Annotated in this window: 42 protein-coding genes (1 of these 42 cut by a window edge); 28 read left to right on the top strand and 14 right to left on the bottom strand. The window is 42.6% G+C overall.

Annotated features, from left to right (window positions below; translation table 11 throughout):
• Positions 1–88: 88 nt before the first annotated feature.
• The 9 genes from recO (at position 89) to EP58_RS13315 (ending at position 10,709) form a co-directional block, all read left to right on the top strand.
• Positions 89–868 carry a DNA repair protein RecO gene (gene recO / locus EP58_RS13355; RefSeq protein ID WP_036094162.1) on the top strand — a complete coding sequence of 260 codons (780 nt, stop codon included), beginning with the start codon at positions 89–91 and terminating at the stop codon, positions 866–868.
• A gap of 390 nt (positions 869–1,258) precedes the next feature.
• The gene (glyQ, locus tag EP58_RS13350) at positions 1,259–2,149 is read left to right on the top strand and encodes a glycine--tRNA ligase subunit alpha (RefSeq protein ID WP_036094199.1); all 891 of its coding nucleotides are present in this window, start codon (positions 1,259–1,261) and stop codon (positions 2,147–2,149) included.
• Positions 2,142–4,211, top strand: a complete 2,070-nt coding sequence (glyS, locus tag EP58_RS13345; protein ID WP_036094161.1) for a glycine--tRNA ligase subunit beta — start codon at positions 2,142–2,144, stop codon at positions 4,209–4,211. Before glyQ ends, glyS begins: the two co-directional genes overlap by 8 nt.
• A gap of 25 nt (positions 4,212–4,236) precedes the next feature.
• Positions 4,237–5,061 (top strand): pyruvate, water dikinase regulatory protein, encoded by an 825-nt coding sequence (locus tag EP58_RS13340; RefSeq protein WP_036094160.1) that lies wholly within the window; start codon positions 4,237–4,239, stop codon positions 5,059–5,061.
• A gap of 148 nt (positions 5,062–5,209) precedes the next feature.
• Positions 5,210–5,653 (top strand): YaiI/YqxD family protein, encoded by a 444-nt coding sequence (locus tag EP58_RS13335; RefSeq protein ID WP_036094158.1) that lies wholly within the window; start codon positions 5,210–5,212, stop codon positions 5,651–5,653.
• A gap of 6 nt (positions 5,654–5,659) precedes the next feature.
• Complete coding sequence (gene dnaG / locus EP58_RS13330; protein WP_036094156.1) at positions 5,660–7,543, top strand: DNA primase; 1,884 nt, start codon at positions 5,660–5,662, stop codon at positions 7,541–7,543.
• A 170-nt stretch (positions 7,544–7,713) separates the two neighbouring features.
• Positions 7,714–8,835, top strand: a complete 1,122-nt coding sequence (gene rpoD / locus EP58_RS13325; protein ID WP_036094155.1) for an RNA polymerase sigma factor RpoD — start codon at positions 7,714–7,716, stop codon at positions 8,833–8,835.
• 60 nt (positions 8,836–8,895) lie between these two features.
• Positions 8,896–9,591, top strand: coding sequence for a tRNA (adenine(22)-N(1))-methyltransferase (locus tag EP58_RS13320; protein ID WP_036094197.1), 696 nt, complete (start codon positions 8,896–8,898; stop codon positions 9,589–9,591).
• The gene (locus tag EP58_RS13315; protein ID WP_036094154.1) at positions 9,588–10,709 is read left to right on the top strand and encodes a Nif3-like dinuclear metal center hexameric protein; all 1,122 of its coding nucleotides are present in this window, start codon (positions 9,588–9,590) and stop codon (positions 10,707–10,709) included. The genes EP58_RS13320 and EP58_RS13315 overlap by 4 nt, the downstream gene beginning before the upstream one ends.
• A gap of 48 nt (positions 10,710–10,757) precedes the next feature.
• Here EP58_RS13315 and EP58_RS13310 read toward each other — a convergent pair whose 3' ends face one another.
• Positions 10,758–11,753 carry a 4-hydroxy-3-methylbut-2-enyl diphosphate reductase gene (locus EP58_RS13310; RefSeq protein WP_036094153.1) on the bottom strand — a complete coding sequence of 332 codons (996 nt, stop codon included), beginning with the start codon at positions 11,751–11,753 and terminating at the stop codon, positions 10,758–10,760.
• Positions 11,754–11,962: 209 nt separating this feature from the next.
• Between EP58_RS13310 and EP58_RS13305 the strand changes: the two genes are divergently transcribed.
• The 5 genes from EP58_RS13305 (at position 11,963) to EP58_RS13285 (ending at position 16,355) form a co-directional block, all read left to right on the top strand.
• On the top strand, positions 11,963–12,235 hold the full coding sequence (locus EP58_RS13305; protein WP_124892532.1) for a DUF3116 family protein: 273 nt from the start codon (positions 11,963–11,965) through the stop codon (positions 12,233–12,235).
• Positions 12,236–12,307: 72 nt separating this feature from the next.
• On the top strand, positions 12,308–13,627 hold the full coding sequence (locus tag EP58_RS13300) for a DEAD/DEAH box helicase (RefSeq protein ID WP_036094150.1): 1,320 nt from the start codon (positions 12,308–12,310) through the stop codon (positions 13,625–13,627).
• Between the two features lie 5 nt (positions 13,628–13,632).
• Positions 13,633–14,529 carry a deoxyribonuclease IV gene (locus EP58_RS13295; protein WP_036094148.1) on the top strand — a complete coding sequence of 299 codons (897 nt, stop codon included), beginning with the start codon at positions 13,633–13,635 and terminating at the stop codon, positions 14,527–14,529.
• A 24-nt stretch (positions 14,530–14,553) separates the two neighbouring features.
• A complete protein-coding gene (locus EP58_RS13290) occupies positions 14,554–15,480 on the top strand; it encodes a manganese-dependent inorganic pyrophosphatase (protein ID WP_036094146.1) in 927 nt (308 codons plus the stop codon).
• Positions 15,481–15,545: 65 nt separating this feature from the next.
• Positions 15,546–16,355, top strand: coding sequence for a GNAT family N-acetyltransferase (locus EP58_RS13285; RefSeq protein WP_036094145.1), 810 nt, complete (start codon positions 15,546–15,548; stop codon positions 16,353–16,355).
• Between the two features lie 40 nt (positions 16,356–16,395).
• On the opposite strand, the gene EP58_RS13280 is transcribed toward EP58_RS13285, so the two are convergent.
• Positions 16,396–17,109, bottom strand: a complete 714-nt coding sequence (locus EP58_RS13280) for an LTA synthase family protein (RefSeq protein WP_036094144.1) — start codon at positions 17,107–17,109, stop codon at positions 16,396–16,398.
• Between the two features lie 165 nt (positions 17,110–17,274).
• On the opposite strand from EP58_RS13280, the gene EP58_RS13275 reads away from it, so the two are divergent.
• From EP58_RS13275 to EP58_RS13265, 3 genes are read left to right on the top strand one after another with little or no spacing between them, the layout of a single operon-like run.
• On the top strand, positions 17,275–18,039 hold the full coding sequence (locus tag EP58_RS13275) for a metal ABC transporter ATP-binding protein (RefSeq protein ID WP_036094143.1): 765 nt from the start codon (positions 17,275–17,277) through the stop codon (positions 18,037–18,039).
• Positions 18,020–18,898: a metal ABC transporter permease gene (locus tag EP58_RS13270; protein ID WP_036094142.1), complete on the top strand. Its 879-nt coding sequence runs from the start codon at positions 18,020–18,022 to the stop codon at positions 18,896–18,898. Before EP58_RS13275 ends, EP58_RS13270 begins: the two co-directional genes overlap by 20 nt.
• Entirely contained in the window at positions 18,879–19,307 is a 429-nt protein-coding gene (locus tag EP58_RS13265; protein WP_036094139.1) for a Fur family transcriptional regulator, read from the top strand. Before EP58_RS13270 ends, EP58_RS13265 begins: the two co-directional genes overlap by 20 nt.
• A gap of 20 nt (positions 19,308–19,327) precedes the next feature.
• Here the strand turns inward: EP58_RS13265 and EP58_RS13260 are convergent, their stop codons facing one another.
• The 4 genes from EP58_RS13260 to EP58_RS13245 form a co-directional block, all read right to left on the bottom strand.
• Entirely contained in the window at positions 19,328–19,924 is a 597-nt protein-coding gene (locus EP58_RS13260; RefSeq protein WP_036094136.1) for a 3'-5' exonuclease, read from the bottom strand.
• Positions 19,925–19,956: 32 nt separating this feature from the next.
• Positions 19,957–21,498 (bottom strand): glycine betaine uptake BCCT transporter, encoded by a 1,542-nt coding sequence (locus EP58_RS13255; protein WP_036094135.1) that lies wholly within the window; start codon positions 21,496–21,498, stop codon positions 19,957–19,959.
• Positions 21,499–21,952: 454 nt separating this feature from the next.
• Positions 21,953–23,065, bottom strand: coding sequence for a flavodoxin-dependent (E)-4-hydroxy-3-methylbut-2-enyl-diphosphate synthase (ispG, locus tag EP58_RS13250; protein ID WP_036094132.1), 1,113 nt, complete (start codon positions 23,063–23,065; stop codon positions 21,953–21,955).
• A gap of 246 nt (positions 23,066–23,311) precedes the next feature.
• Entirely contained in the window at positions 23,312–24,100 is a 789-nt protein-coding gene (locus tag EP58_RS13245) for a DUF1189 domain-containing protein (protein WP_036094130.1), read from the bottom strand.
• 156 nt (positions 24,101–24,256) lie between these two features.
• Here EP58_RS13245 and EP58_RS17550 point away from each other — a divergent pair, with 156 nt between their 5' ends.
• From EP58_RS17550 to EP58_RS13225, 4 genes are all read left to right on the top strand, one after another.
• A complete protein-coding gene (locus EP58_RS17550; protein WP_036094128.1) occupies positions 24,257–24,442 on the top strand; it encodes a hypothetical protein in 186 nt (61 codons plus the stop codon).
• Entirely contained in the window at positions 24,390–24,926 is a 537-nt protein-coding gene (locus EP58_RS17900; RefSeq protein ID WP_077917922.1) for a GNAT family N-acetyltransferase, read from the top strand. Before EP58_RS17550 ends, EP58_RS17900 begins: the two co-directional genes overlap by 53 nt.
• A gap of 204 nt (positions 24,927–25,130) precedes the next feature.
• The gene (locus tag EP58_RS13230; RefSeq protein WP_036094125.1) at positions 25,131–25,739 is read left to right on the top strand and encodes a superoxide dismutase; all 609 of its coding nucleotides are present in this window, start codon (positions 25,131–25,133) and stop codon (positions 25,737–25,739) included.
• 517 nt (positions 25,740–26,256) lie between these two features.
• Positions 26,257–28,419 carry a peptidoglycan D,D-transpeptidase FtsI family protein gene (locus EP58_RS13225; RefSeq protein WP_036094123.1) on the top strand — a complete coding sequence of 721 codons (2,163 nt, stop codon included), beginning with the start codon at positions 26,257–26,259 and terminating at the stop codon, positions 28,417–28,419.
• Positions 28,420–28,535: 116 nt separating this feature from the next.
• Here the strand turns inward: EP58_RS13225 and EP58_RS13220 are convergent, their stop codons facing one another.
• The 7 genes from EP58_RS13220 to EP58_RS13190 all read right to left on the bottom strand — a co-directional run bounded on the left by EP58_RS13220 (position 28,536) and on the right by EP58_RS13190 (position 33,988).
• A complete protein-coding gene (locus EP58_RS13220; protein ID WP_036094122.1) occupies positions 28,536–28,928 on the bottom strand; it encodes a hypothetical protein in 393 nt (130 codons plus the stop codon).
• A gap of 286 nt (positions 28,929–29,214) precedes the next feature.
• Positions 29,215–29,610 carry a hypothetical protein gene (locus EP58_RS13215; RefSeq protein ID WP_036094120.1) on the bottom strand — a complete coding sequence of 132 codons (396 nt, stop codon included), beginning with the start codon at positions 29,608–29,610 and terminating at the stop codon, positions 29,215–29,217.
• Positions 29,611–29,760: 150 nt separating this feature from the next.
• Positions 29,761–30,207, bottom strand: a complete 447-nt coding sequence (locus tag EP58_RS13210; protein WP_036094118.1) for a hypothetical protein — start codon at positions 30,205–30,207, stop codon at positions 29,761–29,763.
• Complete coding sequence (locus EP58_RS13205) at positions 30,194–30,700, bottom strand: hypothetical protein (RefSeq protein ID WP_036094115.1); 507 nt, start codon at positions 30,698–30,700, stop codon at positions 30,194–30,196. The genes EP58_RS13210 and EP58_RS13205 overlap by 14 nt, the downstream gene beginning before the upstream one ends.
• 28 nt (positions 30,701–30,728) lie before the next feature.
• Positions 30,729–31,172: a hypothetical protein gene (locus tag EP58_RS13200; RefSeq protein WP_036094113.1), complete on the bottom strand. Its 444-nt coding sequence runs from the start codon at positions 31,170–31,172 to the stop codon at positions 30,729–30,731.
• 67 nt (positions 31,173–31,239) lie between these two features.
• Positions 31,240–31,698: a hypothetical protein gene (locus tag EP58_RS13195; RefSeq protein WP_036094109.1), complete on the bottom strand. Its 459-nt coding sequence runs from the start codon at positions 31,696–31,698 to the stop codon at positions 31,240–31,242.
• 67 nt (positions 31,699–31,765) lie between these two features.
• On the bottom strand, positions 31,766–33,988 hold the full coding sequence (locus EP58_RS13190; RefSeq protein ID WP_052171455.1) for a glycoside hydrolase domain-containing protein: 2,223 nt from the start codon (positions 33,986–33,988) through the stop codon (positions 31,766–31,768).
• A 262-nt stretch (positions 33,989–34,250) separates the two neighbouring features.
• Here EP58_RS13190 and EP58_RS13185 point away from each other — a divergent pair, with 262 nt between their 5' ends.
• The 7 genes from EP58_RS13185 to EP58_RS13160 all read left to right on the top strand — a co-directional run bounded on the left by EP58_RS13185 (position 34,251) and on the right by EP58_RS13160 (position 41,069).
• Positions 34,251–35,291 (top strand): aspartate-semialdehyde dehydrogenase, encoded by a 1,041-nt coding sequence (locus tag EP58_RS13185; protein WP_036094106.1) that lies wholly within the window; start codon positions 34,251–34,253, stop codon positions 35,289–35,291.
• 28 nt (positions 35,292–35,319) lie between these two features.
• Positions 35,320–36,543 carry an aspartate kinase gene (dapG, locus tag EP58_RS13180; RefSeq protein ID WP_036094104.1) on the top strand — a complete coding sequence of 408 codons (1,224 nt, stop codon included), beginning with the start codon at positions 35,320–35,322 and terminating at the stop codon, positions 36,541–36,543.
• A 4-nt stretch (positions 36,544–36,547) separates the two neighbouring features.
• A complete protein-coding gene (gene dapA / locus EP58_RS13175; protein WP_036094102.1) occupies positions 36,548–37,429 on the top strand; it encodes a 4-hydroxy-tetrahydrodipicolinate synthase in 882 nt (293 codons plus the stop codon).
• Between the two features lie 18 nt (positions 37,430–37,447).
• A complete protein-coding gene (locus tag EP58_RS13170; RefSeq protein WP_036094098.1) occupies positions 37,448–39,118 on the top strand; it encodes a ribonuclease J in 1,671 nt (556 codons plus the stop codon).
• Positions 39,119–39,184: 66 nt separating this feature from the next.
• Positions 39,185–39,448 (top strand): hypothetical protein, encoded by a 264-nt coding sequence (locus tag EP58_RS17370; RefSeq protein ID WP_124892536.1) that lies wholly within the window; start codon positions 39,185–39,187, stop codon positions 39,446–39,448.
• 379 nt (positions 39,449–39,827) lie between these two features.
• A complete protein-coding gene (locus EP58_RS13165) occupies positions 39,828–40,478 on the top strand; it encodes a DUF4352 domain-containing protein (protein WP_036094097.1) in 651 nt (216 codons plus the stop codon).
• A gap of 66 nt (positions 40,479–40,544) precedes the next feature.
• On the top strand, positions 40,545–41,069 hold the full coding sequence (locus EP58_RS13160) for a GNAT family N-acetyltransferase (RefSeq protein ID WP_052164864.1): 525 nt from the start codon (positions 40,545–40,547) through the stop codon (positions 41,067–41,069).
• A 31-nt stretch (positions 41,070–41,100) separates the two neighbouring features.
• Here EP58_RS13160 and EP58_RS13155 read toward each other — a convergent pair whose 3' ends face one another.
• Positions 41,101–42,071, bottom strand: the 3' portion of a protein-coding gene (locus tag EP58_RS13155; protein ID WP_036094093.1) for an ABC-F family ATP-binding cassette domain-containing protein. It continues 631 nt past the right edge of the window; only the last 971 of its 1,602 coding nucleotides appear in the window; its start codon lies beyond the right edge, outside the window — the gene reads right to left on this strand; it ends in the stop codon at positions 41,101–41,103.

The following is a 42,071-nucleotide window of genomic DNA, read 5'->3' as shown; positions in this document are numbered from 1 at the left end:
AGCCATTTACAAGCCGACAGGCTGTTATATGAAATTTTCAAAGAACAATTAAGAAGCTATAAACTTATTATACGAGGAGTGAATCGAGATGGAAAAATGTGAAGGAATCGTCATTCGAACGACCAATTACCGGGAATCTGATAAAATTGTTGTCATTTATTCGAAGGAGTATGGCAAAATTGGTTTAGTCGCTCGTGGCGCGAAAAAAACAAAGAGTCGGCTGGCTGCTGTGACACAACTATTTACAAACGGCGTCTTCACTTTTTACCCGAATCGTGGCTTAGGAACTTTGCAACAAGGCGAAGCGATTACTTCTTTTTCATCCATCCAAACCGATATTTTTCTGACGGCCTATGCGACGTATGCGTGTGAATTGTTAGATAAAGCGACGGAGGAACAGCAAGCGAACGGTCCGCTGTATAACCTTTTTTATCAAATTATTCACCATATTGATGAAGGGTACGATCCGCAGGTGTTGACGCAGATTTTTGAGATGAAGATGCTTTCGGTGTTAGGTCTGTATCCGACGATGGACCGGTGCGCGATTTGTGGGCAGACGGAAGGGCGATTTGATTTCTCGGCGTATGCGAATGGAATCGTGTGTCACCGCTGTTTTGAACGCGATAAATACCGACTTCATATGACGGAGAAATCGGTGAAGCTGATGCGTTTATTTTATATTTTCCAATTGGATCGGTTAGGGAATATTGATGTGAAGCAGGAGACGAAAGAAGAGGTCCAGCGCGCGATTGACACCTACTACGAACAGTATTCGGGTCTGTATTTGAAGAGCAAGAAATTCCTTAATAATATGAAGAACTGGGATACACTTTTAAAGGACCCAACGAAAAAAGAAGATGAGGATTGACTTTCTGCTCAAAATGCGGTAAATTTTAATGTATATACAAAAGGTGCAGCGACGGAAAAATAGTATTAAAAAGCTCTTTTCAAAGCGAGTTCGGAGATGGTGTGAGCCGAATGTGAATCTTTTTAAGAAGGCCTTCCCGAGCACAGACGAAATCAAGGTGGGATTTGAGAATACCCTTTCGCGAAGACGTAAAAAACGCCAAACCATTTTTTAAACGGGTAGGGCGTAAAATACGGCTTTACACAAATCGAGCGCTTGTCGCCGATTTACATCGGGTATAATCTGTCCAAGTAGGGTGGAACCGCGAGATAACTCTCGTCCCTATGCTTTTCTTTTTGGAGGCATAGAGACGAGGGTTTTTATATGCCTAATTTTATGGAGGTGGATTTGATGAATTTACAAACGATGATCCGAACGCTGCAAGATTATTGGTCTGAACAAGGTTGTATTATGTTGCAATCCTATGATGTGGAAAAAGGTGCGGGGACAATGAGCCCGTATACATTTTTAAAAGCGATTGGCCCTGAGCCGTGGAAAGCGGGTTACGTGGAGCCTTCTCGTCGCCCTGCTGATGGTCGTTATGGGGAAAATCCGAACCGTTTATTCCAGCATCACCAATTCCAAGTGGTGATGAAGCCGTCACCGGATAACATTCAAGAGCTGTATCTGGGTTCGCTTGAAAAGCTTGGCATTAACGCGTTAGAGCACGATATTCGCTTTGTTGAGGATAACTGGGAAAATCCATCGCTTGGTTGCGCGGGTCTTGGTTGGGAAGTTTGGCTTGATGGAATGGAAATCACGCAATTCACGTATTTCCAGCAAGTCGGTGGCTTGGAATGTTCACCTGTGACATCAGAAATCACGTATGGTTTGGAGCGTTTGGCTTCGTATATTCAAGAAAAAGAAAACGTGTTTGATTTGGAATGGACGGATGGCATTTCGTATCGTGATATTTTTTATCAAGCGGAATATGAGAACTCGAAGTATGCATTTGAGACGTCGAACGGTGACATGTTGTTATCACTTTTTGATACGTATGAACGCGAGGCGGGTCGTCAAATGGAAGAAGGCCTTGTTTTTCCGGCATATGATTATGTGTTGAAATGCTCGCATACATTTAACTTACTCGATGCAAAAGGCGTTGTTTCAGTGACGGAACGCGCGCAATATATCGCTAGAATTCGGAATTTAGCGCGTCGCATTGCGAAAACTTTTTACAATGAGCGTGAAAAACTAGGATTCCCACTGTTGAAAGAAAAGGAGGGCGCAGATCATGAGTAAAGATTTTCTATTGGAGATTGGTTTGGAGGAAATGCCAGCGAAATATATCACTGCGTCTGTGAAACAATTACAAGAACGCGTCGAAAAATGGCTTGCAGAGAATGATTTGGAATATAAAACAACGGAAGTTTACTCGAGTCCTCGCCGTTTATCCGTGATCGTGAAAGACTTAGCTGAAAAACAAGCGGATCGTGTGGAAGAGTCGAAAGGACCTGCCAAAAAAATCGCGAAAGATGCGGAGGGCAATTGGTCAAAAGCAGCGCAAGGCTTTGCGAGAGGCCAAGGTGTTGATCCTGATACGCTTGAGTTCCGCGAAATTAACGGTGTGGAATATATTTATTTAGAGAAGGAAGTAAAAGGTGCGGCGACGGTGGATTTACTGCCAGAGATGCGCCAAATCGTTACTTCGATGACGTTCCCAGTTAGCATGCACTGGGCAGCCTATGATTTGAAATATATTCGTCCGATTAAATGGTTGATAGCTTTGTTTGGCGATCAAGTTATTCCGTTTGAAATCACGAATGTACCGACTGGAAATGAAACGCGTGGACATCGCTTCTTGGGCGGTTCTGTGGCGATTTCGAATCCTGCTGAGTATGAGGAAGCGCTTTTGAGCCAGTTTGTGGTCGCGGATGCAGCGAAACGAAAAGCGGCGATTGTGAGTCAAATTGAGGAAATCGAAGCGGTAGAAAACTGGAAGATTCCTGTTGACGCGGGTCTTTTGGAAGAGGTTAACAATTTAGTCGAATATCCGACGGTTCTGCACGCTACTTTTGATGAGGCGTATTTGGAGTTGCCTGAGGAAGTTCTGATTACGACGATGAAGGAGCACCAACGTTATTTCCCAGTGGTTGACGAGGCAGGCAAGTTGCGCCCGTACTTTATCACCGTTCGAAACGGAAATCACGAACATTTAGAAACCGTTGCGAAAGGGAATGAAAAAGTACTGCGCGCGCGGCTATCTGATGCGGATTTCTTCTATCAAGAAGATTTGAAAATCACGATTGACGAAGCGGTGGCAAAACTGAACAATATCGTTTTCCATGAAAAACTAGGAACGCTGACGGAAAAAATGGTTCGCGTGAAAAAAGTGGCGCTAATTATCGCGGAACAACTCAACATGACAGAGGCACAAAAAGGGAAAATCGCGCGTGTTGCGGATATTTATAAATTTGACTTAGTAACGAATTTAGTCGGTGAATTCCCTGAATTACAAGGAATCATGGGGGAAAAATATGCGTTATTACAAGGCGAAGATGCGGAAGTGGCGACGGCGATTCGGGAGCATTATATGCCAACATCGGCGGACGGTGAACTGCCACAAAGCGATATCGGTGCTCTGCTTGCAGTTGCGGATAAGCTAGAAACATTGACTGGATTTTTCTGTGTGAATATCGTGCCAACTGGTTCGGCGGATCCATTTAGTTTACGTCGTAGCGCACTGGGAATTATGCGGATTATTCAAGCGAAGAACTGGGATATCCGACTACTTAGCGTATTAGCGGATACGGTCGAAATTGAGCGTGCAGAAGGCCTGAATACGATTCCAAGCGAAGAGGTTTTCGAGCAGGTAGAATTATTCTTGCAAAATCGATTACGCGCGATCCTTTCTGATCAACAAATTCGTCATGACATTATCGATGCGGTCGTTAGCGCTGGCAGCAATGTCGTGCCGGAGCTGATTGAGCGCGCGGAGTTGCTAAATAAGAATCGCGATGCCGAGTGGTTCCGTCCAACAATGGAAGCTCTTGCACGTGTTGTCAATATTTCTAAAAAACATCAAGGCGGCGACATCACGATCGATCCTGGTCTTTTTGAAAATGAGTCGGAGCAACAGTTATTTGATGCGGTTCAAAAGTTGAAACAAGATTATCCGACATTGATTATCGTGGACAGATTGCGAGCTTTTGCAGCGTTACGTACAGCGATTGATGCTTATTTTGAGAATACGCTTGTGATGAGTGACGATGAAGCCGTTCGAAATAATCGCTTGGCATTGTTGTTTGAACTGGCGAGCTTTATTAAGGAATTTGCTCAAATCGAAGAAATAAACGTGAAGTAAGTTTTCATGAAAGGAGTTAATAACAATGACACAACCAGCAGTTTACGTCGTTTCAGATTCAACGGGAGAAACGGCAGAACTAGTAACGCGTGCGGCTTTGATGCAATTTGGCAAGAGTCCGCAGTTCATTCACCGTTTTCATCACGTGGACACACCGGATATGATTGAGGAAATTGTTGATTTAGTGGCGGTGAACAACGGAATTATCGTGCATACCATCGTTGTGGAGGAAGTGCGCGAGGAGTTAAATAAAACCGCGAAAAGTTTCGGCGTACCGATTATTGATATTTTCGGGCCGCTCCTGGCGCAGTTGGAAGAGACGTATCAAATTAAGCCACTTTCTGAGCCTGGTATGGTGCGATCGCTTGACGAAGCCTATTTCCGAAAAGTGGCTGCGATTGAATTTGCGGTGGAGAACGATGATGGTCGGAATCCGCGCGGTTTGTTGCAAGCTGACTACGTGCTAATCGGGATTTCACGGACATCTAAAACGCCGCTTTCGCAATATTTGGCGCTCAAAGGCTTGAAAGTAGCCAATGTCCCGATTGTTCCAGAAGCGCAAGTTCCAGAAGAGCTGTTCGAAATCGATCCGAATAAGATTATCGGCTTAAAAATCAGCAAGGAAAAATTGAACCAGATTCGTGAAAAACGGCTGGCTTCGATTGGACTTAGTGGGGTTGGTAATTACGCGAGCCATGATCGGATTGACGCAGAGCTAGAGATATTTACGGAGCTCACGAATAAGCTGGGATGTTACGTCTTAGATGTTACAAATAAAGCGATTGAAGAGACGGCAAACGACATTTTAATGCATATCGGTGAAATTGTTGATGAAAATTTAGAATTATAGAAGGAAAATCAGATTTTATGGCGAATATATATATTATAGCGATTAAAACGGTGGAAATTCTTGTTTTGATCGCCTATAATATATTTTTGTGTGTGGGTTATGTGTTTTCTCCAAATATAACAGTGAATAGATATGAGGAGGGAGAAACATGAAGATTTTTATCGATGCAGATGCTTGTCCTGTGAAGGATGAGATCCGTGAACTAGCGAAGAAGTATGATTTGCCCATGACTTTTGTGGCGTCATATAATCACTTCTCTGTGAATTTGCCAGCAGGTGAAGAATGGGTTTTTGTCGATACGGATAAGGAATCTGCCGACATGCGCATACTTAATTTAGCGAAGAGCGGCGATATTGTGGTAACTCAAGATATTGGGCTTGCTAGCATGTTGATTGCGAAAGACGTCGCTACTTTTTCTAATCGTGGGGAGGAATATCGCGAGAGTGAGATGGCAATGATGCTTGATATGCGGTATTTACACGCGAAAGAACGTAGGCAAGGCAAGTATAGCAAGGGCCCACGAGCGATGAGTTTCCAAGATAACGAGAATTTTTTACACAAGCTGGATACGTTTATAAAAGTGAGGTTATAATAGAAGATGCAACGGATTCCAGAAGAAAAAATTGATGAGATACGTTCCCAAGCAGACATTGTGGACGTGGTTGGAAATTATGTTCAGCTTAAGAAACAAGGGCGTAATTACACGGGGCTTTGTCCTTTTCATGGCGAGAAAACACCATCCTTTTCGGTATCACCTGAGAAACAGATTTTCCATTGTTTTGGGTGTGGTAAGGGAGGCAATGTTTTTTCATTTTTAATGCAGATTGATGGGCTTTCGTTTGTCGAGTCAGTGAAGAAAGTGGCTGACATGGCACATATTCCGTTAGATATTGAGATATCTTCTGGTGACGGAACGCCTGCCAATCGGCCAGACAGTCAAGAAGGCAAGATGATTGAAATCCATCAATTGACGAGTAAATTGTATCATTATTTGTTGATGGAGACCGAGGAAGGGCAAGAAGCTTTACAATACTTGCTCGATCGGGGCATGTCGGAGCAGGAATTAGATCATTTTGAGATTGGTTTTGCACCGGCAGATGCGCTGACGGTAACCACTTTTTTGAAGAAGCGTGAGGTTGATTTACCGCTTGCGGTGGAATGTGGCTTGCTTACGGAGCGCGATGATGGTAACATAGTAGACCGGTTCCGTAATCGTATTATGTTCCCGATTAAGAATGATCGCGGGCAGTTGGTCGGTTTTTCGGGTCGGCTTTTTAATCAGGAGGATGGGCCGAAATATTTGAACAGTCCGGAGACGCCGATTTTTAATAAGCGAAATATTTTATACCATTTTTCTGATGCAAGACAGGAGATTCGAAAAAAAGAGGAAATCCTGTTGTTGGAAGGATATATGGATGTTATTTCTGGTGTGTCAGCGGAGTTTCAAAATGGTGTGGCCTCGATGGGGACCTCGCTAACCGAGGAACATGTCCAGATGATTCGGCGTGTTACGAACCGAGCGATTATTTGTTATGATGGGGATCGCGCGGGTATTGAAGCGAGTTTCAAAGCTGGAACACTACTGGCAGAGCAGCACCGGTTAGAGGTTTTTGTGTTGCAGTTGCCGAATGGGAAAGATCCGGATGATTTTATTCGCTCAGAAGGCGCAGAGAAATTTGCAGAGATTTACGCACATCAACGCTTGAGCTGGACGGCTTTTAAACTGCAGTTTTTGAGACGGAATCGTAATCTTCAGAATGAGACGGACAAAATTGCTTATTTGGGAGAAGCGCTCGTTGAAATCGGCAAGCTGGATCAAGCGGTGGAGCGAGAGCTTTATTTGAAACAGTTGGGCTCGGAATTTGAGCTGTCGATGGAAGCGTTGAAACAGCAGTTACAGCAATCTGTTGCGACGACTGCGAAGCCAAAGACGCGTGATTATGGTGGACCTCCGCCAGAGGATTTTGGCGATTACCCAGTCTATGATAGTGGCGGTGGGCCTGTTTATGAGGAATTTCATTTTCAGCAACCGACGCAAGCGCCATCAGCGGGTTTGACTTCAGAGAAGCGCCTGTTGAAATACATGCTGGAAGATCGTGATGCATTTATTCAGATTCGGAATATGATGCAGGAGCAGGAAATCGATTTTTATCATGATAACTATCAAGCGTTGTATACGCATTTAATCGGGTTTTATGCATCTGGAAATGATGCGAATCCGCTCGCTTTGATGGATCAACTTCCTAATGAGGTGTCGCGAAATTTAGTCAGTGAACTCGAAATGATGGTCGTAAATACAGATGTGACCAACGAAGAGTACCAAGATTACATTTGCAGCTTAAGAAAAGCCGGCATTGAACGGGATATTAAAGAAAAAGAGCAACAGCTATTAGTAGCCTCGCAACAGGGGGAGATGGCGTTGGCATTAGAACTCGCCAGAACTATCACGACGATGCGGGCTGATTTAAAACGTAATATTTAAGGTAAAAAAACAACTCACACGAAAGATGTTACAACAGGCATACCTACAAATATAGAATCATGCACTAGCGCTCTCTAAGTATGATTCAGAGCGCGTCAAGTGTTTAGAAACTGGGCAATGAGGTAAGGTATATCATTGACGGTTATTTTGGAAGGAGGACATGGCAGAATATGGCTAAAAAACCGCAAGAAACGAAACCAGAAGATTTGAACCTAGATAAAGCAAAAGAATTATTAATTGAAGATGGCAAGAAGAAGGGGTCTTTAACGTACGCCGAGATCGCTGCCAAACTTGCGCCATTTACTTTAGATAGCGACCAAATGGACGAATTTTTAGAGTTGCTGACAGTATTAACGATTGAGGTTTCTGACGATGATGAGGAAGACGATCCGAATGAAGCGGAGTTAATCAAAGAAGAAACTGCCGAGATCGACTTGAACGATTTGAGCGTGCCTCCAGGTGTTAAAATTAATGACCCTGTGCGGATGTATCTAAAGGAAATCGGACGCGTGAATCTACTTTCTGCGGATGAAGAAATTGCCTTAGCGAAACGTATCGAACAAGGCGATGTTGAGGCAAAAGGACGTTTGGCAGAAGCTAACTTACGTCTTGTTGTCAGCATTGCGAAACGTTACGTTGGTCGTGGCATGTTATTCTTGGATTTGATTCAAGAAGGTAACATGGGATTAATGAAAGCCGTTGAGAAATTTGACTTTAACAAAGGGTTTAAATTCAGTACGTATGCGACATGGTGGATTCGTCAAGCGATCACCCGTGCCATTGCCGATCAAGCACGTACGATTCGTATCCCCGTTCATATGGTCGAAACGATTAACAAATTAATCCGCGTGCAACGTTCCTTACTCCAAGATTTAGGACGTGATCCAACGCCGGAAGAAATCGGCGAAGAAATGGATTTACCAACAGAAAAAGTTCGTGAAATCCTAAAAATCGCACAAGAGCCAGTATCTCTTGAAACGCCAATCGGTGAAGAAGATGATTCGCACCTTGGTGATTTCATTGAGGATCAAGAAGCGACATCACCATCAGATCATGCGGCATACGAATTGCTGAAAGAGCAGTTAGAAGATGTTCTTGATACGTTGACAGACCGTGAAGAGAACGTGCTTCGTCTACGTTTTGGTCTAGATGATGGCCGTACGCGCACTCTTGAAGAGGTTGGTCGTGTATTTGGTGTTACTCGTGAGCGTATTCGTCAAATCGAGGCAAAAGCGCTACGCAAATTAAGACATCCAAGCCGTAGCAAACAACTAAAAGATTTCTTAGAATAAAAATTTCAGAGGAGAGTGCGTAATAATCGCGCTCTCTTTTTTACAAAGGAAGGTTTTTTTGTGAACGAGCAACAATTATCAGAACGATTAGAAAAAGTAGTATCTTATGTGCTAGCAGGATCACGAATTGCAGATATTGGCAGTGACCATGCTTATTTGCCGTGCTATGCAGTTCAAAAAGGACAAGTAAAATTTGCGATTGCCGGCGAGGTTGTAGAAGGTCCGTTCCAATCCGCGACAAAACAAGTGAAGAGTCTTGATTTAGTCAATGAAATAGCTGTTCGTAAAGGCGATGGCTTGGCAGTTATTGAGCAGGAAGACGCGATTGATACCATCGTTATTGCAGGAATGGGCGGGGCGCTTATCCGTTCGATTTTGGAAGCTGATGCAGCGAAATTAGCGGACGTGAAGCGTCTAGTTTTACAACCTAACATCGCGGCGCATCAGTTACGTGAATGGGGCGAAGTCAACCAGTGGGGGCTTACAGCAGAAACGATTTTGCGTGAGGATAATAAGACCTATGAGATATTAGTCTTGGAACCGAGCGAGAATGCGGTTGTTTATTCAGATGCGGAGCGTTTATTGGGGCCATTTTTAATGCGAGAGAAGTCAGCCGTTTTTCAGGCGAAGTGGGGACATGAGTTGAATAACTGGAAGAGAATTCAAGCTAAGATTGATGCTAATAATGCGAAAAATGCAGCGAAATTGGCGGAGTTGGATGCGAAAATAAGGATAATAGAGGATGTGTTACGATGAAAGTAGCAAATGGTTACGAATACATCGCTATTTTAGAGGGCATTGCACCTAAGAAATACGCGATGGAAGGCGATCCTATTGGGCTTCAAATTGGTGATTTAGCACGTAAAGTCCGCAAAATTATGTTTACGTTGGATGTACTAGAAAATGTGGTAGATGAGGCGATTGAAAAAGGTGTGGACATGATTATTGCACACCATCCATTGCTCTTTAGACCGCTTAAAAAGATTGACTTCGGGACGCCTCAAGGTAGAATTGTGAAGAAGTTGATTAAGCATGATATTATCGTTTACGCGGCGCACACGAACCTAGATATCGCGAATGGCGGGGTGAATGACGTGATTAGTGACTTGCTGGGGCTCGGCGATACGGAGATTATTGTTCCTACATATACAGAAACCTATAGCAAAATTGCGGTTTACACGCCTGATTTTGCAGAGGAGCAGATTCGTTTGGCGTTGGTGAACAATGGTGCTGGACGTTTTTCAGATCGCTATTCTGAGTGTACTTTTTCGGTGGAAGGGACTGGGCGTTTCTTGCCGCATGATGGGGCGAATCCGACGATTGGGAAACCTGGTGATCTTGAAACGGTGCAGGAAGTGAAGATTGAAGCGATTTTTCCGCATTCTGAAATGGATCGAATCGTGAAAGCGGTGAAATTATCGCATCCTTATGAAGTTCCGGTTATTGATATTTATCCCATCGAAAATGTGACGTCACAAATGGGACTTGGTCGAATCGGGAATTTACCTAAAACAATGGATTTAAAGGCGTTTATTGGTTTTGTGAAGGAGAAGCTTTCGATTGAGAATGTGCGAGTTATTGGGGACACGAATCGTACCGTGCGTAAAGTTGGGATTATTGGCGGGGATGGGAATAAATTTATCCATGATGTGAAGCGTGCGGGAGCCGACGTTTATATTACTGGCGATATTTATTATCATACTGGTCATGATTTAATGGCGATTGATTTGCCGACGATTGATGCGGGACATTATATCGAGAAAGTCATGAAGGCTAGCTTATTGAAGCAGTTCGATGAGGCAAGTCAAGTATACGGATATGAAGTGGATTTCATTGTATCAGAACGAAATACGAATCCGTTTACTTTCTACTAAAATACGTAAAAAGGATTAGAGCGCAGTAACCAGGCTCTAATCCTTTTTTTATTTGCCACCGTTTTTTAAGTGTTCTAAACGAGCAGCGCGTTGTTTTTCGATATTTTTCTTACGGGCACGTGGCAAAATGCTGATTGGGTCGACATCATGCTTGCGCTCCCATGTGGTAGAATCTTCTGGGTCATAGGCATCTAGGAAAACGAGGACTTCTCGGATGATTTGCGTTGGGGTACTCGCTCCAGCTGTTACGGCCACTTTTTTCGCATCTTTAATCCAATCTAGATTCAGCTCTTCGATGTTGGCAATCCGATGCGCAGGGACGCCAGCTTTTTCTTCGGATACTTGCGCCAAACGATTACTGTTGTTACTTCTTGGATCACCGACAACGATCGTCACATCTGCACTTTTTGCTTGTTTTGCAACGGCTTCTTGACGAACTTGAGTCGCCATACAAATTTCTTGATGCTGCTCGGCTTGCGGATAGGCCGACTGGATATAATCCATCAAATCCATCACGTCCCACTGACTCATCGTCGTTTGATTCGTGACAAAAACTTTTTCGTCAGTAAGCGGCAAGGCATCAACATCTTCCATATTTTCTACGAGATGCACGATATCCGGCGCAACACCTACAGCACCTTCTGGCTCTGGATGGCCCTTTTTGCCGATATAAATCACATGAAAACCTTCATGCTTCTTTTCTAAAATTAAATCGTACGTTCGCGTCACATCTGGACACGTGGCGTCAAGCGTTGTGAGGCCTTTCGCTTTCGCGCGTTCCTTCACGGCCGGCGAAACACCATGTGCTGTGAAAATGACGGTTCCGCTATCGATTTGGTCTAAAATAGCTTCCCGATTCGGGCCATCAAGTGTGACAATCCCAACATCTTCAAAAGCTTCTGTGACATGTTGATTATGAACGATCATGCCGAGTATATGAATGGGGCGGGGCAGGTTCGGATCGAGTGAAGCATTGCGCGCAATCACCATCGCATCCACCACGCCGTAACAATAACCACGAGGGGCAATCTTTATAATTTCCAATGTTAAACCTCCTAAATTTCTCAAGGTGTAGCAATAGTTAGGCAGGACAACAAAAATGCCGACTACTATTCTATTATAAGCCAGATTTCGCATGGTTTCAACTGGCTGAATTTTCAAAGCGTTAAACGAGGCAAATACATATGCGGAAATATCCTAAATAGTGTAAAATAATAGATGTCAGAATGTATATTGTATTACAACAAAGGGGCGTGACAGATATACTTGATCCGAGTCATGAAGCTATAAAAGAAACATTACATCTTATTATGCACGAAAAAACCTTCACTATCTTAAAATTGCAACATAAAGAATTTCTTGAAAACTCAAAAAGCATCAACAAAAACACGCTTCTCCGGACTATTTACTGGTTGGAGTTACATGGGTATGTCAAACGAGGTATTGTGAAAATTGCGGATAAAAAACTATACCATGCGACCCCACGAGGCGAAAAATTCTATAAATCTTTAATGGAGGAGTTATAATCCTATTTTTGTAGTGACTATAGACGGCTTTATGTGATATACTAGCGTTTAGGAACAGAACGGAGTGGAAAAATGAACAAAAAAACAAGGTTTGATCAATTTCATTTTCAACCTTTTATTCAGCTTGCCATTGATAAATTAGGTTTTTATGAACCAACAGAGGTACAACAGAAATTAATTCCGGCAATTATGAAAGGCGAAAGCGTCGTGGGACAATCTCAAACGGGAACTGGGAAGACGCATACTTTCTTACTGCCAATCATCAACAAGATTAGAGCAGACAAAGATAGTGTGCAGGCAGTTATTACAGCACCTAGCCGCGAGCTCGCAACGCAAATTCATAACGAAATCAAAAAACTTATCAAATATAGCGATGACGAAATTCGCTCACTGCTCGTTATTGGTGGTACGGATAAACAAAGAACAATTGACCGTTTGAAGAAACAGCAGCCACATATTGTTGTTGGTACGCCTGGTCGGATCAATGATTTAATTCGTGAAACAGCGCTACTCGTTCATACAACGCAAGTTTTTGTTGTTGATGAAGCCGATATGACGCTTGACATGGGATTTTTGATGGATGTCGATCAAATTGCGAGCAAAATGCCTGAGAACCTGCAAATGCTTGTTTTCTCAGCGACAATCCCGCAAAAATTGAAGCCTTTCTTGAAGAAATATATGGAGAATCCGCGTTATGAGCATATTCAGCCTCAAGCGGTAGCTAATGCGGACGTGGCGCACCAATTGATTGCTCGCCGTAGTAAGCAGAAAATCGATATTCTAAAAGATGCGCTCGTAGCTTATCAACCATATTTAGCAGTTGTTTTCACAAACACGAAAGCAATGGCGGATGAAGTGGCGAAAGGCTTGACGGAACGCGGTTTGAAAGTAGCGAAAATTCATGGTGGCGTCGAAGCCCGTGAGCGTAAACGTACAATGAAACAGCTAGAAAGTCTGGAATACCAATACGTTGTGGCGACTGATTTAGCCGCGCGCGGTATTGATATTCAAGGAATCAGCCACATTATTAACTACGAGTTGCCGAGCGATCTTGATTTTTACATCCATAGAACGGGTCGTACAGGCCGTGCCGGGCACTCTGGTATCGCGCTAACGATTTACGAACCATCGGATGAGGATGCGCTGAACCAACTGGAAAAAATGAACATCGAGTTCAAGCACGTCGATCTGAAGAATGGCGAATTTGTGGATGCAGATGACCGTAATCGTCGCCAAAAACGAGAAGCGAAGCGCGAAGCAGCGGATCCACGCGAAATCGGTATGCGTAAAAAAGCCAAAGAAAAAGGCAAGCCAAACTACAAAAAGAAACTGAACTACAAAATGAATGAAATTAAACGTCGCGAAAGAAAAATGAACAAACGCGGGAGGTAACTAGCATGTTAAGATTAGGCTCACATGTTTCGATGAGCGGCAAGGATATGATGCTTGCCGCAAGTCAGGAAGCAGCGTCCTATGGATCGAACACATTCATGATCTACACGGGCGCGCCACAAAATACACGACGCAAACCGATTGAAGACTTGAACATTGAAGCGGGACTTGCGCATATGAAAGAGCATGACATCACGGATATCGTGGTGCATGCGCCTTACATTATTAATATTGGAAACGCCGTGAAACCAGAAACATTTGAAATCGGCGTCACTTTTTTACAGTCGGAAGTGGAACGTACAGCGGCTCTTGGCGCGAAACAAATCGTGCTTCATCCAGGCGCGCATGTTGGGGAAGGTGCAGAAACGGGCATCAAGCAAATCATTAAAGGCTTGAATGAATCGTTGAAACCGGATCAGAATGTGCAAGTAGCGCTGGAAACAATGGCTGGAAAAGGGACCGAGATTGGCCGAACGTTTGAAGAAATCGCTGCGATTATGGATGGCGTGACGCATAATGAGTTGCTTTCTGTGACGTTTGATACGTGTCACGTGCATGATGCTGGTTACGATATTGTGAACGATTTTGACGGCGTTCTGAATCAATTTGACAAAATTATTGGTTTGGATCGCTTGAAAGTGTTGCATATCAATGATAGTAAGAATGAACGAGGCGCGCATAAAGACCGTCACGCGAATATTGGTTTTGGTCACATTGGCTTTGACGCGCTGAATTATATTGTGCATCATCCGCAGCTGGACGACATTTCTAAGATTCTGGAAACGCCGTACGTTGGGGAAGATAAGAAGAATAAGAAGGCTCCGTACAAGCATGAAATTGCGATGCTTCGTAGTCAGACATTCGATCCAGATCTTTTGACGAAAATCATGGCGGCCGAATAAGGCGCTAATAAAGGAGATAAAAACATGACAAAATCACTCGTTTTTGGACATAAAAACCCGGATACAGATACGATTTGTTCTGCGATTGCGTATGCAGAATTAAAGAAAGCGCAAGGGCAAGAAATCGAAGCGGTTCGTCTTGGCGAAATCAACAGCGAGACGGCTTTCGTCCTTGATTATTTTAAGGTAGAAGCACCGCGTCTTGTTGAAACGGTTGCGAATGAAGTAAAAACGGTTAGCTTAGTAGATCATAATGAAAAACAACAAAGCGTAGCTGATATTGCTGATGTTACCGTTGTAGAAGTCATCGATCACCATCGTATCGCTAATTTTGAAACGGCAGATCCTTTGTATTACCGCGCGGAGCCAGTTGGTTGTACGGCGACAATCCTTTTCAAAATGTTCCAGGAAAAAGGCATCGACATTTCGAAAACGACGGCGGGTCTGATGCTTTCGGCGATTATTTCCGATACTTTGTTGTACCAATCACCAACGTGTACACCGGAAGATAAAGAAATCGCGGAGAAATTAGCGGCTATCGCGGGAGTTGAAACAGCTACATACGGCTTGGACATGCTAAAAGCTGGCGCAGATGTGACGACTAAAACGGTTCCTGAACTATTGCTGGATGCCAAAGAATTCGAAATGGGCGGTTCCAAAGTAGAAATCGCGCAAATCAATGTTGTCGACGAAAAAGACGTGTTGGTGCGCCAAACGGAAGTGGAAGCAGAAATGAGCAAACGGATCGCTGATAAAGGTCTTGATTTGTATTTGTTCGTCGTTACGAATATTTTGACGAATGATTCTGTAGCCATTGCGCTTGGTAGCAAAACGGATAAAGTCGAAGCGGCGTATGGCGTTGTTTTTGCGGCGAATGTAGCACCGCTAGCTGGTGTTGTATCGCGTAAGAAGCAAGTCGTGCCAATTTTGACAGAGATTTTTGCGAAATAATAATGGAGGAGAAGTAGCTTAGTGTGTAGGCTACTTCTTTTTCTACCGTGAGGGGAGCGGTTGATTTGGAGATACAACGTTTGGATACGATACCGTTAGAGGAACAAGTGGCGCTGTGGAATGAGGCGTTCGCAGACTACCTCGTACCAGCTGCTATGACCGAGGCGAGTTTCACGACACGAATGGAGAAACTACAACAATCACCACACGAGTCATTTATCGCAAAAGTGGATGGCGAGGCTGCGGCGATTATATTGACGGGAACGCGCGATTTCGGGAATACGAGAATGGCTTGGATTGGCGGGCTCGCGGTTGTGCCGAGATTTAGAAAAATGGGCCTATCGCGTCAACTTTTGGAGCGGCTTTTTGTGGGGTACCGGGGGCAGGGTGTGGATGAGTCGCGTTTAGAGGTGATTTCGGAAAATATCCCGGCGCTTCGACTCTATCAAAAGCTCGGCTACACGGAAATAAATGAGCTGATTTATCTCACTGGGAGCTTGCAGGATTACGGTATTGCGGGCTATCGGTTGAAAGAAGTGAGCGATCTGGCAGCATACATAGCGTTGGAAGAGGATGCCTTACCGTGGCAAAATAGGATTGCAGCACATCATAAAATCGCGACTATTTGGCGGAATGGGGAGCAGCTGGGCTATATTGTGTACGGGGTTTCGGCTGATAATCTGATTCTTTTGCAAGTGAGGCTAAGCAATGCGCCAGATCAGATTTTAGGTTTATTACAGGCGTTTTATGACACATATGGCAGTATTTCTTGCGCCTTATTTAATGAAGTCGTGACAAGCGAATATATCCCTATTTTACTAGATAAGGGCTTCGAAAAAATAGCAACACAAATCCAGATGCGAAAAAAAATCTAGCAAAATGCGTTTTCCCGAGTGGAAAACGCATTTTTAACACCTATGTCCTCCGACGAATCGGAATGAAGTTTGCCAAGAATAACACAATTGCTAGAATCAGCGCTGTATACGAAACAACTGCGTTCCAATCCAGCACGCGAACGTAAATACCGACGAATGCCCAGACAAAGACAAGTGGCGCGATCCAATCGTTTTCGCGGGCTCGAAAAGTATAGGCAATAAGCGTCGCGATAATGAGTAACGCAATCGTCCAGGCGACCTCGCTCAGCCCTAGAAAGCTAGTGATTTCCTTCCAAGTGAGGTAATAACAAATATTTGCGATAGTTGCCACGCTTACCCAGCCTAAATAGAGACTGATCGGCGCCCTCCAAATAAGCGATTTTGTCACGGTTTGTTGCGCTTTATACAGTGTGGTGAGTCCGATTAACAGCAAGACCATCACGACCACAGAGCCTAGAAAATACCCATAATGCCAGCAAACAATCCATAAACCGTTCAGTAAAGACGTGACGGAGAACGAAAAGGCGAGCGCTTTTGTCACATTTTTTCGGTTAAAAGTCAGCGCGATGAGCCAGATAAACAAGCTGACGTAAATAACGCCCCAAATAATAAATACATATCCCGCCGGCGTAAATAAAACATCGAGCTGGTTGGAAATTTCGCCAGTATTCAGGCCATTCAGCGGCAAAATATTAGCGAGTGCATTCATGCCAACCATGATCACAAAGCACAGATACATCCAGATTAGTTTCATTTCAAGCACCTCCATAGTTGTGCTTTCCCTTTATCGGCGTTCATTAATCATCTGATAAACGAATAAAAACCATAAATAAGAGTGATTACGATTTACAGGTTCGGCTTTTTTATGTATACTAGATGAAGTAGTGATTTTTAAGTATAGAAGGAGTTTTTTCAAGGTATGGATGAGATATTAAAGGTAGCGAACATTTCCTACCATTACGATAAAGAAGAAGTGCTCCAGAGAATCAACTTATCAATCAAAAAAGGCAGTTTTACAGGGATTATTGGGCCGAATGGTTCTGGGAAATCGACTTTACTGAAACTGATCTTAGGGCTTTTAAAAATACAACAGGGCGAGATTACGTTATTTGGAAAGCCGCACGCCGAATTTAAAGATTGGTCTAAAATTGGCTTCGTATCGCAAAAATCGAACGCGTTTAACGGTGCTTTTCCGGCGACGGTGAAGGAAGTCGTGTCTAGCGGTTTGGTGAAGAAGAAAGGGATGTTTCGTCGGTTGAATCGCCATGATTTTGAAGCGGTCTATGAGGCGCTGGACATTGTGGATATGAGACGGTTTGCGGGGCGGAATATCGGTGAGCTTTCTGGTGGGCAACAGCAACGTGTTTTTATCGCCCGCGCGCTTGTGAGTAAGCCGGAAGTGCTGATTTTGGATGAGCCGACAGTCGGTATTGATGCGCAGAATGTGGCGTCTTTTTACGAGTTGTTGAAAGAGCTGAATGCAAAAGAGGACATTACGATGTTGCTTGTGACGCATGATATTTTGGCGGTGAATTCGTATGTTGATCATATTGTCAGCATGAATACGAAGGTGCTTTTTGACGGGACGGCCGTTGATTATCAGCTGTACTTAGAGGAACGAGAACTTGAGGCGCTTGAGGCGAGTAGGATTGGGGTGACACATTGTGATTGCGAACCTGTTTGAATATGATTTTATCCGAAATACGTTTATCGTCGGCATCGTGATTGGGATTGTGGCACCGCTTTTGGGAAGCTTTATCGTGGTTCGGCGGCTGTCTTTGATGGCGGATGCGCTAAGTCATGTCAGTTTGGCGGGCATCGCGGTGAGCCTCTATTTAAGCAAGATGTACCTACCACTTGTGGCGCTTAACCCGCTGTATCTCGGCTTCGGTTTTGCAGTCGGCGGGTCTCTATTGATGGAAAAACTACGCAATGTATACAAACAATTCCAAGAACTGGCGATTCCGATTATTATGTCGGCGGGGATGGGATTCAGTGTTATTTTTATATCGCTTGCAAATGGCTTTAATACAGATTTGTTCAGCTACTTATTCGGAAGTGTCAGCGCCGTGAGTACCTCGGATATGTGGACGATTTTGGCGACAGCTTTTGTCGTATTACTCACTGTATTTTTCTTGTATAAAGAACTATTTTTGTTATCGTTTGACGAAGAGTACGCGAATGCTTCGGGAATTCCTGCAAAAGTGGTTGACGTGATTTTCATGCTGTTAGTAGCGCTCGTGATTGCGTCAAGCATGCGCATTGTTGGGATTCTACTCGTGTCGTCGCTTATGACCTTGCCTGTAGCGGCCGCAATTCGTATCGCTAACGGCTTTAAACAAACGATTGCTTATGCGATTCTGTTCGGGGAAATATCGGTGATAGGCGGCCTTGTGAGCGCCTTTTACCTCGACTTAGCTCCGGGTGGCTCGATTGTTATCATCTCTGTTCTTATTTTAGTTATAACGATTAGTGTTCAAAAAATTAAACAAAAACTGGCGATAGCCGAAAGAAGTGATTCGAATGTCTCTAACAGCGAATGAAGCATTGCAATTAATGAAACGAAAAGGATACAAACATACGGATAAGCGCGAATTTCTAATCAACCTTTTTGCGCGAAAAAATCGTTACATGACGGCAAAAGAAGTTTTAGAGTGCATGAAAGAGGATTTTCCAGGGATTAGTTTCGATACGATTTACCGTAATTTGTCTTTATTTGTGGAATTGGATTTATTTGAGGAAACCGAGTTGTCGAGCGAGAAACATTTCCGGTTATCGTGTGCGCATGAAGAGCATCATCATCATTTTATTTGTATGGAATGTGGGAAAACCCGTGAAATTCGGATGTGCCCGATGGATTTTCTAGAAGAAGCATTGCCGGGATATCAAGTCGAAGGTCACAAGTTTGAAGTGTATGGAAAATGCCCAGACTGTCTCGCAAAAGTTGGATAAACACAAGAAAACGCGCCCCATTAGCGGGAACGCGTTTTTTTCTTGGTTACAAAATTAGTACCATTTATTTGCCCAAACTGATAACCAATCGAATCCACTAACTCCGGAATCGTATGGACCTGCTGGATATTGGCGAGCTCACACACGATATCAGCCGCAACGATGGAATCTTCCAACGCGTGGTGATGCTCAAAGGTGATCCCAAAATAATCAGCGACAAGATTCAACTTATGCGAACGCAGCGGCAATATTTTTTGCGATAGCACACAGGAACAGAAATATAGATTTGCGGGTAATGGCAGATCGTATTTCTTTGTTGTAGCGCGGAAAACATTGATATCAAACGTTGCAAAATGGGCGGCGACTGGTAAATCACCGATAAAGTTAATAATACTTGGATAAACTTCCAACCAGTTCGGCGATTCCCATACATCTTCTGGATAAATGCCGTGAACGCGAATGTTGGATGCGTAGAAATCTTCTTCAGGATTGATTAATTGATAGTATTCGGAATGCTTTTCGCCGTTCAGATATTTGACCATGCCAATCGAACAAGGACTCGTCCGTGAACCATTGGCAGTTTCAAAATCAAGAACGACATAGTTTAAATCTCTCATCTCGTCTTCACTCCTTCTCGTCCATCATACCTCTAAGAATTTGACTTGCGCAAGGATTTTGGTTTGATATAGAGGCCAAGGTCGCGCCGTTCTTTTCGCAATGCTTTGGACAACGAGAGCATCATCAAAAGCATGATAAACGAAAACGGTAGGGCGACGATGATCAGCATATTTTGCAAGCCTTCTAAACCACCACTGAAAAGTAGAATCGAGGCGATGAGCGACTGAATAATGCCCCAAATAAATTTGACACGATTCGCCGGATTCATCACGCCATTCATCGTTTGCATCCCGAGCACGTATGTGGCCGAGTCTGCAGATGTGATGAAAAATACACCAATCAAGAAAATCGCGATCACAGAAAGTAGCGATCCAAGTGGCATATGGTTAAAAGTACCAAACAAGACTTCCTCAGTTTTCAGTTGCGTTAAGTCAAATCCAGCGCGCTGCACGGACGTCGATGCTGTTCCAAAAACAGCGAACCAGACTACACTTAGTAACGTTGGCAACAAAATAACACCAGCTAAAAATTCGCGGATTCGGCGGCCTTTGGACACACGCGCGATGAAAATACCGACAAACGGTGACCAAGAAATAAACCAAGCCCAGTAAAAAATAGTCCAACTATTAATCCATTCACGACCCGCCGCATCAACCGGTGACGTCCGGAAACTCATGCCGATAAAATTTTGCATATAAGCGCCAGTAGCGTCGGTCATCATATTTAGCGTCAATAAGGTAGGACCAACAATAATAACGATAATCATCAGAAGAACCGCCAACACCATATTCGTGTTGCTGAGCCACTTCATACCGCGACCAAGCCCACTCATAGCAGATGTCAAAAACAGGACGGTAACGATAGCAATAATGATTATCTGCACTTTAAAACTAACTGGAATGTCAAATAAAAAGGACAAACCACCATTGATTTGTGTCGCGCCAAAGCCAAGCGTCGTTGCAACACCGACAATCGTCGCGAATACGGCGATAACATCGATCGTCACGCGGACAGAAGGCTTCATCCATTTGCCAAGAAGCGGGTCAAGCGTTGCGCTAATTAGCCCCGGCTTATCATGTCTAAACTGGAAGTAAGCAAGTGTCAGCCCAACGAAAGCGTAAATCGCCCAAGCATGAATTCCCCAGTGGAAAAAGGAAAAACGGAACGCGTCCATTAATGCCTGATTCGTTCCAGGTTCCGCTTCAGGGCTCGAAATCGCATAATGAGATAACGGCTCAGTCGCGCCCCAGAACACAAGCCCAACACCCATTCCAGCGCTGAACAGCATTCCGAACCAAGAAATAGTTGAATATTTTGGTTTTTCTCCCGCTTTACCGAGTTTGATCGATCCAATCGGACTAAAAATCAAGTAAAAACAGAAAATCACGATGACTGAAACGAATATTAAGTAGTACCAGCCGAACGTTGTCGTAATAAAATTTTGAATGTTCGCAGTTACGCTAGCGAGACCTTTTGGCGTTAAAATCCCGATTGTAACGAAGACAAGCGTGATGGCCAGCGTGATCCAAAATACATTTGTAATTTTGTGCGAAGTTTCCTTTTTTGTTCCCATAATTCCTCACTTTCATTGCTAGATAAGTTTTTGTGTAGAATCTAGCAAACTAACTAAGAAGGAGATAACGAATCGCTCCTTGACCTTAACTATGGTAACAAAGATTAGCAATGAAAGCAAATGAGCGAGAATAGGCGAATATTTGATGTTTGAATTATCAGATATGGGATAAAGTTAAATAATAATATAACACGCATGTATTAGGCAGTATCTGGAGGGGAAAAGCATGAAGAAAGAAAACAGCTTTATGGTAGGATTCATTATTGTCGTTGTCTTAATCTCTTTTAAAATTTGGATAAAGTTCACTTTCGAGTTACAGTTATTCTGTCTGATTTTGTTGGTCGCGGCATCATGGACATTGAAATACTTTATTTTCAAAAAGCTGAAATCAGGTAGGGAATAGAATGCAAGAAAAACGTCGATGCGCAACAATTGGCATCGACGTTGATTTGGATTATTTGGCAGCTTCGGCTTCTTCCGCTGCTTTTTTAGCGAAATATTCTTCGGCTAGGATATCGATTTCTTTCTTCAATTCCTCCACCATTGTTTCTTCGGGAACTTTACGAACGATTTTACCGTGACGGAAGAGAAGGCCTTCACCACGGGCACCGGCGATTCCGATATCGGCTTCACGAGCTTCACCAGGACCGTTTACGGCGCAACCAAGCACGGCAACTTTGATTGGTGCTTTGATTGTGGAAATATATTCTTCTACTTCATTCGCGATGCTGATTAAATCGATTTCGATACGACCACACGTTGGACACGAAATAAGTGTCGCGGCATTGGACGAAAGACCGAATGATTTCAAGACTTCACGCGCTACTTTAATTTCCTCTACAGGATCGGCAGAAAGGGAGACACGAAGCGTATTTCCGATGCCTTTGCTTAGAATCGCGCCAAGACCGACGGCACTTTTGATACCTCCGGCGAATTGTGTACCTGATTCTGTGATCCCTAAATGTAGCGGATAATCGAACGCTTTGGAAGCTAAATCGTAGGCTTCGATTGCCAAGTTCACATCGGATGCTTTAAGCGACACGATGATATCATGGAAATCGAGGTCTTCTAGAATTTTGATATGATCGAGGGCACTTTCTACCATACCTTCTGCAGTAGGATAGCCGTATTTCTCGATGAATTTCTTCTCGAGACTACCAGCGTTGACCCCGATACGAATCGGAATGCCTTTTGCTTTTGCCGCGTTTACGACTTTAACAACACGATCACGACGACCGATATTACCGGGATTAATCCGGATTTTGTCGACACCAGCATCGATTGCTTTTAAAGCTAAGCGATAATCGAAATGAATATCAGCTACGAGTGGAATCGAAATTCTGCTTTTTATTTCTGCAAGGGCATCCGCCGCGCGCTCATCAGGGACGGCGACACGAACAATTTGGCACCCAGCTTCTTCGAGACGATGAATTTCAGCAACTGTTGCCTCTACATCGTGCGTTTTCGTTGTGGCCATACTCTGGATAAATAACTCATTACTACCGCCTATGGTCAAATTACCAACCTTTACGGGCCGCGTATTTGATCTATGTGTTCTTTCTGTCAAAGCGATTCGCTCCTTATAATCCTAACTTGCAGGATTTGTTATTATTAATGCATTACTAATCATACCACTATTCGCGTGAAAAATCATCCATCTTGTTTATTAGAAATTGGTGAGAAAACGGCATTGTGTCACCATTATAAGAATTTGAAAAGGCTAAAAAAGGAATTTTTAACACCAAATATTGTACATCACATCAAATGGAAAGACTATATCCAGTCGCGCCAGATACAGTCTTTTCCGATTGAACTATTTGACAGGTTGCTTCTGGTCTGTCGGTGGAATTTGCCGAATAACTAGGAAAATAATGAAGAAGCTGACGGCCATGTTGATGGTGGAGAGGTACGGAACCGCTATTTGGAACCAGTACATAATCATCGTGAAAACAGCTGCGAGCGTCATACTGTATGCCGCGATATTCCAGTTGTTGAAATAGCTGATTCCCATGCGACCAAAACCGCTCATAATAAAGCCGAATAGGGCATAGAGCGCGACTTTGAAGAAGGAAACAAGAATCATCGCGATTAAAATAATACCGAGTAAAATCGGAATAAAGTATTTCGATAAGTCTTCCATTGACTCGTAGAAACTCACCAAATCATCTTTGGATTTAATGCCCGCAGTCGCATAGCTTACCGATTGATCCACACCAGGCGCTTTAATATAAATTTTATCCGATAAAAAAGCGATGGCGCTGTCGGCAGAACCGAGTTGATTATCGACCTGATCTGTGGTCAGGCTATCCGTCGAATCAAAGACGAAAAAGACGCTACCTTGGTCGATGGTGATCGGTTTTTTAGCATCAGAAACGAGTTTTCCATCTTCCACTGTGAAATCAGGAATGTCATTTTTGATCGTATCCGCGCCAACTTGCATGGCATCATTTGCAGCAGTTGCTGTGTGGTAGCCGATTGGTAAAAAAATCAGAATCGAAATGAGAATTATGTAAAGAATCGATTTCCATATTTTATCCGCTCGAAATGTTGCGATATCCTCTGGAGAGTAGATACTTTTTGCAAAACGTTTGAAAATATTCATTTGGTTGTGATGCACCTCATTCTTGGTTTATTTATATAGTAGAAAACGTAATATGGTTTCCCTTCTATAATAGCTTGAAATGGGGGAGAATGCAATTGTTGAGGCTATTATTTGTTTGGGAATCATGTTATAATGGACAGGAAGGAAGGTGATTATATGGCAATATACACGCAAGAAATTCCAAAAGTGACTGGCAAAGATGCAGAGATTTTTTTAGCCAAGATGGCGCACTCGGAGAAAAGGAAACAACGTGCTTTGGAGCGCAAATATCTTCAAGACATTGCCGTATATGGCGAGTATGAAGCGCGAAGACTTAACAACAAAGCTGATAACGGAGTTTAGTGTTAGAAATATAAGAGAGAACTTCTATAGTTTTAATTGTGATAATTCTTCGTTATCCAGTTATTTGTATAGAAGTTCTTATTTTGATTCTCTAGATTTTGTTAACTCTACCTCAGTGCTCGTTAATGAAGCTGGAATTGTTAGAAGCTATTTCACACTCAAACAAGATAGACTTAAAGTACAAGACCTCAAATATGGAGCGCTCAGGATTGAAAGATTTGCCGTTTGTGAAACTATTCAATTAAATGGGCTAGGTAGGAGGATGATGAAGGAAATTGAAACTTATGCAAGAGCTACAAGTCTAAGGTTTCTAATATTGGAGACGTTGTATGAGAGTAGAAATTTCTATTACAAGACTGGCTTTTCGAAACTTTTCGATAAGCCATTAAGTGCGGATGTCGCACATCGCGAATCAATATTTATCCTGTACAAAGATCTAGAGTATTCGGAAAAAATAGATGAAGCATATCCCGGAAATGATTAAACGAGGTGTGCTTTCTATATCTTACCGTACAGTTTTCAGATCCAGATTCGGGGGCTAGCCCCCTCAGCTTTTCAAGTAAGCATTTAAATTGCAACCGTCGTCTTGTAGTGATAACCTTGTACTTGTAGGGAAAAGTGGACTAAGTATCTCAATTGGAAGTGCTTGCTTTTTCGAATAAACATATATCAAGGAGGAGTTTTTATTATGACATATGAATTACCTAAATTAGCTTACACATACGATGCTTTGGAGCCGAATTTTGATAAAGAAACAATGGAGATTCACTATTCGAAACATCATCAAACGTACGTAACGAAATTAAATGATGCATTAAAAGGACATGACGATTTAGCTGCTAAATCTATCGAGGACTTGGTTGCTGACTTAAATAGTGTTCCAGAAAACATCCGTACTGCTGTTCGTAACAATGGCGGCGGACATGCGAACCACACATTCTTCTGGGAAATTCTTAGCCCACAAGGTGGCGGCGAACCAACTGGCGCTTTAGCAGATGCGATCAACGCAACATTTGGTAGCTTCGAGGAATTCAAAACGAAATTCGCTGATTCAGGCGTGGCACGTTTCGGTTCTGGTTGGGCGTGGCTAGTAGTGAAAGATGGCAAATTGTCAATCATCTCTACAGCAAACCAAGATTCACCGCTAACAGAAGGCTACACACCAGTTATCGGTCTTGACGTTTGGGAGCACGCGTACTACTTGAAATTCCAAAACGTTCGTCCAGAATACATCAAAACTTTCTGGAATGTAGTAGATTGGAATAAAGCTGGCGAGAACTTCGCTGCTGCTAAATAATTTTAACTTGTCTATAAGCTAAATAAATTGGCGACAAGCGCTCGCATTGTTGGGGCTGTTCGAAATGAAATGAGTTACAGCCCCAATATGCCTATGAGCATCTCGAATAGGCGTTCCTTCTGAAGATTTAGAACAAGGATGCGGTACATCTTTGCGGTTCTGCTACACAAGAGCAGTTTCGCTTAACTTCTCGCATGGTCGGGGATACGACTCCCTCTCTGCTTTCAGTCATCATGTACAAGTCGTACACTCCGCTTCCGGCTTCCACCAAATTCCCTGAATACAAACGCTTTCGCTCAATTTGTTTAAAGCATAATCTTCGTCTTACCCAATGATGGGCTAGGCGTTTTTTTGCGTGCTTAGAGTATTGTCTTATACTATTTCTGCATGGAATTACAAATCTAAAGATGCCTTTAACTTTTCTTAATGATTTTCTCATCAAACTCTAGTGGTAATCTCGCCAAAATTCGGATACAATAGAGGTAGATGAGTGCTGAAAAAGGAAGGATTGTGACACGTGAAAAATAGATTTATTAAAAAGACCGACAAACCGAAGAAGAAAAGGCAAGTGATTCCACTGCGCTTGAACATCCTATTTTTCGTGATTTTTATATTATTCTCGGCCTTGATTTTGCGCCTAGGTGTGGTTCAAATCGTTCAAGGGGAAACGTATAAGCGTCAATTAGAGGAAACGGATGATGTCAGCGTGACGAAAAACGTGCCGCGTGGTGTTATTTACGACCGGAATTATAACCTGTTAGTGGGAAATTCTGCGGTGAAATCGATCACGTATACGCGTAGTCAGAAAACACAGGCAACGGAAATGATCGCTGTTGCGAAGAAATTGGATAAACTGGTCGCAATCACACCAGAGAAATTGACGGAACGCGATTTGCAAGATTATTGGATTTTGACGCATGAGAAAGAATCATTAGCACGTCTTAGCAAGGCTGATCAAGCTTTGGACGGCGGAAAAGTATACAAGAAACAAATCGCAGGTGTTACGAAAGACGATTTGGCTAGTTTGACCGACGATGATAAACGTATCGCGACGATTTACAAGAAGATGACGGCAGGTTACGCGTTATCGCAAGTTGCGCTGAAAAGTAAAGGCGTGACAGATGCGGAAATCGCGAGGGTAAGTGAGAACTTGGAAAGCTTGCCAGGCGTGGATACGACAACGGACTGGAATCGTTTTTATACGTATGACGAAACATTGCGTTCGATTTTAGGAAGCGTGTCGACGGAGAAACAAGGGATTCCGAGTGACAAGGTAGATTATTACTTAGCGCAAGGCTATAGCCGAAATGACCGCGTTGGTCGGAGTTATTTAGAAGCGCAGTATGAATCTGTGCTAGCCGGTCAGAAATCGAAGTCTAATAGTGTTCTGGATAGTAGCGGGAATATTATTGAGACGGTTGAGAAGTATGAAGGTTCTAAAGGTAAGGATTTAGTCTTGTCTGTGGATGTTGAGTTGCAGAAGAAGATTGAGGAGATATTGAAGAAGAATATGAGGATTGGTAAGTCTGCTGGAAGCTCTGATTTATTCGACCGTGCATTTGCGGTGGCTATGGATCCATATACTGGGCAAGTATTGGCACTAGCTGGACAACTGATTAATGATAAAGGTGAGTATGAAGACTATTCACTTGGCAACTTTACCTCAGCTTACAATATGGGATCTGCTGTAAAAGGTGCGACTGTATTAGGTGGAATAATGGACGGAGCTATCACGGAGGATACGGTTTTTGTAGACCAACCAATTGAATTTAAAGGTACTAGACCAAAAAGCTCATGGTTTAATCGTAATGGAGAGCGTTCTCTATCACTTGATCCGGTGGGAGCTTTGGAAATATCATCAAATTCGTATATGTATCAAACATCAATGAAGATGGCGGGAGCAAAATATGTTTATAAAGGTCCATTCCGAGCATCACCAGATACATTTGATAAGATGAGATATTATTATAATCAGTTTGGATTAGGGGTTAAGACTGGTATTGACCTTCCAGGAGAACAAGTGGGCTTTAAGGGTGATGACAAAACGATGGGTAAAATTCTCGATTTTTCCATTGGTCAGTATGACTCGTATACACCATTACAATTAGCTCAATATGGAGCTACTATTGCAAATGGTGGTTCTCGAATCGAACCAACGATGCTGAAAGAAATTCGTGATCCAAGTACAAATGGAGATACTGTCGGAAAGGTAGCGACAGAGATTGAACCAAAAATCTTAAATCAAATTGGCGCTCCAACGTCGGCGATTAAAGAGGTTCAAAAAGGTTTTTATGAAGTTACTCATGGTGGAAATGGTACAGGAAATAAATACTTTAATGATGTTCCTGTTGAAGTTGCAGGTAAAACAGGTACAGCTCAAGCATTTTATGATGGTCCTAAAAAAGGAAATGCAATGGCGAGTGTTTGGAATACAACATTTGTCGGATATGCTCCAGCTGAGAAACCAGAGATATCTATTGCTGTAGTAGTTCCTTGGGGATATAGAGATAATGGAAGTACAGACCCTAAGGTTAATATGAAAATTTCTGAGGAAATATTTGAAGCATATTATGATTTGAAAAAAGAAAGAGCAGAAGCCGGTAAAGATTCATCAAAGGTTGATCAACCAATTAATAACAAAGCAGCGGCTGCAGCTGCGCAATCTAAACTGAATGACTAATAGTACAGCGAAAAGATAGTTTCTATAACACAAAAATACACACCAAAAATCTTATTTCAGATTTTTGGTGTGTATTTTTCTAGTCTAAAGAACCTTTGTTTAGATTCTTTCTTGGATTATCTTTGTACATTTAGGTAATGTGTAAGTTCTGCATGAAATGCCAGGTATGACCAGTCTGAATTTACATGGACATCATATTGACCTGCTTTAAGCCCCTTTAATGAAAATGAAACTTTGTAAGTACCAGCTTTATAAACATCTATACGTTTGTAAAATTTAGAATCTCCTTTTTTGTATAGCTCAACTACTACAGTATCAAATGGATTTTTACCAATTACATCAATAGTTGTTGCACTTTTTGAGTAATTATTAGCATCAGTGTGAAAAGCAATTTTCGAAGATCCTTTTGAATCCATCGCAAATGCCTTAGTCGATGAAATCCCTAATACCCCCGCAAATACCAACCCTACAATCAATAAAAACGGTAAAACTCTTTTTCTAAAACTCATTACATTCTCTCCCATCATTCTTTTTTTGAACTACTCCCTAATCAACAATATGTATATAGCAAATAGAACTATACATATCATACTGTGAACTGGTGATAATTACAACTATAATCTATATAAGACCCACATTATTTCCAAGGATAATATGGATGAATTTGTTACAATCACATGTGTGGGATATTTTTATTCCCAATTCTGATACAGACTAACTTTACTTGGCTAATTTGCCATTTTTAATTTTTTTGCATAATAGTTTGAAATTATTCATGGTTTATACTAAATAGGGTTAATTCCACTCACCTAATTCACTCGCAACCATCTGAATAATTCGGTTTTGCATATTATATGCAGTTCGTCGGCTTACGTGGATTTTTTGTGCGATGCCTTCCATTGTTGTGTTGGAGTTGGTGCGCCAATATCGTAGTTTAATGAATTCTTGGTATGGATCACCGAGCGAGTTCAGATTACGGATGACATTTTCTATACATCGGACTACGGTTGAAAGCCTTTCAATTCTAATGTCCAGATGAAGCGTGTTGTAGGTAGGGGACTGCGGATTTTTCTCGTGTTGTAAGTATTTTGTTAACTCATTGATACGTTCTATCATTTGGGGATAATTGATAAGCTCATGCTCGATATAACGATAAATTTCTTTCGGCATGGTTTTAGTTGCTGTTGTCATATTATGACCTCCATTCATCTTTAATATAGCTTCATTATACAACGGATTTCACGTCCAAACCTGTCTGAAATCGCCCATCTTTATTTTTATTTTAGACAGCAAAAAAGCATCGGTAAGCGCTGATATAATAGCGTTTATCGATGCTTTAATTTAGAAATTAATGACTGCATTTTGTAATTCTTTTAGGTAACGTTTTTTCAGAATGGTCCCGATGACTTGGACAATTCGATCGTATTTTCGTCTGCGATGGGCCAATATGACATGTGTATTAACTGGTGGACTATAGGCAACTTGAAATAATCTAAATTCGACTACTAAGAGTAAGATGATTGCCGTAAAGGAAAGCCAAGTATTTGTTTGATATAAGAATATAAGATAGATGACAGACATTCCTACAAACGAATACATAAAAATTGACTTAATATGTGAATAGGGTGTGAGAGACATTGTACCAGAAAGATATGCTCTTAGGTGCTCCAAATCTTCTAGTGGCATTTCTTCTAAGACTTCGGTTAACATATTCTCGTCATCTGCATGCTTTTCAATAGTGGAGAATTGCTGAGAAAATTTCATATGTTCTGATTTAGATATTTTCAAGAAAATGCGCCTCCTGTGATTTTCTTTCAGAGTTGTCGGTAGAGGCGAATTTATCTACGGTATTTTGCAATTCCTTTTCATAACGACTGTTTAGGATGATATCAGCGAGCGAAACAATACGATCAAATTTAGCTCGATTATAGGCAAGTTTTACATGCTGACGAATGGGTTTTCTGGCAAAAAATAGACGGATAAAGCTTAATAGACAATATACAAATAAAAATTCGGAAAAGGTGGACATGAAAAAATTAGTTTGGTACATATTATAAATAAAAATCATCATGCCGGAGACAAAGGTTCCTATGATAATCTCACTTTGTCTAATGAATGCGACTCGCGTACCGCTTCCTGAAAAATAGGTTTTCACTTTTTCTAGTTCTGTTAGAGTCAGTCTGTTTAGCGCATAGCAAATGGCTTCAATATTATCTGCTTGTGCGATTAAACCAACTAAAAGTTTTGTGAAGTTATCTAATTCGGTTTTGGATGCTTTCATTTATGTACCTCCTTGGGTGTGTGGTAAATCAAGATTTCATACTATTTTTTCGTACTTCTGCGTAACGTTCGGCTAAGATAATATCAATGAGGCTCACAACACGATCATATTTACCTCGGGCATAGGCTAACGATACGCTTGTCTTAACTGGAAAAGTCAGGGCTGTTCTGAATAATTCAATGACACAAGCTAGTAGAAACATAAACGCAACAACAGCTACAAAGAAATACTCTTGAAACATGTTGAGGATAAAAATCATCATACCTGCTATAAAAGAACCAATAATTACTGCTCTCAGTTGATGAAATGATGTTCTTGTACCTGTTCCGGAAAAGTAGGCTTTAGTTCGTTCTAGTTCTTCCAGTGACAAAGAATCTAATGTTGCGTTTAATGTCGTGATATCATCAGCTTGTTCCTTAACGGTTGAAAGTAGCTTGGAAAATGGCTCTAAGTCATTTTTTATAATTATCAAGTGGGTGACCTCCTGTTGTAAACTACATCACAAGTATAGTATCTATGGGTGATGAGAATAATTAATTTTATTTAAAATCAGAGGGAGTTTCTAAAGCGTTTTGAAAATCTTCTCTATATCGTTCATCTAAAATAATAGCTGTCAAACTGATAATTCGATCATACTTACCTCTGTTTATTGCAATTTCCAAAAAGGATTTTGTAGGGGCTTTTAAAGTGGAACGGAAGAAGATTAATATACATGCTAATAAATAAGCGATTCCAAGGAAAAAAACTAGTAATTCTGCTTGGAATTTTACGAAAAAGAACACGGTCATCCCAGAAATGAAGGAAGCCATAGAAATTTGCAGGAATGTTTTTGAAAAGGTTCGAACACCACTTCCTGAAAAATATGATTGCACACTCTCTAGTTCTTCGGTACTTAATTGGTTCAAATTATAAAGCATTGTTTTTATATCGGATGAATCGTTTTCAAGAAAAGTTACCAGCTGTGCGAGTTTAGTTAACTCAAGTTTAGATGTTTCCAAAAATTTGACCTCCTTATGTAAATTAAAAATCTACATCCATTATACAACGGATGTAGATTTAATAGTATTATTTAGTAGATGATTTGTCTAGAAAATCTTTAATTAGAAGGCCAATTCCTACTAGACCAATTACTATGGGTGCCAGCAAACCTCCACCAAATACACTAACTCCATATAATGCGTACACGAATGCGGCCACTGCTCCGGTTTTCCAAACACCATCAGTTACTGTGCTTGTGATGGCATCCCATTGTGAATCTAAGTCTTTGTTTTTGTTATCAATGATAAGCGTTATACTCATAGAAGCATTTGTTTTGTATTTATCTGTAACTTCAATTTCTGGTACATTTGCAATAATTGAAACAGTTATAAAATCTTTCGCAGGGGACCATTTTATAGTAATGTCTCCAAGGACAACTTTTGCTGCTAAATCTGCAATGAGTTTTTGTGTGTTCTCAGATTCTTCGGATGATAGGGAGCCAGTCCAGTTTGCTAATTCTTTTTCAAAAGAAGCACTGACTTTTCCATCTTTTACAGATACAGTTGTGCCACCGTCACCTGGGTTAATTAGCTTTGCACTAGCTTTAAATGTAACAGCAAGATTTGGAGAAATTACACGCGAGTTAATTTTCTCTAATTCTAGTTCAAATGTAACTTTATCATCGACTAGCGCGGCCAAACTCGAATTTCCATACAACACATCACGAATCCTCATCAAACGTGCACGGTTAATCGCGGCGGAACTAGGTGTATCGCTCACTGGTGGTGGGGTCACGACGGAAACGGCTTTGTCTGCGCCGGAATACGTGACTTTATCGATGTCTAATTTTCCGTTGCCTGTGCCGATTGACATTTCGAAATATTGGTCGAATGCCCAGTCGTCAGGTATCGGGAAGCCTAGGTTGCCGCTGAATCCGGTGGACATGTCGGCAACGAAGACGTTATCGACGAGGCCTGCGTTTTTCAGGCGACTACATACATTGCGGGCTCCGTAGACGCCGATTTGGTAGGAACGCAAATCTTGATTTTGCTTGAATGCGGCGCGTAGGTTTTGGAAGTAGGGTATGATTAAATCTGTAATTTGATAGTCGTAGGCGTCGAGATCAACCGCGAAATAAATCGTTGTTCCTGCTGGGAAACCGAGATTGTATGCGGCATCAATGGCTTTATAGCCGTCGCTAATGCCTTGAAGTGGGACCTCGAAATATGGGATTTCATAGCCGCCATCTTGATAGATTGGGAAGATTTTTAGGCCTTTTTTCAGGATTGCTGCGATTTCTGTTTGGTTCATTGCTTTCGGAACTCGCACGCCGCCGCGGATGACATTTCCTGTTAAATAGCGGCCAACGTAGCGGTAACCGGCATTCCATAAGGTATCGATTTGGTCGGTATTCAGGACATAAGAGGTATCGCAGGCAGTCGCGCTTCGGTTCGTATCGCCAGCACTCGATAGCAGCGCTTTGAACGTGCCCATATTAATCGCGCCAGTCGTGATGCTCATTTTCATAAATTCTTGATAGCGCTTCACCAGATTCGTCGTTTCTGCATCGTATGTGCCACTAAATTGATTAATTGGCAGGCCGTTACACGCGAGACTGTATTGCAAAAGTAGAACGAGCGCCTTGTTCGATGTAAAAGTAGGGATCAGATTTGTCAGATTGGTCGTCGTTCCGGGCCCAAAATTACCGTTCGCCGTCGTGCGCGCCATACCTTCTTCTTTTTGAAGGGCGTAAATCAGCGAGGTGTTCGTGTCGCGGCCGTATAAACCATCGCACGGAACGAGTGCACCAATCCAAGCGCTGTAATCTCGATTTAGATTTTGCTGAACGGTGCGAACGGCGATATTGCCACCGCTTACCGTCTGGAATGCGCTCATGTTAAGCAGGGATTTCATAATAATTGTCGATACAACACCATCTTGCGTCGCGAGTCCGGCGTCTTTTTGGAACATTTTAACGGCGATTTGCGTTTGTCCACCGAATATACCAGTGAAACCGCCCGGGCTGTAGCCTTTGCAGTAGAATGCGCCTTGCAGAATATAGTTGATATTGCTCGGTTTGGCGTCACTTGCTCCGATTGTCAGCGGCTTGAATGCTTTCTCCGTTCCCGGCCCGAAATTATCCGCGGTAGGTGAGATGCCAAGCTCGATTTGAAGGGCGCGCGTTAACGCATACACTGTCGTCCATCCTGTTTTCCCGTTCTCAGGAATCGTTTGATAATCGCCTTTTGCGATATAACCTTGATATGTTTTGTTCAACCAACTTTGTACTGTTTTTACCATTTCATCCATTGTTGCCAACTCCAATTCTCTATTTATGTTTGTCTTACAAGAACTATTTTATAATGAAAAATCATGCGTAAAATGCAGAAAAAATGCAAACAGGTTTTCAGCTAGGATAAAAATTTTCAATTTCTCCTCAAAATCCCGTGCAAAAACCTGATAATTACCGCTTTTTATGGTATGATAAGTTAAATGTGAAAAAACGAAGTCCGAGGAAGGAGCACTGTTTTCCTTTTTCGACAAAATATATCAAATCCAAGGGGGAAATAGAATGACAAAAAGTTATCACGTAGCCGTTGTTGGTGCGACTGGCGCTGTTGGGACTCAAATGATTCAATTACTGGAAGATGTGACGTTTCCGATAAAGGAAGTTTCGTTTTTATCTTCGGCGCGTTCTGCTGGTAAAAAATTGACGTTCCGCGGGGAGGAAGTCGTGATTAAGGAAGCGACGCCTGAGAGTTTTGCGGGTGTGGATATCGCTTTGTTTAGTGCTGGCGGTTCTATTTCTGAGCGTTTTGCGAAAGATGCTGTGGCGCATGGTGCGATTGTGATCGATAATACGAGTGCGTTCCGGATGCATCCTGATGTGCCGCTGGTTGTTCCTGAGGTGAATCCCGAGGCTTTGCGTGATCATAAGGGCATTATTGCGAACCCGAACTGTTCGACGATTCAAATGGTCGCGGCGCTGCAACCGATTCGTGCGGCTTACGGCCTAAACCGGATTATTGTGTCGACTTATCAAGCCGTTTCTGGTTCTGGTATTCAAGCGATTGAGGAGCTCCAAATGCAGTCCCAAGCCATTTTGAGTGGGGAAGAGTTTACGCCTGCTGTGATGCCGGTGAAGGGTGACAAGAAACATTTCCAAATCGCGTTTAATGCGTTGCCACAAATTGATGTTTTCACGGATAATGACTATACATACGAAGAGATGAAGATGGTCAATGAAACGAAGAAAATCATGAGTGATGCGTCGATGAAAGTAGCCGCAACGTGTGTGCGTATTCCAGTTATTACGGGCCATTCGGAGTCTGTTTATATTGAAGTGGAGCAAGATAACGTGAAGGTTTCTGAGATTCAAGCGCTTTTACGCAACGCTCCTGGTGTTGTTTTGGAAGATGATACAGCGAACCAAGTTTACCCACATGCAGCGAGTTCGGCTGGCAAAAAAGAGGTTTTCGTAGGGCGTGTTCGTCACGACTTAGACGATTCGAAAGGGTTCCACATGTGGATCGTATCGGATAATTTGTTAAAAGGTGCCGCTTGGAATTCGATTCAAATTGCTGAATCTTTAATCGAACAAGAAATCATCTGAAAAACGCGAAATAATTGAGGTGTAACGAATGAAAATTATCGTGCAAAAATTTGGTGGGACTTCCGTTCAGAACGAGGAGTCCCGCCAGCTTGCATTTAATCATTTACAAAATTCGATCGATCAGGGCTATAAAGTGGTCGTCGTTGTTTCGGCAATTGGCAGGTTAGGCGATCCATATGCGACGGATACGCTGTTAGAGCTGATTGGCGCGAAGGAAACGCGGTTGTCGTTACGCGAACAAGATATGTTGCTTTCCGTCGGCGAAACGATTTCTACTGCCGTATTTACCAACATGCTTTTGGAGGCTGATATCAAGGCAACGGCGTTTTCAGGCGCGCAAGCTGGTATCCGGACGTCTGGCGAGTATACGGCGGGCAAAATTTCCGAGGTTGACGTGACGCGTTTGCGTGAAACATTGGAGACGGTGGATATTGTCGTTGTGGCTGGTTTTCAAGGAAGCGCGCCGAATGGTGATATTACAACGCTTGGCCGTGGTGGGAGCGATACTTCTGCCGCAGCGCTTGGCGTCGCACTTGCCGCTGAACGAATCGATATTTTTACGGACGTCGACGGCATGTATACGGCTGATCCGCGCATCGTGAAAAATGCGCGTTCGTTGCCGACTGTCAGCTATAATGAAGTGAGCAACATGGCTTATCAAGGCGCCAAAGTGATTCATCCGCGCGCTGTTGAGATCGCGATGCAAGCCAAGATTCCGCTTCGCATTCGCTCGACCTATTTGAAGGGTGAGGGTACGCTGGTAACATCGCAAACCGAGGTCAGTGGTCGCTTTGACGTGAAAGAACGCCTTGTTACGGGGATTGCGCATGTGACGAACTTGACGCAGCTTCGTGTTAAAACGGATAATGTGCATACCCAGCAGAAAGCTTTCGCAATTTTGGCTGAGGCAAGTATCAGTTTAGATTTTATCAATATATCGACAAACGAGATCGTGTTCACCGTGCCCGAACGAAAGCGAGAGCATGTGTTGACACTTTTAAAAGAAGCATCCTACGAGGCAGAAACGACCGAGAACTGCGCGAAAGTCTCCATCGTTGGCGCCGGCATCGCCGGTGTTCCAGGAGTTACCGCCAAAATCGTGTCCGCCCTGTCCGCGAAAAACATCGCTATTTTGCAGTCTGCAGATAGTCATACAACGGTTTGGATTCTAGTTGAAGAAACCGATTTAATCGCCGCCGTGAACGCACTTCATGACGAGTTTTGTATTGAAAATGAGTTGGAGGAGGAATAACATAATGGATTTTGGAAAAGTAGTGACAGCAATGGTGACGCCGTACAATTCCGAGAAAGATAAAGTGTGCAAAAAAAGGATTCATCGCTTAGTCAACCACCTCATTGAAAACGGGTCGGATGGACTTGTAGTAGCGGGGACGACGGGTGAATCTCCAACGATTTCGCATGAAGAAAAAATCAAGCTGTTCAAACAAGTTGTGGAAACAAACCAAGGTCGCGCGAAAATCATTGCAGGGACGGGTTCGAACAACACGGCAGAAACGATTACCTTCACGAAAGAAGTGGAAGAAATCGGCGGAATTGACGCGGTTTTGATCGTGGCGCCTTACTATAATAAGCCAAACCAAGCTGGACTTTACGCCCATTTTGCGGCCATTGCAGAGGCGACGACGTTACCAGTTATCATCTATAACATTCCGAGTCGTTCGATTGTGAATATTGAGCCAGAAACGATTATCGAACTGTCCAAAATCGAGAACATCGTCGCGGTTAAAGAATCCAGCGGTAATTTTGACAATATCACGAAAATTATTGCAGAAACTGGCGATGATTTCGCGGTGTATAGTGGTGATGACAGCTTCACGTTGCCAATTTATGCGCTTGGTGGGGCTGGTGTTATCTCGGTTGCGAGTCACGTTATCGGGCCTGAAATGCAGACGATGCTTCGCGCTTTTGATGAAGGCGACACGAAAAAAGCTGCAGAGATTCATGGCAAACTCGTACCGTTAATGAATACGCTATTCATCGCGCCAAATCCAACTCCAGTGAAACATATGGTCAACAAACTCGGCGTTGACGTTGGGCACGTACGCTTGCCACTCGCGCCGTTAACAGAAACAGAGATAAAAACCATCGAAACAGTATTCAAAAATTATTTGAAATAAGAGGAAGGAGGAATAACTTTGACAATTAAAAAAGCAAAACACATTAAGATTATCCCACTTGGCGGTGTTGACGAAAGTGGAAAGAATTTATACGTGGCAGAAGTGGATGAATCTATTTATATTATGGATGCAGGTTTGATGTTCCCAGAAGACGAACTATTGGGCATCGACGTCGTTATTCCAGACATTAAATACTTAGAGGACAATCAAGACCGGATCGAGGCTATTATCCTTACGCACGGTCACGAAGACGCAATCGGAGCTTTGCCGTACATTCTTGCCAAAATTAAAGCACCAATTTACGGTACAGAACTGACTATTGCGCTCGTTAAAGCTGCTTTAAAAGAACACAAAAAAGTTCGCTTCAATGACTTCCATATTGTTGACGAAAAATCGAAATTATCGTTCCCGAATGTGGACGTAGAGTTTTTCCGTACAACGCATTCGATTCCTGATTCCGTGGGGATTGTGTTAAATACAAGCGAAGGCGCGATTGTCTACACCGGCGATTTCAAATTCGACCAATCCGCAAAACCAGGATATGAAACGAGTCTAGGACGCATCGCTGAAATCGGCGAAAAAGGAGTTCTCGCTTTACTATCCGATAGCTCTGAAGCGGAACATGCTGGCGCTACATCCAGTGACAGCCTTATTGACGAAGAGATTCGCCACGCTTTCCATTCCGCGCCAGGTCGCGTTATCGTCGCGTGTGTCGCCTCTAATTTGGTTCGTTTACAACAAGTTCTTGACGCATCATTCGCGACAAACCGCAAAGTAGCAATTGTCGGGAAAGAATTAGAACGCGTTTTTGACATCTCCGTGAAATTAAACAAGATTCAGCTACAAAGCGAAGATCTCGTTATTCCACTAAAAGAAGCGAAAAAACTGCCACAAGACAAGTTAGTTATCATCGAAACAGGTAATCTCGGAGAACCAATCCAATCGCTGCAACTGATGACACAAGGCAAGCATCCAAAAGTAAACGTCGAAAAAGGCGATACCATCTACATCACAACAACGCCATCGCCGTCATCCGAAACGATTTTGTCGAAAACGATTGATATGCTGTACAAAGCGGATGCAACGGTACTAACGATGAACCGCGATTTATTCGTATCTGGTCACGGTAGTCAAGACGATTTAAAATTAATGCTAAACTTAATGAAACCAAAATACTTCATCCCAGTTCACGGCGAATACCGCATGTTGATTGCTCACGCGAAATTAGCGTACCAAGTCGGCATTCCGAAGTCAAACGTATTTGTAGCTGGAAAAGGTGAAGTTATCGAATATAAAAATGGCCGCATGACCGCTGGAAATCGCGTTTTTGCAGGGAACACATTAATTGACGGACTTGGAGTGGGAGATGTAGGGAATATCGTATTACGCGATCGTAAATTGCTATCCGAAGACGGCATTTTCATCGTCGTTGTCACATTGAACCGCAAATCCAAAGCCATCATCTCCGGACCAGAAATTATCTCACGCGGGTTCATCTACGTTCGCGAATCCGAGCATTTACTTGAGAAATCCTCCGAAGTAGTGACGAAGATTGTCGAGAAAAACCTACAAGACAAAGAATTCGAATGGGCGAAGTTAAAACAAGACATCCGCGACCAACTGAACCGGTACTTGTTTGAACAAACGAAGCGCAGACCGATGATATTGCCGATTATAATGGAAGTATAGTGAAAAGTTGAAACGGCCCGTTTAGACCCGAAAAAATTTGTTAGGTGCCTCCGTAAAAGTCCTCTTTTGACTTTTACGGAGGCACCGAAATTTCCGAGAGGCTATTTAAAAGGAAGGCAGTTTCATTACATTCAACTGCATATTGAGGTTCTAACAAAGCAAACGACGCTTTCTAAGAACCACAACAAAGCTAGATCTGGAAACAGTGATACGTCAAAAATCGGCGCGTTCCCGCAACCCGTGATTGCTAGGTTAGGGAGAACTACTGGATTATTATTAGTTTGGTTCTTGAAGGTAGATCGGGGGCGTGGAACAGGATGCTGGGCATGATTGAATGCTTTAAAACATGGCGTTTCAATATTTGAGTTGTGATGGTTCAGTGCTTGGCGGATAAGAGCCACTGATGGATTACATGCTCACTGCGTTCTCATGCATATTGAGGCTCTAAATCGGCAAATGATGCCTCATAAGAGCCACAACATAACACCCACAACAAAAAAACGTCGCTTTAACTCCAAATTCCAAGGAGCTAAAGCGACGTTTTCCATGAATAAATATCCTGCAAAGACTAAATTCGGCGGAGTATGCTTTATAAGAGCTACTGAAGGATTACCTGCTCGCTGCGCTCTCATGCAGTAAAAGATGCTTTATAAGAGCTTCAACATATGTTATAGTACAAGAATAACAATCAAGCAAGGAGAGTTAAAACATGGCCATTTGGTTAACATTACTGGGTTTTGCATTTCTAGCGTTCATCGTTGGACTCATCATGCTATTCGCCCAATCTAAACGCAAAATTGGAATTTACGTCGTGAGTGGCGCGAGTCTTATTATTATCGCTTCCATTATCGGCATATTTATCTCATTCGGTAACTATACTAAGCTGCAGCAACAAGTCGCAACGTATTCCTCTGACAGCAAGAATGGCAACACGAAATCAGAGGGAAAAGAAACATACAACGTGAACTGGCACAACAATGCTGACGGTATGGATAAGAAAATTTCAACGGTCGCCGTCGAGAAAAAAGTGGTTCACTCGACAATGGAAGACAAAGATATGCCGGGTACATTAACGATCGCCATTGAAATCAAAAACAACACAAAAAATGAACTGCTAAGCTATCCGTTACAAGGCGAATTAACGACAGTCAACGGTCAGCAATTAGCGGCTGATATTATTCTATCAGATCTTATAGATGGCAAAATGAAGCCTGGAGCTACAATTAAAGGCACCATCGTGTTTCCGTTAGATAAATTGGACAAGGTATCGGACATTGAATGGTTCGAATTTTCATGGTCGACGTACAACAAGGATAAGTTACTCAAAAGTGATACAGGACGAATTAATTTGAAAAAATAGCAAATAGCGCTTTCTTATCTGGGAAACCTGGTGGAAAGTGCTTTTTTGTCTCGGGGAGGAAACTCGATGTATACAGTTCGGTTAGCTGAAATAGGAGACGCAGCAGAATTAGCTAAAATTCGGTTACAAATTGACGGAGAAACGGAAAATCTAGATAGGGAACAAGGCGAGGGTATCATTGATGAAGCCGGTTTTCGAGAAATAATACAAGTGGACACGGTCGCGCCAACCAACTTGTTTTTAGTAGCAGAACGAGCAGGAGAACTTGTCGGTTTTTCAAGGTGTGAAGGGACTGACCTTAAACGTTCCAAGCATAAAGTAACGTTCGGAGTGGCTGTGCTAAAAAATCATTGGGGTCAAGGCTTAGGCTCGGAATTACTCAGAAAATCAATACATTGGGCGGATGAAAATGAAATCCGAAAAATCACGCTCACAGTCCTCGAAACGAACCGTAAAGCCATAGATATCTACACAAAATTCGGCTTTGAAATCGAAGGCTGTCTGAAAGCGGATAAGAAGTTATCAGATGGAAATTATTACGATACGTATATCATGAGCAGAAACACAAAAGCAGTAGAACAGCCAACTTAGAGGCCATTCTACTGCTTTTTAAACGTATAGCTTACTCGGTTACATTCAATGCTTCCGCAAGATACTCATCATATGAAATTTCTTTATTGTAGAACTGATCTTTCGAAAGGTTGACGATACGAGTCGCGACACTTTGTAAGAACTGATGATCATGTGATGCGAAAATCATCGCGCCTTTAAATTGAATCATGCCGTTATTTAGCGCTGTAATGGATTCTAAGTCTAAATGGTTGGTAGGTTCGTCCATCAATAGTACGTTTGCGCCAGAAAGCATGTTTTTCGATAGCATACAACGAACTTTCTCACCACCGGAAAGAACGCGAACTTTCTTCAACACTTCGTCGCCACTAAATAGCATACGGCCAAGGAAACCGCGAAGGAAGGCTTCACTATCGTCTTGTGGAGAATATTGACGTAACCATTCTACAAGGTTTAGATCGTTTTCCTCGAAAAATTCCGAGTTATCTTTCGGGAAGTAGCTTTGTGTTGTTGTTACGCCCCATTTATATTCGCCTTCATCTGGTTCCATTTCGCCAGCAAGGATTTGGAAAAATACTGTTTTTGCAACTTCATCGTCACCAACAAGGGCAACTTTGTCATTACGATTGATGATAAAGCTAACGTTATCAAGCACTTTCACGCCATCAATCGTCTTAGAAAGATTCGTTACAGTAAGGAGATCATTCCCAACTTCGCGGTCAGGATTGAATTGTACGAACGGATAGCGACGGCTCGAAGGTTGGATGTCCTCAAGCGTGATTTTATCGAGCATTTTCTTACGGCTGGTTGCTTGTTTAGATTTCGAAGCGTTGGCCGAGAAACGTGCGATAAAGGCTTCCAATTCCTTGATTTTCTCCTCTTTCTTCTTGTTGCGGTCGCCCATCATTGTTTGCGCTAATTGGCTAGATTCATACCAGAAATCATAGTTACCAACATACAGCTTAATTTTGCTGAAATCAAGATCGGCAATATGCGTACAAACTTTATTTAAGAAGTGACGGT

Source organism: Paenilisteria newyorkensis (assembly GCF_000766145.1).
GTDB lineage: Bacteria > Bacillota > Bacilli > Lactobacillales > Listeriaceae > Listeria_A > Listeria_A newyorkensis.
The sequence above is the reverse complement of the archived record's forward strand: the minus strand, read 5'-3'. Positions and strand labels throughout refer to the sequence as shown.

Bases quoted from the DNA above. Each gene is read 5' to 3' on its own strand.
- recO (WP_036094162.1), top strand. From the start codon at position 89: ATGGAAAAATGTGAAGGAATCGTCATTCGAACGACCAATTACCGGGAA.
- glyQ (WP_036094199.1), top strand. From the start codon at position 1,259: ATGAATTTACAAACGATGATCCGAACGCTGCAAGATTATTGGTCTGAA.
- glyS (WP_036094161.1), top strand. From the start codon at position 2,142: ATGAGTAAAGATTTTCTATTGGAGATTGGTTTGGAGGAAATGCCAGCG.
- EP58_RS13340 (WP_036094160.1), top strand. From the start codon at position 4,237: ATGACACAACCAGCAGTTTACGTCGTTTCAGATTCAACGGGAGAAACG.
- EP58_RS13335 (WP_036094158.1), top strand. From the start codon at position 5,210: ATGAAGATTTTTATCGATGCAGATGCTTGTCCTGTGAAGGATGAGATC.
- dnaG (WP_036094156.1), top strand. From the start codon at position 5,660: ATGCAACGGATTCCAGAAGAAAAAATTGATGAGATACGTTCCCAAGCA.
- rpoD (WP_036094155.1), top strand. From the start codon at position 7,714: ATGGCTAAAAAACCGCAAGAAACGAAACCAGAAGATTTGAACCTAGAT.
- EP58_RS13315 (WP_036094154.1), top strand. From the start codon at position 9,588: ATGAAAGTAGCAAATGGTTACGAATACATCGCTATTTTAGAGGGCATT.
- EP58_RS13300 (WP_036094150.1), top strand. From the start codon at position 12,308: ATGAACAAAAAAACAAGGTTTGATCAATTTCATTTTCAACCTTTTATT.
- EP58_RS13295 (WP_036094148.1), top strand. From the start codon at position 13,633: ATGTTAAGATTAGGCTCACATGTTTCGATGAGCGGCAAGGATATGATG.
- EP58_RS13290 (WP_036094146.1), top strand. From the start codon at position 14,554: ATGACAAAATCACTCGTTTTTGGACATAAAAACCCGGATACAGATACG.
- EP58_RS13280 (WP_036094144.1), bottom strand. From the start codon at position 17,109: ATGAAACTAATCTGGATGTATCTGTGCTTTGTGATCATGGTTGGCATG.
- EP58_RS13275 (WP_036094143.1), top strand. From the start codon at position 17,275: ATGGATGAGATATTAAAGGTAGCGAACATTTCCTACCATTACGATAAA.
- EP58_RS13265 (WP_036094139.1), top strand. From the start codon at position 18,879: ATGTCTCTAACAGCGAATGAAGCATTGCAATTAATGAAACGAAAAGGA.
- EP58_RS13260 (WP_036094136.1), bottom strand. From the start codon at position 19,924: ATGAGAGATTTAAACTATGTCGTTCTTGATTTTGAAACTGCCAATGGT.
- EP58_RS13255 (WP_036094135.1), bottom strand. From the start codon at position 21,498: ATGGGAACAAAAAAGGAAACTTCGCACAAAATTACAAATGTATTTTGG.
- EP58_RS13245 (WP_036094130.1), bottom strand. From the start codon at position 24,100: ATGAATATTTTCAAACGTTTTGCAAAAAGTATCTACTCTCCAGAGGAT.
- EP58_RS17550 (WP_036094128.1), top strand. From the start codon at position 24,257: ATGGCAATATACACGCAAGAAATTCCAAAAGTGACTGGCAAAGATGCA.
- EP58_RS17900 (WP_077917922.1), top strand. From the start codon at position 24,390: ATGGCGAGTATGAAGCGCGAAGACTTAACAACAAAGCTGATAACGGAG.
- EP58_RS13230 (WP_036094125.1), top strand. From the start codon at position 25,131: ATGACATATGAATTACCTAAATTAGCTTACACATACGATGCTTTGGAG.
- EP58_RS13220 (WP_036094122.1), bottom strand. From the start codon at position 28,928: ATGAGTTTTAGAAAAAGAGTTTTACCGTTTTTATTGATTGTAGGGTTG.
- EP58_RS13215 (WP_036094120.1), bottom strand. From the start codon at position 29,610: ATGACAACAGCAACTAAAACCATGCCGAAAGAAATTTATCGTTATATC.
- EP58_RS13205 (WP_036094115.1), bottom strand. From the start codon at position 30,700: ATGAAAGCATCCAAAACCGAATTAGATAACTTCACAAAACTTTTAGTT.
- EP58_RS13190 (WP_052171455.1), bottom strand. From the start codon at position 33,988: ATGGATGAAATGGTAAAAACAGTACAAAGTTGGTTGAACAAAACATAT.
- EP58_RS13185 (WP_036094106.1), top strand. From the start codon at position 34,251: ATGACAAAAAGTTATCACGTAGCCGTTGTTGGTGCGACTGGCGCTGTT.
- dapG (WP_036094104.1), top strand. From the start codon at position 35,320: ATGAAAATTATCGTGCAAAAATTTGGTGGGACTTCCGTTCAGAACGAG.
- dapA (WP_036094102.1), top strand. From the start codon at position 36,548: ATGGATTTTGGAAAAGTAGTGACAGCAATGGTGACGCCGTACAATTCC.
- EP58_RS13165 (WP_036094097.1), top strand. From the start codon at position 39,828: ATGGCCATTTGGTTAACATTACTGGGTTTTGCATTTCTAGCGTTCATC.
- EP58_RS13160 (WP_052164864.1), top strand. From the start codon at position 40,545: ATGTATACAGTTCGGTTAGCTGAAATAGGAGACGCAGCAGAATTAGCT.